Origin of the sequence: Acidovorax sp. sif0632 (assembly GCF_019218805.1) — a bacterium.
In the GTDB taxonomy this organism is placed as follows: domain Bacteria; phylum Pseudomonadota; class Gammaproteobacteria; order Burkholderiales; family Burkholderiaceae_C; genus Acidovorax; species Acidovorax facilis.
In genome coordinates this window covers 340,223-397,893 of the sequence record NZ_JAHUWW010000001.1, presented here as the reverse complement: position 1 = coordinate 397,893, position 57,671 = coordinate 340,223, and the positions used below count along the sequence as shown (strand labels likewise).

52 protein-coding genes (2 of these 52 running past the window's edge) are annotated in these 57,671 nt (G+C 63.8%); 11 read left to right on the top strand and 41 right to left on the bottom strand.

Annotation, left to right across the window (positions count from 1 at the left end):
* Together KW832_RS01800 and KW832_RS01795 are read right to left on the bottom strand one after the other, a co-directional pair.
* Positions 1-669, bottom strand: the 5' portion of a protein-coding gene (locus tag KW832_RS01800; protein ID WP_218298844.1) for a 2-hydroxyacid dehydrogenase. It extends 264 nt beyond the left edge of the window; only the first 669 of its 933 coding nucleotides appear in the window; the start codon lies at positions 667-669; the stop codon falls past the left edge of the window.
* Positions 670-807: 138 nt separating this feature from the next.
* Positions 808-2,667, bottom strand: coding sequence for an ABC transporter ATP-binding protein/permease (locus tag KW832_RS01795; RefSeq protein ID WP_218298845.1), 1,860 nt, complete (start codon positions 2,665-2,667; stop codon positions 808-810).
* 131 nt (positions 2,668-2,798) lie between these two features.
* Between KW832_RS01795 and KW832_RS01790 the strand changes: the two genes are divergently transcribed.
* Positions 2,799-3,221, top strand: coding sequence for an acyl-CoA thioesterase (locus KW832_RS01790; protein ID WP_055393750.1), 423 nt, complete (start codon positions 2,799-2,801; stop codon positions 3,219-3,221).
* 63 nt (positions 3,222-3,284) lie between these two features.
* Here the strand turns inward: KW832_RS01790 and KW832_RS01785 are convergent, their stop codons facing one another.
* Together KW832_RS01785 and KW832_RS01780 are read right to left on the bottom strand one after the other, a co-directional pair.
* Positions 3,285-3,848, bottom strand: coding sequence for a polymer-forming cytoskeletal protein (locus KW832_RS01785; RefSeq protein WP_218298846.1), 564 nt, complete (start codon positions 3,846-3,848; stop codon positions 3,285-3,287).
* Positions 3,849-4,024: 176 nt separating this feature from the next.
* The gene (locus KW832_RS01780; protein ID WP_176888282.1) at positions 4,025-4,513 is read right to left on the bottom strand and encodes a thioesterase family protein; all 489 of its coding nucleotides are present in this window, start codon (positions 4,511-4,513) and stop codon (positions 4,025-4,027) included.
* 634 nt (positions 4,514-5,147) lie between these two features.
* On the opposite strand from KW832_RS01780, the gene KW832_RS01775 reads away from it, so the two are divergent.
* From KW832_RS01775 to KW832_RS01745, 7 genes are all read left to right on the top strand, one after another.
* Positions 5,148-6,023 (top strand): branched-chain amino acid ABC transporter permease, encoded by an 876-nt coding sequence (locus KW832_RS01775; RefSeq protein WP_121422272.1) that lies wholly within the window; start codon positions 5,148-5,150, stop codon positions 6,021-6,023.
* A gap of 3 nt (positions 6,024-6,026) precedes the next feature.
* Complete coding sequence (locus KW832_RS01770; protein ID WP_055393742.1) at positions 6,027-7,103, top strand: branched-chain amino acid ABC transporter permease; 1,077 nt, start codon at positions 6,027-6,029, stop codon at positions 7,101-7,103.
* Positions 7,104-7,289: 186 nt separating this feature from the next.
* Positions 7,290-8,129 (top strand): ABC transporter ATP-binding protein, encoded by an 840-nt coding sequence (locus KW832_RS01765; protein WP_218298847.1) that lies wholly within the window; start codon positions 7,290-7,292, stop codon positions 8,127-8,129.
* A gap of 61 nt (positions 8,130-8,190) precedes the next feature.
* A complete protein-coding gene (locus KW832_RS01760) occupies positions 8,191-9,009 on the top strand; it encodes an ABC transporter ATP-binding protein (protein ID WP_108498494.1) in 819 nt (272 codons plus the stop codon).
* A gap of 6 nt (positions 9,010-9,015) precedes the next feature.
* Positions 9,016-10,872: a long-chain fatty acid--CoA ligase gene (locus tag KW832_RS01755; RefSeq protein WP_218298848.1), complete on the top strand. Its 1,857-nt coding sequence runs from the start codon at positions 9,016-9,018 to the stop codon at positions 10,870-10,872.
* Positions 10,873-10,991: 119 nt separating this feature from the next.
* Positions 10,992-12,158 (top strand): ABC transporter substrate-binding protein, encoded by a 1,167-nt coding sequence (locus KW832_RS01750; protein ID WP_057229165.1) that lies wholly within the window; start codon positions 10,992-10,994, stop codon positions 12,156-12,158.
* Positions 12,159-12,285: 127 nt separating this feature from the next.
* Positions 12,286-13,449, top strand: coding sequence for an acyl-CoA dehydrogenase family protein (locus KW832_RS01745; protein ID WP_056059377.1), 1,164 nt, complete (start codon positions 12,286-12,288; stop codon positions 13,447-13,449).
* 84 nt (positions 13,450-13,533) lie between these two features.
* Here KW832_RS01745 and KW832_RS01740 read toward each other — a convergent pair whose 3' ends face one another.
* Positions 13,534-13,836 (bottom strand): hypothetical protein, encoded by a 303-nt coding sequence (locus KW832_RS01740; RefSeq protein WP_225581100.1) that lies wholly within the window; start codon positions 13,834-13,836, stop codon positions 13,534-13,536.
* Positions 13,837-13,981: 145 nt separating this feature from the next.
* Here KW832_RS01740 and KW832_RS01735 point away from each other — a divergent pair, with 145 nt between their 5' ends.
* Together KW832_RS01735 and KW832_RS01730 are read left to right on the top strand one after the other, a co-directional pair.
* Entirely contained in the window at positions 13,982-15,187 is a 1,206-nt protein-coding gene (locus KW832_RS01735) for an acetyl-CoA C-acetyltransferase (RefSeq protein WP_218298849.1), read from the top strand.
* Between the two features lie 22 nt (positions 15,188-15,209).
* Entirely contained in the window at positions 15,210-17,381 is a 2,172-nt protein-coding gene (locus tag KW832_RS01730; protein WP_218298850.1) for a 3-hydroxyacyl-CoA dehydrogenase NAD-binding domain-containing protein, read from the top strand.
* A 15-nt stretch (positions 17,382-17,396) separates the two neighbouring features.
* Here the strand turns inward: KW832_RS01730 and KW832_RS01725 are convergent, their stop codons facing one another.
* A complete protein-coding gene (locus KW832_RS01725) occupies positions 17,397-17,972 on the bottom strand; it encodes a hypothetical protein (protein WP_218298851.1) in 576 nt (191 codons plus the stop codon).
* A 120-nt stretch (positions 17,973-18,092) separates the two neighbouring features.
* Here KW832_RS01725 and KW832_RS01720 point away from each other — a divergent pair, with 120 nt between their 5' ends.
* Entirely contained in the window at positions 18,093-18,434 is a 342-nt protein-coding gene (locus KW832_RS01720; RefSeq protein WP_121941950.1) for a hypothetical protein, read from the top strand.
* Between the two features lie 92 nt (positions 18,435-18,526).
* On the opposite strand, the gene KW832_RS01715 is transcribed toward KW832_RS01720, so the two are convergent.
* From KW832_RS01715 to KW832_RS01545, 35 genes are all read right to left on the bottom strand, one after another.
* Positions 18,527-19,423, bottom strand: a complete 897-nt coding sequence (locus KW832_RS01715; RefSeq protein WP_255577462.1) for a 3-keto-5-aminohexanoate cleavage protein — start codon at positions 19,421-19,423, stop codon at positions 18,527-18,529.
* Between the two features lie 18 nt (positions 19,424-19,441).
* Positions 19,442-20,614 (bottom strand): acyl-CoA dehydrogenase family protein, encoded by a 1,173-nt coding sequence (locus tag KW832_RS01710; RefSeq protein ID WP_218298853.1) that lies wholly within the window; start codon positions 20,612-20,614, stop codon positions 19,442-19,444.
* Positions 20,611-22,545, bottom strand: a complete 1,935-nt coding sequence (locus KW832_RS01705) for a biotin carboxylase N-terminal domain-containing protein (protein WP_218298854.1) — start codon at positions 22,543-22,545, stop codon at positions 20,611-20,613. The genes KW832_RS01710 and KW832_RS01705 overlap by 4 nt, the downstream gene beginning before the upstream one ends.
* 109 nt (positions 22,546-22,654) lie before the next feature.
* The gene (locus KW832_RS01700) at positions 22,655-23,467 is read right to left on the bottom strand and encodes an enoyl-CoA hydratase/isomerase family protein (RefSeq protein WP_218298855.1); all 813 of its coding nucleotides are present in this window, start codon (positions 23,465-23,467) and stop codon (positions 22,655-22,657) included.
* A 190-nt stretch (positions 23,468-23,657) separates the two neighbouring features.
* Positions 23,658-24,833 carry an acyl-CoA dehydrogenase family protein gene (locus KW832_RS01695; protein WP_218298856.1) on the bottom strand — a complete coding sequence of 392 codons (1,176 nt, stop codon included), beginning with the start codon at positions 24,831-24,833 and terminating at the stop codon, positions 23,658-23,660.
* Positions 24,834-24,886: 53 nt separating this feature from the next.
* Entirely contained in the window at positions 24,887-26,017 is a 1,131-nt protein-coding gene (locus KW832_RS01690; RefSeq protein ID WP_218298857.1) for a DNA alkylation repair protein, read from the bottom strand.
* Positions 26,018-26,040: 23 nt separating this feature from the next.
* Complete coding sequence (locus tag KW832_RS01685) at positions 26,041-27,654, bottom strand: acyl-CoA carboxylase subunit beta (protein ID WP_218298858.1); 1,614 nt, start codon at positions 27,652-27,654, stop codon at positions 26,041-26,043.
* Positions 27,651-28,580, bottom strand: coding sequence for an SDR family oxidoreductase (locus KW832_RS01680; RefSeq protein WP_218298859.1), 930 nt, complete (start codon positions 28,578-28,580; stop codon positions 27,651-27,653). Before KW832_RS01680 ends, KW832_RS01685 begins: the two co-directional genes overlap by 4 nt.
* Before the next feature lie 28 nt (positions 28,581-28,608).
* Entirely contained in the window at positions 28,609-29,346 is a 738-nt protein-coding gene (locus KW832_RS01675) for a TetR/AcrR family transcriptional regulator (RefSeq protein WP_218298860.1), read from the bottom strand.
* Between the two features lie 1,002 nt (positions 29,347-30,348).
* On the bottom strand, positions 30,349-31,125 hold the full coding sequence (locus KW832_RS01670; protein WP_218298861.1) for an enoyl-CoA hydratase: 777 nt from the start codon (positions 31,123-31,125) through the stop codon (positions 30,349-30,351).
* A 74-nt stretch (positions 31,126-31,199) separates the two neighbouring features.
* A complete protein-coding gene (locus KW832_RS01665; RefSeq protein WP_218298862.1) occupies positions 31,200-32,072 on the bottom strand; it encodes an acyl-CoA thioesterase II in 873 nt (290 codons plus the stop codon).
* Positions 32,073-32,099: 27 nt separating this feature from the next.
* Entirely contained in the window at positions 32,100-32,990 is an 891-nt protein-coding gene (locus KW832_RS01660) for an alpha/beta fold hydrolase (protein WP_218298863.1), read from the bottom strand.
* 217 nt (positions 32,991-33,207) lie between these two features.
* Positions 33,208-34,407, bottom strand: a complete 1,200-nt coding sequence (locus KW832_RS01655) for an acetyl-CoA C-acyltransferase (protein WP_218298864.1) — start codon at positions 34,405-34,407, stop codon at positions 33,208-33,210.
* A gap of 12 nt (positions 34,408-34,419) precedes the next feature.
* Positions 34,420-34,929, bottom strand: coding sequence for a DUF4442 domain-containing protein (locus KW832_RS01650; protein WP_218298865.1), 510 nt, complete (start codon positions 34,927-34,929; stop codon positions 34,420-34,422).
* Positions 34,930-34,961: 32 nt separating this feature from the next.
* Positions 34,962-37,364: a 3-hydroxyacyl-CoA dehydrogenase/enoyl-CoA hydratase family protein gene (locus KW832_RS01645; protein ID WP_218298866.1), complete on the bottom strand. Its 2,403-nt coding sequence runs from the start codon at positions 37,362-37,364 to the stop codon at positions 34,962-34,964.
* 67 nt (positions 37,365-37,431) lie between these two features.
* Positions 37,432-37,869 (bottom strand): DUF2147 domain-containing protein, encoded by a 438-nt coding sequence (locus KW832_RS01640; protein ID WP_218298867.1) that lies wholly within the window; start codon positions 37,867-37,869, stop codon positions 37,432-37,434.
* 44 nt (positions 37,870-37,913) lie between these two features.
* Positions 37,914-39,710, bottom strand: coding sequence for an acyl-CoA dehydrogenase C-terminal domain-containing protein (locus KW832_RS01635; protein WP_218298868.1), 1,797 nt, complete (start codon positions 39,708-39,710; stop codon positions 37,914-37,916).
* Positions 39,711-39,715: 5 nt separating this feature from the next.
* Positions 39,716-40,459: a TetR/AcrR family transcriptional regulator gene (locus KW832_RS01630; RefSeq protein ID WP_055400968.1), complete on the bottom strand. Its 744-nt coding sequence runs from the start codon at positions 40,457-40,459 to the stop codon at positions 39,716-39,718.
* Positions 40,460-40,649: 190 nt separating this feature from the next.
* On the bottom strand, positions 40,650-41,312 hold the full coding sequence (gene slmA, locus KW832_RS01625) for a nucleoid occlusion factor SlmA (protein ID WP_218298869.1): 663 nt from the start codon (positions 41,310-41,312) through the stop codon (positions 40,650-40,652).
* Positions 41,313-41,489: 177 nt separating this feature from the next.
* Entirely contained in the window at positions 41,490-42,941 is a 1,452-nt protein-coding gene (locus tag KW832_RS01620) for a sensor histidine kinase (protein ID WP_121422250.1), read from the bottom strand.
* A 90-nt stretch (positions 42,942-43,031) separates the two neighbouring features.
* Entirely contained in the window at positions 43,032-43,724 is a 693-nt protein-coding gene (locus KW832_RS01615) for a response regulator transcription factor (RefSeq protein ID WP_055396780.1), read from the bottom strand.
* A gap of 173 nt (positions 43,725-43,897) precedes the next feature.
* A complete protein-coding gene (gene argB, locus KW832_RS01610) occupies positions 43,898-44,788 on the bottom strand; it encodes an acetylglutamate kinase (protein WP_055396782.1) in 891 nt (296 codons plus the stop codon).
* Between the two features lie 84 nt (positions 44,789-44,872).
* Entirely contained in the window at positions 44,873-45,976 is a 1,104-nt protein-coding gene (locus KW832_RS01605) for a glycosyltransferase family 4 protein (protein ID WP_029413975.1), read from the bottom strand.
* A 220-nt stretch (positions 45,977-46,196) separates the two neighbouring features.
* Positions 46,197-46,820, bottom strand: a complete 624-nt coding sequence (locus KW832_RS01600) for a lytic transglycosylase domain-containing protein (protein WP_255577460.1) — start codon at positions 46,818-46,820, stop codon at positions 46,197-46,199.
* 74 nt (positions 46,821-46,894) lie between these two features.
* Positions 46,895-47,545, bottom strand: a complete 651-nt coding sequence (locus KW832_RS01595) for a DapH/DapD/GlmU-related protein (protein WP_255577459.1) — start codon at positions 47,543-47,545, stop codon at positions 46,895-46,897.
* Positions 47,546-47,547: 2 nt separating this feature from the next.
* On the bottom strand, positions 47,548-48,564 hold the full coding sequence (locus tag KW832_RS01590) for a bifunctional 2-polyprenyl-6-hydroxyphenol methylase/3-demethylubiquinol 3-O-methyltransferase UbiG (protein WP_218298870.1): 1,017 nt from the start codon (positions 48,562-48,564) through the stop codon (positions 47,548-47,550).
* The gene (locus KW832_RS01585) at positions 48,561-49,460 is read right to left on the bottom strand and encodes a lysophospholipid acyltransferase family protein (protein WP_218298871.1); all 900 of its coding nucleotides are present in this window, start codon (positions 49,458-49,460) and stop codon (positions 48,561-48,563) included. The genes KW832_RS01590 and KW832_RS01585 overlap by 4 nt, the downstream gene beginning before the upstream one ends.
* Entirely contained in the window at positions 49,457-50,680 is a 1,224-nt protein-coding gene (locus tag KW832_RS01580; RefSeq protein WP_218298872.1) for an ABC transporter ATP-binding protein, read from the bottom strand. Before KW832_RS01580 ends, KW832_RS01585 begins: the two co-directional genes overlap by 4 nt.
* A 4-nt stretch (positions 50,681-50,684) precedes the next feature.
* Positions 50,685-51,509, bottom strand: coding sequence for an ABC transporter permease (locus KW832_RS01575; protein WP_255577458.1), 825 nt, complete (start codon positions 51,507-51,509; stop codon positions 50,685-50,687).
* Positions 51,506-52,426, bottom strand: coding sequence for an NAD-dependent epimerase/dehydratase family protein (locus KW832_RS01570; protein ID WP_218298873.1), 921 nt, complete (start codon positions 52,424-52,426; stop codon positions 51,506-51,508). Before KW832_RS01570 ends, KW832_RS01575 begins: the two co-directional genes overlap by 4 nt.
* Complete coding sequence (locus KW832_RS01565) at positions 52,426-53,649, bottom strand: glycosyltransferase family 4 protein (protein WP_218298874.1); 1,224 nt, start codon at positions 53,647-53,649, stop codon at positions 52,426-52,428. Before KW832_RS01565 ends, KW832_RS01570 begins: the two co-directional genes overlap by 1 nt.
* A 2-nt stretch (positions 53,650-53,651) precedes the next feature.
* The gene (locus KW832_RS01560) at positions 53,652-54,629 is read right to left on the bottom strand and encodes a glycosyltransferase family 2 protein (RefSeq protein ID WP_218298875.1); all 978 of its coding nucleotides are present in this window, start codon (positions 54,627-54,629) and stop codon (positions 53,652-53,654) included.
* A gap of 158 nt (positions 54,630-54,787) precedes the next feature.
* Positions 54,788-55,681 carry a peptidyl-prolyl cis-trans isomerase gene (locus KW832_RS01555; protein WP_255484819.1) on the bottom strand — a complete coding sequence of 298 codons (894 nt, stop codon included), beginning with the start codon at positions 55,679-55,681 and terminating at the stop codon, positions 54,788-54,790.
* 23 nt (positions 55,682-55,704) lie between these two features.
* The gene (locus KW832_RS01550) at positions 55,705-56,814 is read right to left on the bottom strand and encodes a VCBS repeat-containing protein (protein WP_218298876.1); all 1,110 of its coding nucleotides are present in this window, start codon (positions 56,812-56,814) and stop codon (positions 55,705-55,707) included.
* Between the two features lie 119 nt (positions 56,815-56,933).
* Positions 56,934-57,671 carry the 3' portion of a hypothetical protein gene (locus tag KW832_RS01545; RefSeq protein ID WP_176888249.1) on the bottom strand. It continues 216 nt past the right edge of the window, so the window shows 738 of its 954 coding nt (coding positions 217-954); its start codon lies beyond the right edge, outside the window; the stop codon is at positions 56,934-56,936.

The following is a 57,671-nucleotide window of genomic DNA, read 5'->3' as shown; positions in this document are numbered from 1 at the left end:
GCCGCGCGCGCCCAGGGCATTCAGCACCTCAGCGTTGACCAGGTGCTTGGTGCCCGCGCCACCGGGCGTGGCGACCACGAGGAAGTCCGACCATTCGGCCAGCGCCTTTACATCGCCAAAGTAGCGGTACGGCACATCGGTGCGCGCGCTGCGGTTGTGGTAGCCCACCTCGATCTCGAAGCCCAGCGCGCGCTGTGCGATCTTCTTGCCGATGGTGCCCAGGCCGATGATGCCCAGGCGCTTGTGCGACACGTTGGGCGGCAGCGGCAGGGCCGTGCGCCAGATGCCTGCGCGCGTGGCCTTGTCCAGCGGCAGGATGCGGCGCTGCGCGGCAATCAGCAGGCCCCAGGTGTGGTCGGCCACACAGTCGTCATTGGTGCCCGCGCCCGTGGCCACCACAACGCCCCGCGCCTTGGCGTGGGCCACGGCGATGTTCTCGTAGCCTGCGCCCAGCGCGCAAATCAGCGTGAGCGCGGGCAACGCATCGATCTGCGCGGCTGAGAGGCCCGTGGCGCCGATGGTCAGGACCACGGTGATGCGCGCGCCATGCTCGGCAATGGCGGCTGCGGCTTGCGCAGCGTCGGGCGCGTAAACCAGCTCGAACGACTGCGCCATCTGGGCGCGATGTTCTTCGGACAGGAACATGAGGGCAAGCAGTACAGGCTTCATGGGATAGTGCAATCTCGAAAAAAGAAAACGGGACGCTACGCTTTGCATCGTGCGCTTCGCGCAGAGCGTACAAAACCGGCGCGGCCCAGGCGCGGGACGCCTAGCAAGGGCCGCCCCGCAGCGATGGCGTCGTCCCCCTCAGGGGGAAGGCGCCGCAGGCGACTCAGGGGGGGCCTCCTGCTGGAGAGACCACATGCTCGCGTAGCGGCCACCCTGGGCCAGCAGCTGCGCGTGCGTGCCGCGCTCGATGATGCGGCCCGCGTCCATGACCAGGATCTCGTGCGCATCCACCACGGTGGAGAGGCGGTGCGCAATCACCAGCGTGGTCTTGTTCTGCGCCACGCCCTGCAGCTCGGCCTGGATGGCGCGTTCGTTGGCGGAGTCCAGCGCGCTGGTGGCCTCATCAAAGATGAGGATCGGCGGGTTCTTGAGCAGGGTGCGGGCAATCGCCACGCGCTGCTTTTCACCGCCCGAGAGCTTGAGCCCGCGCTCGCCCACCATGGTGGCGTAGCCCTTGGGCGTGCTGGCAATGAAGTCGTGGATGCGTGCGGCACGGGCGGCGGCTTCGATCTCATCCTGGCTGGCACCGGTGCGGCCATAGGCGATGTTGTAGGCCACCGTGTCGTTGAACAGCACCGTGTCCTGCGGAACGATGCCAATCGCCTGGCGCACGCTCGCCTGCGTCACGCTGCGGATCTCCTGCCCCGCAATGGTGATGCGCCCCTGCTGGATGTCGTAGAAGCGGAACAGCAGCCGGGCCAGTGTGGACTTGCCCGAACCCGAAGGCCCCACCACCGCCACCGTCTTGCCCGCAGGTATCTCGAAGCTGATGCCCTGCAGGATGGGCCGGCCGCTGCTGAGGTCGCTGCCTTGGCGCACGTCGTAGGAAAAGTGCACGTTCTCAAAACGCACGGTGGTCTGGCTCAGCCCCGCCAGCGGCTGGGCGCCGGGTGCGTCGGCCACTTCGCGCTCTTTGTCCATGAGCGTGAACATCTTGTCCAGGTCGGTGAGGCTCTGCTTGATCTCGCGGTAGATCACGCCCAGAAAGTTGAGCGGGATGTACAGCTGGATCATGAAGGCATTGACCATGACGAGGTCGCCCAGCGTCATGCGGCCATCGACCACGCCCTGAGTGGCGCGCCACAGCATGGCCACCAGGCCCACTGCAATGATGAGCTGCTGGCCGGTGTTGAGCATCGACAACGTGGTCTGGCTTTTGAGGCGGGCCAGGCGCAACCGCTCCAGGCTTTCGTCGTAGCGGCGGGCCTCAAAGCCTTCGTTGTTGAAGTACTTGACCGTCTCGTAGTTGAGCAGCGAATCCACGGCCTTGGAGTGTGCTGCCGAGTCGAACTCGTTGGCCTCGCGGCGGAACTTGGTGCGCCACTCGGTCACCAGCACGGTATAGGCGATGTACAGCACCAGCGCGGCCAGCGTGATCCAGGCAAACCAGGCATCGAACTTGACGGCCAGCACACTCAACACCAGGATCACCTCGATCAAGGTGGCAAACACGTTGAACAGCGAAAACGAGATCAGTGACTCGATGCCGCGCACACCGCGTTCGATGTCGCGGGTCATGCCGCCGGTCTGGCGCTCCAGGTGAAAGCGCAGGCTCAGCGCGTGCAGGTGCTCAAAGGTCTGCAGCGCAATCGAGCGCGCTGCGCCCTGCGTAGCCTTGGCAAACACCAGCTCGCGCAGCTCGGTGAACAGCGAAGTGGACAGGCGCAGTGCCCCGTACGCCACCAGCAAGCCCACCGGCACCACCAGCAGCGCGGCGGGGTCACCAGGCTTGAACGCCATCGCGTCCACCAGTGTCTTGAGCAGCAGCGGCACGCTGACGTTGGCCAGCTTGGCGCCCACCATGAACACAATCGCCGCCACCACGCGCCACTTGTATTGCCACAGGTAAGGGAGGAGCCGCCTCAGCGTGACCCAGTCGGACTTGGGGGGCGCGGGCGTGCCAGGGGTGGGGGGGGCGGTTTCGCCAAGGTGGCGCATGGGGGACAATTCCGGTTGTTGTTGTTTTTACCGACCCGGCTGATGCCAAGGTGGTTTTTTTGCGGGCCAGCCGCCTTGCAAAACCCCAGGTTCCGACAAGGATTGGCTCAGCCCCAACCGAGATTGTGCCCATGTCTGCCGTTTTCAGCCCACCACCCGCCGCATTGCCCACCGACAAGGAACTGGTGCTCAAGGTCATCCCCATGCCCGCCGACACCAATGGCAATGGCGACATTTTTGGCGGCTGGGTGATGGCGCAGGTGGACTTGGCGGGCTCTGTGCTGCCCGCGCGCTACATCCAGGGCCGCATGGCCACGGTGGCCGTCAACGAATTCATCTTCAAGCAGCCCGTGCGCGTGGGCGACATCCTGTCGTTCTTCTCGTCCATCACGCGGGTGGGCAACACCTCGGTCACCGTGGAGGTGGAGGTGTATGCCGAACGGTTTACCGACCAGGGCCGGTATGTGAAGGTGACGGAGGCGCGCCTGACCTATGTGGCCATCGACGACCAGGGCAGGCCGCGCCCGGTGCCCAAGCACAACGCGCCGGGGTGAGAACACGGAAGGTCGGCTCGCGCAGACCGCGCTTGGCGGTGCGCGGACGCCTTCATGGCCCGGTCAGGCGGCCAGCGCAGTGGCCGGTTCGGTGCGCAGAGGAGCTGCCGTGCGCTGCAGAGTGCTGCTGGATGACGAGGGCGAGAACCCGGCCTCGATCTCACCCGCCAGCTGACCGCCCTCTTCCACCACCAGTTTGCCGTAGCGGATCTTGCCGTTGACCTTGCCGGTGCTGTAGATCACCAGCTTCTGGCGCACGGTGAGTGTGCCGTTGAACTCGCCATGGATCTCGGCAATGTCAATCTCGGCAGAGCCCTTGAAGGCGCCATGCTCAGCAATCTGGATCACGCGCGAATCCATGGTGGCTTCCACCGTGCCTTCGACCACGAGGGTGTCGCAATCGGTAATTTCCACGCCCTTGAGCTTGATGTTCGGGCCCACCGTGAGCTTGCTGCCAGAGCTGTCGCTGGTGCTGGCGGCCTTGGGGACAGCAGGGCTGGCCACCGGCTGTGCAGCCGCAGAACTGCTCGCCGCTGAGCTCCCCAATACGGAGCCTGAAGTGGTGCTGTTGCGGGGTTGGAACGACTCGGGTTCACGCTTGCCAAAGAAGGGGTTTTGCACGGCCATCAGATCTCCTTGAAAAGAGAGTCATCGTAGGTATCGCGCCCCGTGAAAGATGCCCTGGTTACGCAAGAACGGTAACCAAACGGTTCTCTCGTAGCATGCGCTTGCAAGGCTTGCGGGATCACACATTCGACACATGGCAACGCCCCGTGGCGAGACGGCTCAGGAGCGCGCCACAATCAAGAGACGATGTAAGCCGCAGCTCCGGCCGACATGATCTGCCCATCCGGCCCCAGGAACTCCATGCGCGTGGTTGCGACACGCGAACCCAGGCGCAGCACCTGGGCGCGCAGCTCGAAGTGGCTGCCAATGCCGGGGCGCAGGTAGTCAATGCGCAGGTCGATGGTGCCCAGCTTGGCAAAGCGGTGCAGGCGCTGCTCGGGTGCTTCATCCAGGTGTTTGGCGCCAATCGCGGCCATCACGGCCAGCCCGCCCATGGCATCGAGCCCCGCGCTGATCACGCCGCCGTGGATGCGGTTGTAGGCATAGTGGCCCACCAGGTCCGGTTTCATGTCGATGCGGCCCACCACACCATCGGGAGCCAGTGACGTGATCTTCAGGCCCAGCACCTGGTTGAACACGATTTTTTCTTCAAAGATGGATTTGAGCCCGGCAATGAACTCGGGCTCAAAGGCTTGCGGGGCTGGGGTGGCGGTGGATTTGCTCATGGGTCTCCTGGGGGTCACTGCGGGATGGTGCGTGCAATCGAAACCATCCAGATGCTCCTGATTTTGTAGCTTCTCACGCTTAATAGATAAGCGCTAGAGGCTATTTTTACTTAAAACTGGCCGTGGCGCACTTGCCCTGCGGCAAACCGCGAGGCGCCGCGCAGTGCTTCGACCAGGCATTCGCGGCCGCCCGCCTATTCCTGCAGCAAGGCTCGCCGTAACAGCAGCCCTTCGGCGGCGAGCGCGCTGGTGCGGGCTGTGCTGGCATCCACCGCGTTGTGCACATCGGGCCTGCGCCATGTCACCAGCGTGACACCACCTTGCACTTCAACCCCTGCGGATATGTGGCTCTCCTGTGGCCCGGTGTCAGAACCTGTTCACCCACCCGACGTTACTCCTATTGCGCAGGGTGCAGCACTGCGTCAATATCCGCCGCTACCCGCTCGCCCGCCCCATCAGGGTTAGCCCCGAGTGCGGTATGCACAGCACGCGTGCACCATTATTTATACAAAGCAATCGCTTTGTATAAATATTCTGCAGGACCTGCGCAAGCGACGATGCGGCCATCCCATGCCCACGAGGCATCCACCCCGCATTTACCCGCTTTGCGTATCACTTATTCTGGAGAGCCAGTGTGCAATTTGTGCAACTGTTGATCAGCGGTGTCTCGCAGGGGTGCATCTACGGGCTGATCGCGCTCGGGTTCGTGCTTATCTACAAAGCCACGGAGACGGTGAGCTTTGCCCAGGGCGAACTCATGATGCTTGGCGCTTTCTGTGGTCTGGCGCTCATGACCGTGCTGGGCTTTCCCTTCTGGGTGGCGGTGCTCGCCAGCATCCTGGCCATGGGGCTGTTTGGCACGGTGCTGGAGCGCGCAGTGATCCGACCCATCCTGGGCCAGCCCGCGTTCTCCATCGTCATGCTCACCATCGGCATCGGCTACGTGCTGCGCGGCCTTGTCACGATGATCCCCAACATCGGCACCGACACCCACACGCTGCCCGTGCCCTACAAGGACCAGTCCCTGCGCTTGGGCGAACTGGTGGTCAGCGCCGAGCAACTGGTGGTGATCGGCGCCACGGGCGTGCTGTGCGTGCTGCTGTTTGCCATGTTCCGCTACAGCAAGCTGGGCATTGCCATGCAGGCCGCGTCGCAGAACCAGCTCGCGGCCTACTACATGGGCATTCCCGTGCAGCGCCTCAACGGCCTGGCCTGGGGGCTTGCCGCGGCGGTGGCGGCGGTAGCCGGGCTGCTGTTGGCGCCCATCACCTTTGTGCACGCCAACATGGGGCTGATCGGGCTCAAGGCCTTCCCCGCCGCCGTGGTGGGCGGCTTTGGGAGCCTGCCCGGGGCCATCGTGGGCGGGCTGGTGATCGGCATTGTCGAATCGCTCTCGGGCTTCTATCTGCCCGATGGGTTCAAGGACACAGCCGCGTACATCGTCGTGCTGATCATGCTGATGGTCAAACCCAACGGACTGTTCGGCGAGAAGCTGAGAAAGAAAGTCTGACCCATGCGCTTTCTCTTCAAGACCTCGTACGAGCAAGACATTCGCCTCGCCAAGCATGGCGGGCATGTGTTCTGGTACAGCCTGCTGTGCCTGGCCCTGGTCGCCGCGCCCTGGGTGGCGCCTGAATACTGGTTGGCACAGCTCACCTTTGTGCTCATCTACGCCATCGTGGGCCTGGGGCTGATGCTGCTGGCGGGCTTCACCGGCTTGTTCTCGCTGGGGCATGCAGCGTTTCTGGGCGTTGGGGCATATACGCAGGCGGTGCTCACTGGCATGGGCTGGCCGTTTGCGCTGTCGCTGGCCTGCGCGGCGGGGCTGTCGGCGGCTGTGGGCGTGGTGGTGGGGCTGCCAGCACTCCGCGTCAAAGGCATCTACCTGGGCATGGCCACGCTGTCCTTCGGCTTCATCGTGGAAGAGGTGTTCGCGCGGTGGGAGTCGGTCACAGGCGGCAACTCCGGCAAGCACCTGGTGCCGCCACAAATCGCGGGCTACTCGTTCGAGACCACAGAGTCGTTCTACTTTCTGTGCCTTGTGATTGCGGTGGTCAGCACGCTGGCCATCCTGAACCTGCTGCGCTCACCCACAGGCCGCGCGTTTGTCGCAATCCGTGATTCAGAGATCTCCGCGCAGAGCATGGGCATCCACCTCGCGCGCTACAAGACGCTGTCGTTCTCCATATCGGCTGCACTTGCAGGCATCGGCGGTGCGTTGTACGCGCACAAGCTGCAGTTCATCTCGCCCGACCAGTTCAACATCCTGCAGTCCATCGACCTGCTGCTGATGATCGTGATCGGCGGGCTGGGATCGGTGCATGGAGCGTTCCTGGGGGCCATCTTCCTCATCACCATGCCGCAGATGATTTCGCTCAGCAAGGACTGGCTGCCCGCCGCCATCGGCCAGGCACCGGGCCTGCAGGCGGTGGTGTACGGCGCGGTGCTGATCGCCTTTGTGCTGTTCGAACCCATGGGCCTGTATGGCCGCTGGCTCAAGGTGCGCACCTGGCTGCAGATGTTCCCGTTCTACCGCAAGGGCTTGTTCAAGCGGCAGAAGTCGTTCCAGAAATCAGATCGCTTGAAATGAAGCACCCCCTGAGTCGCTTCGCGCCTTCCCCCTCTCTCGATTCGCTGCGCGATTCGGGAGGGGAACGCCCCCAGCGCGGCGGGGCGGCCCTTGCGCGGGGGCACTGGCCTCGGTCACGCCAGTCGCAAAGGCTGCGGACGGCATTCAGCACACTGGACCAGTGAAATGACCCCAATTGCTGTACCCATGACTGACGAAATCCTGCTCAGCGCCCAGAACCTCAGTGTGCGCTTTGGCGGCGTGCTCGCGGTCAACAACGTGAGCTTTGACGTGCGCCGTGGCGAGGTGTTCACGCTCATCGGCCCCAACGGCGCGGGCAAGACGACGGTGTTCAATCTCATCAGCCGCATCTACACGCCCACCACCGGCACCATCGCCTATGCGGGCCCGGGCGGGGCCCTGCTGCCATTGACCGACCAGCCGCCGCACAAGGTGGCAGGCCTGGGCATTGCACGCACCTTCCAGAACATCGAACTCTTCGAGCACGCGAGTGTGCTGCACAACCTGTTGATCGGCCGCCACACCCGACAGCACAGCAGCCTGTGGGCCGAGATGTTCTTCACGCGCAAGGTGCGCGAAGGGGAAATTCAGGCCCGGGAGAAGGCCGAGCAGATCATCGACTTTCTCGACCTGCAGCACTACCGCGACACCATGGTCGCCGGCCTGCCCTACGGCGTGCGCAAGGTGGTGGAGCTGGCCCGTGCGCTGTGCACCGAGCCGCAGTTGCTGCTGCTCGACGAGCCCTCGTCGGGCCTGAACGTGGAGGAGACGGACGACATGGCCTTCTGGATCCAGGACATCCAGCACGAGCTGGGCATCACCGTGCTGATGGTGGAGCACGATATGTCGCTGGTCTCCAAGGTATCCGACCGCGTGCTGGCCATGAACCAGGGCGAGGTGGTGGCCATGGGCACGCCGCGCGAGGTGCAGACGCACCCCGGGGTGATTGAGGCGTATCTGGGCACCATCGACGAAGTGAGCAACCTGCGCCGCCCGGCGGGGTCCCACATGGGGGTTCGGGCATGAGCGCCACGCCGAGCCGCCCCAAGCAAGCTCGCACCGCAGTGCGCTGCACGGAGGTTTCCTAATGAGCGCCGTACTTGCCGCTACCAGCACACCAGTTGCTGCAGCAGCTGACCAACCCCTGCTGCGCCTGCAGAACGTGGAAAGTGCCTACGGCCCCATCAAGGCCATCCGGGGCGTCAGCCTGCAGGTGCGGCGCGGCGAGATCGCCGCCGTGCTGGGCAGCAACGGCGCGGGCAAGACCACCATCCTGAAGACCATCAGCGGCATCATCGACCCGCGCAAGGGCTCCATCGAATTCGCGGGCGCCGACATCACTGCCAACGACCCGGCAGCGATCGTGCGTCGGGGCCTGATGCACGTGCCCGAGGGGCGCGAGGTGTTCCCGCTGCTCTCGGTGCGCGACAACCTCCTGATGGGAGCCTATACGCGCGCCGACAAGGACGCAGTGGCGCGCGACATCGAAACCGTGTTCGGCTACTTCCCCATCCTGAAGGAGCGCGCCGCGCAGGACGCGGGCCTGCTGTCGGGAGGGCAGCAGCAGATGCTGGCGATCTCGCGCGCGCTCATGGCCAACCCCGAACTCATCCTGCTGGACGAGCCCAGCCTGGGCCTGTCCCCCAAGCTCACCAAGGAGATCTTCGAGATCGTGGTGCGCATCAACCGTGAGCGCGGCACCACCATCCTGCTGGTCGAGCAGAACGCCAACATGGCGCTCAACGCATCGGACTACGGCTATGTGCTGGAGAACGGCCGCATCGTGATGGAAGACAGCTGCGAGCGCCTGCGCGAGAAGGACGACATCAAGGAGTTCTACCTTGGGATGAAAGATGTCGGCGTGCGTGGAGAGCGGCGCTGGAAGAAAAAGAAGACCTGGAGATAAGCGCAAATGTCTAACCTCTGGGACCTCGATCACATCCAGCCCGCAGGCACCGACGTGCTTGCGGGCGACACCATCGCTGCCATGTTCTGGAACGCTGTGGCCGAGCGCGGCCCGCGCGTGTGGATGCGCCAGAAGGAGCTGGGCATCTGGAAGAGCTGGACCTGGGACCAGACGGCGGAAGCCGTGCGGGAGATTGCGGGCGGCCTGATGTCGCTGGGTTTTGCGCCCGGCGAATGTGCATCCATCCTGTCTAACACCAACATCGAATGGGTGCTGGCCGATCTGGCCGTGCTGAGCTGTGGCGGCGTGGCCAATGGCATCTACCCCACTGACGCGGCGGCGCAGGTGCAGTACCTGAGCGAAGACTCTCGCACCACCGTGCTGTTTGTGGAAGACGATGAACAGCTCGACAAGGCCCTGGAAGTGCGCAGCAGCCTGCCCCTGCTGCGCAAGGTGGTGGTGTTCGACATGGAAGGCCTGCGCAGTCTGAACGACCCCGATGTGCTGAGCCTGGCCGCCCTGCGCGAGCTGGGCAGGGCCTGGAATGCACAACACCCCGACGCGCTGATGCAGCGCGTCAAGGCCTGCCGACCCGAAGACTTGGCCATCCTGGTCTACACCTCGGGCACCACCGGCAAGCCCAAGGGTGCCATGCACACGCACGCCGCGCTCACCTACACCGTGCGCGGCTACAACACGCTGATCTCGCGCAGCGAGGCGGATGAGACCATGTGTTTTCTGCCCCTGTGCCACATCGCCGAGCGCATGGGGGGCGAATACTTCTCGCTCTACACCGGCGCGCGCCTGAACTTTGTGGAGAACCCCGACACCGTGCCCGAGAACGTGCGCGAGATCGCGCCCACGGTGTTCACCGCCGTGCCGCGGGTATGGGAGAAGTTCTATTCGGGCGTGATGATCGCACTCAAGGAATCCACACGCATGCAGCAGGCGGCCTATGCCTGGTCGATTGGCGTGGGCACCCGCATCGCAGATCGGGTGCTGGCCGGACAGCCGGTGGACGGTTTGCTGAAGGCGCAGTTCATGCTGGCGCGCTTTCTGGCGCTCAACAATGTGCGCAAGCTCATCGGCATCCACCGTGCGCGCTTTCTGGTCACAGGCGCAGCGCCCATTTCGCCCGACCTGGTGAAGTGGTACCTGGCGCTGGGCGTGCCCATGCTGGAGGTGTGGGGCATGACCGAGACCTGCGGCGCCTCCACCGGTGTGCCGGCCAGCCGCATCAAACCCGGCTCCATCGGCCCGGCGGCCAGCTACAACGAGGTGCGCATCGACCCCGCCACGGGAGAAATCCTGGTGCGTGGCCCCAATGTGTTCAAGGGCTACCTCAACCAGCCCGAGAAAACCGCCGAAACCATCGACCCCGAAGGCTGGCTGCACACGGGCGATGTGGGCCTGATCGACGCCGATGGCTACCTTCGCATCACCGACCGCATGAAGGACATCATCATCACGGCGGGCGGCAAGAACATCACGCCGAGCGAGCTGGAGAACGAACTCAAGTTCAGCCCTTACATCACCGATGCGGTGGTGATTGGCGACAAGCTGCCCTACCTCACGGTGATCATCATGATCGACCAGGAGAACGTGGAGAAGTACGCGCAGGATAACGACGTGCCGTTCTCCAACTACGCCAGCCTGACCCGCACGCGCGAGGTGCAGGAGCTGATCCAGGCCGAGATCGACCGCGTCAATGCCAAGTTCGCCCGCGTGGAGCAGATCAAGAAGTTCTTCCTGCTCGACACCCAGCTCACGGCCGAGGATGAAGAGCTGACACCCACCATGAAGCTCAAGCGCAAGCTGGTGCAGCAGAAGTACGCACCGCAGATTGAGGCGATGTACCGGTAGGTGCGCACGTCACGCAACCACAGGCCACGCCCATCAGGATAGGGAAAGTGCTGGTGCCCCACCCCGGGCATCGTTCTATAACGAGCAACCGAGTTCGATCCAACCAAAGGAGACGTGCCATGAAACTTCATCACATTGCCGCGCTGGCCATCGTGGCCATGGCCGGAGGTGCTGCACAGGCGCAGCCCAGCCAGGGCGTGAGCAAGGACACCATCACGCTGGGTTCCATCCAGGATCTGTCCGGCCCGCTGGCGGGCTTTGGCAAGCAGGTGCGGCTGGGCATGATGCTGCGCGTGGACGAGGCCAACGAGCAAGGCGGCGTCAATGGCCGCAAGCTGGACCTGAAGGTGGAAGACTCGGGCTACGACCCCAAGAAAGCCGTGCTGGCCGCGCAGAAGCTCGTGAACCAGGACAAGATCTTCATGATGGTGGCGCACATCGGCACGGCGCAGAACCTGGCCGCCATGCCGGTGCAGTTCAGCAAGAATGTGATCAACTTCTTCCCGGTGACGGCCGCGCGGGAAATGTACGAGCCCTTCCACAAGCTCAAGTATTCGTTTGCCGCCACTTACTACGACCAGATCCGCCTTGCCGCCCCCAAGCTCATCAAGGAAAAGGGCGCCAAGAAGATCTGCACCATCTACCAGGACGATGAATTTGGCCTGGAGGTGATGCGCGGGGGCGAGGCGGCACTCAAGTCCATGGGCATGGACTTCACCGAGAAGACCTCGTACAAGCGCGGCGCTACCGACTTCTCTTCACAGGTCGCCAAAATGAAGTCGTCCGAATGCGACTTCGTGATCCTGGGCACCATCATCCGCGAGACCATCGGCACGATCGGCGAGGCGCGCAAGACAGGCTTCAACCCCACCTTCCTGGGCTCCAGCGCCGCCTACACCGACCTCATCCACAAGCTGGGCGGCAAGCCCATGGATGGGCTGTACGCCACCATGACGGTGCAACACCCCTACCTGGATGAAGCCAGCCAGCCCATCCGTTTCTGGGCCAACAAGTACAAGACCAAGTTCAACGAAGACCCCACCGTGTTCTCGGTCTACGGCTACAACGCCATCGACGCCTTCATCAAGGCGGCCCAGAAGGCGGGCCCCAATCTGAGCACCGACAGCTTCATCAAGGCCATGGACACCATGGTGATTCCGCCCGACATGTTCGGCAGCGCCGAGGGCACCTTTGGCCCACAAAAGCGCCTAGGCAGCGATCTTTCTCGCCTGTCGCAGATCACCGATGGCAAGTGGAAGGTGGTCTCCGACTACGTCAAGCCATGAGCGCCTGACCAGCCTCCTTCAAGCCGCCTTCGGGCGGCTTTTGCGTTTCAGGGGGTGCATCCGGGCTCAGTCGGTGGCAGAATTTAACCAAGCAGTAACTTTGCATAAATAACCTGGTTGCCCCACCATGATCGAACGCACCCTCTTCCAGCCCGACCACCAGGCCTTTGCCGACAGCTTTCGCCGCTTCATCGACAAGGAAGTGACGCCCCACCACGCCGCCTGGGAAGACCAGGGCTATGTGGCGCGCGAGGTGTGGAGCCAGGCGGGCGCCAACGGCTTTCTGTGCATGAGCCTGCCCGAGGAATACGGCGGCGCCGGGGCCGACAAGCTGTACTCGGTGGCGCAGATGGAAGAGCTGGCGCGTGCAGGCACCACGGGCATCGGCTTCGGCCTGCACAGCGAGATCGTGGCGCCGTACATCCTGCACTACGGCACCGAGGCCCAGAAACAGAAGTACCTGCCGCAGATGGCCAGCGGCGCCGTGGTGGGCGCCATCGCCATGAGCGAGCCGGCTGCGGGCAGCGACCTGCAAGGCATCAAGACCACGGCCATCAAAAGTGCGGACGGATCACACTATGTGCTGAACGGCAGCAAGACCTTCATCACCAACGGCTGGCATGCCGACCTGGTGATCGTGGTCGCCAAGACCGACCCGGCGGCCGGGGCCAAGGGCACCAGCCTGTTGCTGGTGGAGCGCGGCATGCCCGGTTTTGAAAAAGGCCAGCGCCTCAAGAAGATGGGCATGAAGGCGCAGGACACGTCCGAGCTGTTCTTCAACGACGTGCAGGTGCCGGTGGACAACTTGCTGGGCGGCCCCGCCATGGAAGGGCGCGGCTTCATCTGCCTGATGGAACAGCTGCCCTGGGAGCGCCTGCAAATCGCCATCACCGCCGTGGCCGCCGCCCAGGCCGCCATTGACTGGACGCTGGACTACGTCAAGCAGCGCAAGGTCTTTGGCCAGAGCGTGGCGTCATTTCAAAACACCCGCCACACCCTGGCCGAGCTGCAAACGCAGGTGCAGGTGGCCCGCGTGTTCGTGGACAAATGCTGTGAACTGATCGTGCGCGATCAGCTCGACACCGAAACCGCCAGCATGGCCAAGTACTGGACGACCGACCTGCAGTGCAAGGTGATGGACGAATGCGTTCAGCTGTTTGGCGGCTACGGCTACATGTGGGAATACCCCATCACCCGCGCCTATGCCGACGCACGCGTGCAGCGCATTTATGGCGGCACCAACGAGATCATGAAAGAAGTGATTGCACGGGCCATGGGCCTGGGCAAATAACGGAATGCACCGCACCGTGAATAACGCAGTGCACGATGCCCTGCACAACGCCCTTCACAACGCACAAGTGGACGCCGAATGCCGCTACAGATACCAGGCGGCGCGGGCCTCTTCGGGGCTGAGCGGCGCACCGGGGCGGCGGTCGGTGACATTCAGCCAGGAGCGCACACCCTGGCTGCCACTCAGCGCACGCATCAGCAGCAAGCCTGCGCCAATGCCGCGAATGGCCGCCGAGCTGCGGCTGGGCGCCATGAAGGCCGCCACCGCCAGCGCACTGGATGCAGCCAGCACGACATGGTGCTCCAGCGCAAACCCTTCGCGCGTGTCGTCGTATTCGATGGCGCTGCGCGCGATGCGCTGCAATGCAGGGGATGTATTTCGTTCCATAACCAGAAATGTAGATAGCAACCGCCGAAAGATAGTGCAAAACCCACTGCACCCGCGTCAGAAAGCACCTTGTAGTGGCGTGAGCCAGCCCAGCTGCTTTACCGCCGCACTGCTTGAAGTTTAGAGAAACCACCGGAGACCATTCATGACCGAAGCCTATGTATTCGATGCGCTGCGCACCCCGCGCGGCAAGGGCAAGAAGGACGGCACCCTGCACGAGGTCAAGCCCATCGACCTGCTGGTGGGCCTGCTGACCGAGCTGCAAGCGCGCCACCGCTTTGATACGGCGGCGGTGGACGATGTCGTCATGGGTATCGTCTCGCCCGTGGGCGAGCAGGGCTCGGTTTTACCGAAGGTGGCTGCGCTCAAGGCTGGGTGGGACTTTCGCTGTGCGGGCGTGCAGGTCAACCGCTTCTGCGCATCGGGCCTGGAAGCCGTGAACCTGGCCGCGCAGAAGGTGCGCAGCGGCTGGGAAGACCTAGTGGTGGCGGGCGGCGTGGAGAGCATGAGCCGCGTGCCCATCGGCTCCGACGGCGGCGCCTGGGCGCAAGACCCCGCCACCAACTCCGCCACGCTGTTCGTCCCCCAGGGCATCGGCGCTGACCTGATCGCAACGCTGGACGGCTACACCCGCGCCGATGTGGACGCCTTCGCGCTCGAATCCCAACGCCGCGCCACCGCCGCGCGTGCCGCGGGCTACTTTAAGAACTCTGTCGTGCCCGTGCGCGACTTCATCGGCCAGACCATCCTGGCGGAAGACGAATTCATCAAGCCCAAGACGACCCTTGAAGGCCTGGGCGCGCTCAAGGCCTCGTTCGAGCAACTGGGCGGCATGGGCTTTGACGCCGTGGCGCTGCAGCGCTACCCGCAGGTGGAGCGCATCCACCACGTGCACCACGCGGGCAACTCGTCGGGCATCGTGGACGGCGCCGCCGCCGTGCTCATCGGCAACGAGGCCGCGGCCAAGGCCCACGGCCTCACGCCGCGCGCGCGCATCGTGGCCACCGCGCTGAGTGGCGCCGACCCCACCATCATGCTCACCGGCCCCGTGCCCGCAGCCCAGAAGGCGCTGGCCCGAGCAGGCATGACCATCGATCAGATCGACCTGTTTGAAGTGAACGAGGCGTTTGCCGCCGTGCCCATGCGCTTCATGCGCGAGCTGGGCGTGCCGCACGACAAGGTCAACGTGAACGGCGGCGCCATTGCCATGGGCCACCCGCTGGGCGCCACAGGCGCCATGATCCTCGGCACGCTGATTGACGAGCTGCACCGCCGGGGCCAGCGCTATGGCCTGGCCACGCTGTGCGTGGGCGGTGGCATGGGCATCGCAACGATTGTTGAACGTATCTGAACGGGCAGGAGACAAGAACATCATGCAAACCATCCGCTACGAACTCATCCCCGCCCAGGGCACCGAAGGCCAGGTCGCCGTCATCACGTTTGACGAAACCAATTCCCCCGTCAACACCATGTGCCGCCAGTGGCAGCAAGAGCTGGGCGAGGTCACGGCCCAGGTGCTGGGCGACCGCGAGCGCCTGGGCGCCGCGCTCAAGGGCATCGTGCTCGCATCGGCCAAAACCAGCTTCTTTGCGGGCGCCGACCTCAAGGCCACCATGCGCCTCACGCCCGCCGATGCGCCCAGCGCGTTTGGCGAGATCGAGCGCATGAAGAAGCACTTTCGCACGCTCGAAACCCTGGGCATTCCCGTGGTGGCCTGCCTCAACGGCGCAGCGCTGGGCGGTGGGTGGGAGGTGGCGCTGGTCGCCCACTACCGCATCGCCGTGGCAGATGCCAAGATCCAGTTCGGCCTGCCCGAGGTCACGCTGGGCCTGATGCCCGGCGCCACCGGCGTGACCAAGATGACGCGCCTGCTGGGCCTGATGGGCGCGCAGCCCTACATCCTGGAAGGCAAGCTCTTCAACCCCGCCGAGGCGCTGGAGCTGCAACTGGTGCACGAGCTGGTGGCTGCGCGCGAACAGCTGCTGCCCGCCGCCCTGGCCCACATCGCCACCCACCCGCACGCGGTGCAGCCGTGGGACGACAAGAACTACAAGATGCCCGGCGGCACGCCCGCCAACCCCAAGATTGCAGGCGCCCTCACCGTCGCGCCCGCCATGCTCAAGAAGACCACGCGCGGCCGCTACCCCGCGCCCGAGGCAGCGCTGGCCGCCATGGTCGAAGGCGCGATGGTGGACTACGACACCGCCCTGCGCATCGAAAGCCGCTACCTCGCCCGCCTGATGACCGGCCCCGTGGCGCGCAACATGATCAACACGTTCTTCTTCGACATGAACGCGATCAAGAGCGGTAAGTCGCGCCCGGGCACGGCCCCGCGCTACACACCCCAAAAGGTCGGCATCCTGGGCGCCGGCATGATGGGCGCAGGCATCGCCTGGGCCCAGGCCAGCCGGGGCATCGCCACCGTGCTCAAAGACGTGAGTGCCGAGAAGGCCGAAGCGGGCAAGGCCTACAGCGCCAAACTCACCCAGGCCCGCGTGGACAAGGGCCGCATGACCGCCGAGGCGCAGCAGGCCCTACTGGCCCGCATCACGCCCACCGCCAGCGCGGCCGACCTGGCGGGCTGCGACCTCATCATCGAAGCCGTGTTTGAAAGCCGCGACCTGAAAGCCAAAGTCACGCAAGAGGCCGAGCCGCAGCTGGCGCCCGGCGGCTTCTTTGCCAGCAACACCTCCACCCTGCCCATCAGTGGCCTGGCCACGGCCAGCAGCCGGCCCGAGAAGTTTGTCGGCATCCACTTCTTCAGCCCCGTGGACAAGATGAAGCTGGTGGAGATCATCCGCGGCAAACAAACGGATGACGAAACCGTGGCCCGCGCCTTCGACTACGTGCAGGCCCTGGGCAAAGTGCCCATCGTGGTCAACGACTCACGCGGCTTCTACACCAGCCGCACCTTCGGCACCTTTGTGATGGAAGGCGCCACCATGCTGGGCGAAGGCATCCCCGCCGCCGCGATTGAAAACGCCGCCATGCAGGCCGGCCTGCCCGTGGGCCCGCTGGCCGTGCTGGACGAAACCGCGCTGACCCTGAGCGTGCATGTGCTGGACCAGACCCGCGCCGACTACGCCGCCGAAGGCAAGACCTACACCGCCACACCCGGCGAGCTGCTGGTGGAGCGCATGGTCAAGGAGCTGAAACGCCCTGGCCGTGCGGGTGGCGGCGGCTTTTACGACTACCCCGCAGGCGCCAGGAAGCACCTGTGGGCAGAGCTGAAGCCTCTGTTCGAGAAGCCCGACGTGGAGTGGAGCGTGCAGGAGATTCAGGACCGTCTGCTCTACCGCCAAGCTATTGAGACCGCGCGCTGCCTGGCCGAGGGCGTGCTGACCAGCGTGCATGACGCAAACATCGGGTCGATCTTTGGGATCGGGTTTCCGGCGTGGACGGGAGGGGCGATGCAGTTCGTTTATGGAACGGGTGTTGAGGCGTTCCTGAAGCGTGCGGATGAACTGGCGGCGAAGTATGGAGCGGGGTTCACGTTAGAAACAAAAGTCCGAGATGCCATCCGCGAATTTCAGCCACGCTATTGACTGAACCAGGGCCCTTCAAGTCGGATACCTGAAGGAGCTAACTTCAGGCTCCCGCAATGCATCCCCGACCAACTGCCACATATGTTGGTCTGGGGTTGTTGCGAACACGAACCACAACTCTGCAATGTGCAGGGCGGGAAACACAACCTCCTCCAGAGAGAAACGGCCCTCTCTGTTGAGAAAGATAGCAACTATCAGGTCATCGCCGGAATATTTGCTCAAACCATCGACCAATGCCTGGACAGTTGCACCTTCGTTCAAATGCGCGGGCACTAACTCCTTGAGTTGCACTCGCGCAAAGTGCTGAGCATCAGCAGTCCGCCATGTGGCAACGAAGTCATAGTCACTTGATTCCACGGGGGAAAACAAAACCTGGTGCCCTAGACGCAGGGACATGCCATGGCAAAAAAGCGCAGCATGGCGAAACTCGCGTATGTGCTTCAAGCCGTTGGTTCGTAGATTGCGGACTTGTGGGGACAAGTTTGCGTCTACCATTTGAGCCTCGATCTGGCGAAGTTCACGCAGAACTACCGCTGGGTCACGATACGACAGCGCGGCAAATCCCTTGAGGACCGAGGAGGACTGCGTCACGGACTTTCCCCTTCACCAGCTGTAGAAGACGTTCATGTGATTTTTCCAGTTCGAACGGACTCGTTACGGTCCTGCGTACTCAGCCACCTTAAATGCTCAGTAGAGATGACACCACAAATAGTGAAGAAGCTCGTTTGCGTACTCATTGGCCAAGCAGTTCTCTCTTTCTGTGTAGCGGGCGTGTTCATGGTGTTTCACTCTCCCATGATCAAGACGGACACCATTGGGATGGTCGAAAACATCGACAGAAATTATGTACACCGCGACCAGTTGACTCCTGCGCAGATCAGCGAGTTGAACGAATACAAACGCGCCATCCAAACCAACGAAGACGCTCATTGGGGAAGGCATCGCTTTTCTCGGATGGTGGTGATTTACGGATTCTCGCTATCGGCAGCTTTGAGCCTTGTAGTCGTCTGGCTTCTTGCGCGGCGGGTGTGTCCAGACCCTTCGCAGAGTTAACGCAGCGCTACCCGAGACCACTCCGCCGCTGGGTAAAGTGTCAACTGGCGCTACTAGCTAACCCAAGCTGCGGCGCTGGGCGCTATTCCCGCTCACTGAATGCCCGCAGCCTTCAACCCCAACATCCCCCGCGCCTCCTGCGGCGAAGCCACCTCCCGCCCCGCGTTGCGCGCGTACTCCGCCAGCTTCTCGATCAACGGCCCATTTGAATCCGCCTTGGTCCCATCCGGCAGATAGAACGCGTCTTCCAGCCCCGTGCGCAGGTGCCCACCCAGCTCGGCCACGCGCTGGTGCACGGGCCAGATCTCGCTGCGGCCGATGACGGTGGCTTGCCAGGGGGCATCCTTGATTTTTAGCTTGAGCAAGATGGGCAGCAGGTCCGGGTCGGCGGGCATGCCGGATTCGACGCCCATCACAAAGTTGTATTCGGGCAGGCGCTCGGTGTACATGCCGGTCTGCACATACATCTCCACGCAGCGCACGATGCCCACGTCGAAGCACTCAAACTCGGGCAACGTACCGGTCTCCAGCATTACGTCGATGAAGTCCTTGACCTTGGCGGGCTGGTTGTCGAACAGCATGGGCGGCCAGGCCCAGGTGCCGTTGCTGCGCACCTTCAGGTAGTTGAGCGAGCCCGCGTTGCACGCGGCCATCTCGGGGCGGGTGGCGCGCAGGCAATCCAGTGGGCCTTGGTAATTGGGGCCGACCACGCCGGTGGTCTGATTGATGATCAAACCCGGGCAGGCCTCGCGCATGGCTTGCACGCAGTCGCGCGCGACCTGCGGGTCCCAGCTGGGCAGATGACCCTTGCCGGGCTCCTGGTTGCGAAAGTGCACATGCACCACGGCGGCGCCTGCGTCGTAGGCGCGGCGGGCCTCTTTTGCCAGTTGCCCGGGCGTGACGGGCACATGGTGCTGGCCGGGGTCCGTCAGCACGCCGGTGATGGCGCAGGTGATGATGGCTTTGTTGCTGTGGTCGGTGCTGTGCATGGGGCCTGTCTCCTTCATTCAAATGCCCAGCTGTTTTGCAGCCAGGTCTTTCATGATTTCTTCCGCACCGCCACCGATCATCATGACCTTGACCTCGCGGTAGATGCGCTCGCTAACGGTGCCGCGCATGAAGCCCATGCCGCCCAGGATCTGCACGGCCTGGTCGGCGCAGAACTGCATGGTTTGGGTGGAGTGGTTCTTCAGCATGCAGATGTTGGCCACCCATTCCGGCCCGGTGCGGCCCGCGTCGGCCTGCGCGGCCACGGACTCGCACCATGCGGCGGTGGACTGGATGCGCATCTGCATGTCCACCAGCTTGTGGCGAATGACCTGGTGCTCCACCAGCGCGGCGCCAAAGGTCTTGCGCTGGCGCGCCCAGGCCAGGGCTTCGTCGAAGCAGGCCTCGGCAAAGCCCAGGGCCGATGCGGCCAGGCCAAAGCGCTCGCCGTTGAAGTTGGCCATGATGATGCGAAAGCCCGCGCCCTCTTCGCCCAGCAGGTAGCGGGCGGGCACGCGCACGTTGTCAAACCGCAGGTGGGCTGTGTCAGAGCAGAGCCAGCCCATCTTGTCGAGCTTGCTGCGCGACAGGCCTGCACTGTGGCCGGGGATGAGCAGCATCGATATGCCGCCGCTGCCCTTGCTGCCAGCGTCGCCAGTGCGCACAGCCACTGTGATCCAGTCGGCGCGCATGCCGGAGGTGATGAACACCTTTTCGCCGTTGACGATGTAGTCATCACCCTCGCGCCGCGCAGTGGTCTTGAGTTGGGCCACGTCGGACCCGCCACCGGGTTCGGTAATCGCCAGCGCAGCGATTTGCTCGCCCGCCAACACGGGCGGAATGACCTCGGCGCGCACAGCATCGCTGCCATGCGCCAGCACCGGCGGCAGGCCGATGTTGTGCGACAGCAGGCTGGCCAGCACGCCGCCGCTGGCGCCGTGGCGGCTGAGCGCACGCCACAGTGGCAGGCGCAAGGCGTAGCTGGCAGGCGTGCCGCCGTACTGTTCGGGGTAGCCCAGCCCCAGCAGGCCCAGGTCGGATGCGCGGCGGTACAGGCTGAGGGGGAATTCACCGGCGGCATCCCAGGCATCCACATGCGGCGCGATCTCGGTGCGGGCAAAGCGGGTGACGGTGTCGGTGAGTGCGGTGCGGTCTTCGTTGCTCATAGAACTCGCATCGGACATGGCGGTCATGCGGGCGCTCCTTGCGTGGCGGGTGCAAAGCGGGCCAGCACCTGGCCGGGCGACACCTGCTGGCCGGGCGCTACCAGCAACTCGGCCACCGTGGCGGCGGCAGGGCTGGCCAGGCTGTGTTCGAGCTTCATGGATTCGATGACCACCACCGTATCGCCCGCCGCCAGCGCCTGGCCTGCGGCCACAGGCAGCGCAACCACCTTGCCGTTGAAGGGGGCGCGCAACTCCGTCGCACCGCCCGCCGCACCCGCGCGCGCAACGGGTTCCCACGATGCGTCTTCCACCCAGCCGTCCACGCCGCCCGACTGCCAGTGCCAACGCCGGGGACCAACCGCCACGCAATGCACGCCGCGCTGGGGCAGTTGCAAAGTCACAGGTTCTGCCCCGGCCTGCTCCACCTGCAGCCTTCCACCGCCCAGCTCGCGCACGGCAATGGAGTGCACCTCGCCCTGGTGGCGCAGCCGCAGGGGCCGGGCCATGGCACAAGGCAGGTCCGACGTCGGATTTGAAGCAAAAATTGCCGATAGCGCTGAAGGAATATGCACTGATAGCTCATTATTTGATAGCAACCGCTGCAGCTCCTGGGCATGCTCCGCCAGGAACGGCACCAGCGCCTGGCCGCTGGCAAACACGGGGTGCTGCAGGCAGGCCGCCAGAAACGCGCGGTTGGTGGGCAAGCCCAGCACGCGGGTGCCCTGCAGCGCACGCACCAGCGCGGCAATGGCCTCGGGCCGCGTGGGCGCGTGCACGATGAGCTTGCCCAGCATGGCGTCGTAGTGAGGCGTGACCTCTGCCCCCTCTTCCAGCGCATGGTCAAAGCGCAGCGCGCCCGGCGCAGCCCGCTCAAACGCGGTGGCCGGTGGTGCGCTGAACTGCAGCACGCGGCCGGTGTGGGGGCGGAAGTGCGCGTCTTCGGCACACAGGCGCACTTCGATGGCGTGGCCTTGCAGATGCACCACATCTTGCGTGAGCGGCAGCGGCTCACCCCGAGCCACGCGGATTTGCCATTCCACCAGGTCCAGCCCCGTGAGCGCTTCGGTCACCGGGTGCTCCACTTGCAGGCGGGTGTTCATCTCCATCAAGAAGAATTCAGCTCCGTCCAGAAGGAATTCCACCGTGCCCGCGCCCACATAGCCAGCGGCCTGTGCCAGCGCCACGGCGCAGGCGCCCATGCGCTCGCGCAGCGCTGCGTCCACGGCGGGGCTGGGGGACTCTTCAATGATCTTCTGGTGGCGGCGCTGTACCGAGCAATCGCGCTCGCCCAGGTGGATGCACGCGCCGTAGGAGTCGGCAAAGACTTGCACCTCCACATGGCGCGGCTGCAACAGCGCACGTTCGATCAGCAAGTCGCCACAACCAAAACCCGCCAGCGCCTCCGACCGGGCACTGGCCAATGCGGCGGGCAACTGCGCCAGGTCGGTGACCAGGCGCATGCCGCGCCCTCCCCCACCCGCCACGGCCTTGACCATGAGGGGCGTGCCGATGCGCGCAGCCTCAACGGCAAAACGTTCGTCGCTCTGGTCGTCGCCCGCATAGCCGGGCAGGCAGGGCACGCCATGCGACTGGGCCAACGCCTTGGCCCCAGCCTTGCTGCCCAGCGCGCGGATGGCGCCGGGCGGCGGGCCGATCCAGCTCAGGCCTGCATCGATAACGGCCTGGGCGAAGTCGGCGTTCTCGCTAAGGAAGCCATAGCCGGGGTGAACGGCATCTGCGCCGGTGGCACGGGCGGCGGCCAGCAGCTTGTCGGTGCGCAGATAGGTGTCAGCACTGGCAGCACCGCCCAAGGCCACCGCCTGAGTGGCTTCGCGTACGTGCAGAGCGTTGGCATCGGGGTCGGAATAGACCGCGACCGTTTCGATGTCCATGCGGTGGGCGGTGTGAATCACCCGGCGGGCGATTTCTCCGCGATTGGCGATGAGTATCTTTTTCATAGGCTGTGCCCTCGCGGCTCCATCGCCCGCCTGCACGCTTCGCGTGCGCGGGCAATTTGCTTCGCCATGCCTGCGGCATGAACACCGCGATTGGCGATGAGGATCTTTTTCATGGCTTCGCACTCCAGGGCGGTGCCTTGCGCGCAGCAAACGCCGCCAGCCCTTGCGGCGCCTCGGGGCCACGCAGCGCTTGCGAAAAAGCAATTGCCGCTTCGTCCAGCAGCGCGGGCAACGGCGTTTCGGGCTGGGCCAGCAACAAACGTTTGGTGGCGGCCACGGCCTGAGGCGCTGCGGCAGCGTGGCGTGCGATGGCAGCTCGTACAGCAGCATCCATGTCGCCCCCCACCAGGTCATCGACCAGGCCCAAGCGCTGGGCGGCAGCAGCATCCCAGCGCTCGCCCGTCAGCAAACACCGTCGCGCCGCCGCCGGGCCAAGGCGCCGCACCACAAAGGGCGCGATCTGCGCAGGCACGATGCCCAGCGTGACCTCGGGCGTGGCGAACTGCGCGCTGGTGTGGGCCAGCACATGGTCGGCGCAGCACACCAGACCAAAGCCGCCACCCATGGCCGCCCCTTCCACCGCCACGATGAGCCACTGCGGCAGCGCGCACAGGGCCTGCAGCAGCGCGCCAAAGCGGCGGTTCAGTGGCACCAGCGGGTCGGCTTCGCCGGCCGCCAGGGGCTGGCCAATGGTCTTGGCAAAGCCGCCCAGGCTGCCCCCCGCGCAGAAGTGCCCACCGGCACCTCGTAGCACCACGCCACGCAAGTCGGCATCGGCCGCTGCCCGTTCGCACGCGGCCAGCAGGGCGTCCACCATGGCTTCTGAAAGCGCATTGCGGCTGGCGGGGTCGTTGAGCGTCCAGGTTTCCACGCTACCGCTGCGCAGCGGATTGCGGTCGAGGAGCAAAACAGTAGCGGTCATTTGCGTGCTCCATTGCTCGCGCTCAGCGGGCTGCATTCACTCCCTCGCCCCTTGTGGGAGAGGGCTGGGGAGAGGGGGTGTCGGACTGGAAGGCAGCGCCGGTTCAGCCCCCTCTCCCCAACCCCTCTCCCGCGAGGGGAGAGGGGCTGTACAGCGCGCGCAGCACACTGCAGGGACAAATTGTTCCCGCTCATACAGGCCGCTTCGCAATGCCCATGAGCTTGGCAAGAATGCCCAGCATCACCTCGTCGGCCCCCCCGCCGATGGACGCCAGCCGCCCGTCGCGGTACATGCGCGAGACCTTGTTCTCCAGCGTGAAGCCCATGCCGCCCCAGAACTGCAGGCACATGTCCGGCACCTCGCGGTTCAGCCGGCCGGCCTTGAGCTTGGCCATGCTGGCCAGCTCCAGCACGTCCTGGCCGTTCACGTACAGGTCGCAGGCGCGGTAGGTGAGTGCGCGCAGGGCCTCGACCTCGGTCTTGAGTTCGGCCAGCTTGAACTGCACCCACTGCTGGTCGGCCAGCGTGGCGCCAAACAGCTTGCGCTCCTGTGCGTAGTCGATGGTCCACTGGATGCAGTTGGTCAGCGATTCGAGCGTGCTGGCGGCGCACCACAGGCGCTCTTCCTGAAACTGCTGCATCTGGTAGATGAAGCCCTGCCCCTCGGCGCCGATGCGGTAGCGCTGCGGCACCCGCACCTCGTCGAAGTAGATCAGGCCGGTGTCGCTGCTGTGCATGCCGATCTTGCGGATCTTTTGCGCCACCTCGATGCCCTTGGTGAGCTTGCCGCCCGGGCCATCCCGCATGGGCACCATCACCAGGCTCTTGTTCTTGTGCACAGGCCCTTCGCCCGTGTTCACCAGCATGCACATCCAGTCGGCCTGCAGGCTGTTGGTGATCCACATCTTCTGGCCGGTGATCACGTAGTCGTCGCCGTCCTTGCGGGCCACGCTCTTGATGCCCGACACATCGCTGCCCGCCGCAGGCTCGCTCACGCCAATGCAGCCCACCATGTCGCCCGCAATCGCAGGGGCCAGAAAGTTGCGCTTGAGTTCTTCGCTGCCGTAGCGCGCGAGCGCCGGGGTGCACATGTCGGTTTGCACGCCGATGGCCATGGGCACGCCGCCGCAGTGGATGTGGCCCAGTGCCTCGGCCATGGCGAGGCTGTACGAATAGTCCAGCCCCTGGCCGCCGTATTCCTCGGGCTTGCACAGGCCCAGGAGGCCCAGGTTGCCCATCTTCTTGAAGACCTCGTGCGCGGGGAAGATCTCTGCGGCCTCCCACTCGTCCACATGGGGGTTGATCTCTTCGTCGATGAAGCGCTTGAGGGTCTTCTGGATCTCGCGGTGCTCGTGTGTGAACTGCATGGTGCTTGTCTCCTGCTGTTGCGTTTGTACGTTTGTATGCCTGCAAACCTCGATCACGAAAGCTGAAATTGCCCCAGCGGCTGGGGCCGCCCGTTGAGCACCAACTCCACCTGGTGCGCGCCGGGGTAGTGGGTGCGTGTGGTCATCTGCTGCAGCGACAGCGTCTTGCCCACCGCTACGGTGGCGCCGGGCGGTATGTCCAGCGTCTGCAGCTTGAACACCTTGGGCGCCGCGCCGCCGTGGGCCTTGACGTAGTGCACCTTCAGGTCCGCCAGCACGCGCTGGGGCTGGGGTGTGGGGTTGTGCAGTTCGACCTCGATGCGCACCTTGTCGCCGATGCGTGCGCGGGCGGGCAGCACGCGCGCGGCCCGCACGTCCAGCGCCACGGCATGGCCCACGCCCAGGGCATCGAGCGCCGCGGCATCGCCGCGTTTGATGAGAAAGCGCAGGCCGTGGCGCACCAGGGCTTCGCGCGGGGCGGGTGCGCCTTGCAGCCAGGTGCAGGCGGTGCCCACGGCCAGCTCGGGGTGGTCCTTGGCGATGTCGCCCAGGTGGTTGGCCACGGAGCGGCGCACGTAGGACGATGGGTCGTCCTTGAGCGCATCGAGCAACGGCAGGGCCAGCTGAGGGGCCTTTTGGAACGCGGGCAAACGCGGCGCCCAGGGCAGGCGGGGCCGCGTGCCTTCGCTCACCAGACGGCGCACGTGGGCGTTGTCGTCCTGCGCCCAGTCACGCAGCCGCGCGAGCGTGGCACCCTGGTGGTGCAGCAGGTAGGGGCGAATGCAGAACTCGGCCGTAAAGCGCTGGGTGAGCGCGTGCTGCGCGGCCATGGCCGCCTCGAAATGCGGCAGGCCGTGTGTGCCGATGTAGATGCTGTGGGGCAGGTATAGGAAGGCGCTGTAGGGGCGGTCACCCGCATCGGGCTCACCCGCCGCATCGAGGCCCATGGGTGGGTCCATCGAGTCGACCAGCACACCCAGCGCACGCGGCACGTCTTTCGGCAGGTGGGTCTGCAGGGCCTGCGCAATACGCTGGCCGCGCGCCATCAGCTCCAGCGATTCGTAGCCGGGCTCTACTTGCTCCAGAAACGCGGTGGTGTCGAACTTGCGCCACGCACGCCGCACCATGGCCGCAATGCGCGGCGGCACGGTGTCATTCAGCAGGTATTTGAGAGGCTCGGCCATCGGGGAAATTGCGTGCGAAGCGCTTACATCCGCGCCACGCCAAAGCTCAGGGGCCGCAGCTTGCGCGCCTGGGCCTCGGTGCAGGTGTCCAGGCAAAACGCCAGCACGGCCCGCGTGTCGCGCGGGTCGATCACGCCGTCGTCCAGCAGCAGGCCGCTGGTGTAGAACGCGTCGGCCTGGGCCTCAAACATGGCAACGATCTTGTCGAACTGGGCCTGCGATTCGGTCGGGTCGGGCGTGATGCCTTTGCGCGCCAGCGCCGCCTCGGTCACGATCTGCATGGTGCGCGCAGCCTGTTCGCCGCCCATCACCGCCGTCTTGGCGCCCGGCCAGCTGAACAGGAAGCGCGGCGCATAGCCCCGCCCGCACATGCCGTAGTTGCCTGCACCAAAGCTGGCGCCGCACTGGATGGTGATCTGGGGCACGGTGGCGTTGGTCACCGCCTGGATCATCTTGCTGCCGTGCTTGATCATGCCGCCCTGCTCGCTGTCCTTGCCCACCATGTAGCCCGTGGTGTTCTGCAGGTAGATGATGGGGTGGCCCAGCTGGCACATCCACTGGATGAAGTGCGTGGCCTTGTTGGCGCCGGCCACGTCGATGGGGCCGTTGTTGCTGATGAAGCCGACGGCATGGCCCTGGATGCGGCCCTGCGCGCACAGGGTGGCCATGCCGTAGCGGGCCTTGAATTCGAGCAGCTCCGAGCCATCCACCAGCCGCGCCATCACCTCGCGCATGTCCACGGGCTGGCGCAGGTCGGCAGACATCAGGGAGAGCAGATCGTCTGCGGGCAAGGTGGGCCCAGGTGCGCTGGGTCGCCGGGGCATGTTCCACCCCAGCTGCGCCACCACATCGCGCGCCAGGCCGATGGCCTCGCGGTCGTCCTGGGCCAGGTATTCGCCCAGGCCCGAGACGGCGGTGTGCATCTCGGCACCGCCCAGTTCTTCTTCCGTCGCAATCTCACCCGTCGCAGCCATGAGCAGCGGCGGCCCGGCCAGAAAGGCGCGCGAGCGGCCTTGCACCATGATCACCACATCCGACAGCCCCGGCATGTAGGCACCTCCCGCTGTGCCCGAGCCGTGCTGCACCGTGATGACCGGAATGCCCGCCGCCGACAGCCGCGCGAGGTTGCGAAACAGCGTGCCGCCGTGCACAAAACCTTCTACCCGGTAGCGCATGAGGTTGGCGCCCGCGCTCTCCACCAAGTGCACAAAAGGAAGGCGCTCGCGCAGAGCGATCTCCTGCATGCGCAGAATCTTTTCCAGACCCATGGGCTGGATGGCACCGGCCTCGATGCCCGAGTCGCTGGCCACCACCATGCAGCGCACGCCACTCACAAAGCCGATGCCCGCGACCATGCCGCCACCGGGCACGGATTTCTCGGGGTCTTTCACGTCCTGCAGGTAGCCCGCCAGGGTGCACAGCGGCAGCCAGGGCGCACCCGCATCCAGCAGCAGAGCCACGCGCTGGCGCGGCAGCAACTGGCCGCGTTTTTCAAACTGAGGCAGCGACCGGGCCGAAGCGGCGGCGGCACGCTCTTCCAGCGCGCGCAGGGCATGAAGGCGGACCTGCAGCGCCGCGCGGCGCTGGGTGGATTCGGCGCTGCCTGGGTTGAATCGGGAAGTGAAGACGGCGGTCATGCGGCCTCGGTCTTGGGGGTATGGGAAGGTGCAAACACCTGCGGCACCTGCGCGCGGTGAAAGCCGTCAAACGGCCGCACGGCCGGGTGTGCTGCAGCGGTGGCACCAGGCGCGCGCTGCGGCCAGCCCATGCGAACCTGGGGCCGTGCGCCGTCCACCCGCAACGTGGTGCCGCTGATGAAGCTGGCTGCCGGGCTGAGCAAAAAGGTGATGGCTGCGGACACCTCGGCCTCGTTGCCAAAGCGCCCGAGCGGCACCGTGCGCGGCATGGCACGCAGCATGTCGGCGGCTTCGGGCGGATAGTTGTCCATGCCGCTGGAGGCGATGTAGCCCGGCGCCACGGCGTTCACGCGCACACCGCTGTGTGCCCATTCCAGCGCAGCGGTTTCGGTGAAGCTGACCATGCCCGCGCGCGCAGCCCCGCTGTGCCCCATGCCCGGCATGGAGCCCCACATGTCGGCCACGATGTTGACGATCGAGCCGCCGTGCTGCGCCATCCACTGCCGGTAGCACTCGCGCGCCATCAAAAAGCCGCCGGTGAGGTTGGTGTGCAGCACCGCCTCCCAGCCCTTGGCGCTGATGGATTCAAGCGGCGACATGAACTGCCCGCCCGCGTTGTTGACCAGCGCATCGATGCGGCCCTGCGCAGCAAGGATCTGCTGCACCAGCGCCACCACTCCTTCTTCGGATCGGATGTCGCACACCTCGCAGGACACACGGCCGCCATCCGCAGTGATCTCTTCGGCCACGGCAAGCAGCTTTTCTGGCTTGCGCCCCACCAGCACCACATGCGCGCCCAGGTGCGCCAGCTCATGCGCCGTGCAACGGCCTATGCCCGAGCCACCGCCGGTGACCACCACCACCTGACCCTGGAACAGGCCCGGAGCAAACACTGACTGGTAGGCGTTGCGCGCTGTGGGGGCCATGGTGACTCTGCGTTGATGGGGTTGTTTGTTATGAACGGATGAACAAGGCGAGTGCCTCGTCGGTGAGCGCGTCGAGCGACTTGCCCTTCTTGGGCGAGAACCACTGCACCGCCCAGTTGAGCGCCCCAAAGATGAACAGCCGCGCCACACCGGGCTCGGCCTGCAGCGCACCCTGCTTTGCCAGCGCTTCCAGCACGGGCATCCAGGTGGCCTCGTAGCTGTCCTTGATGCGGGCAATGCCCTTGCGCTGCGCAGGCGTAAGCGAACGCCATTCGTACAGCATCACAGGGATGAAGCTGCTGCGGGGCCCGAGCAGGATCTCGAAGTGGTGGCGAATGAGCGTGTGCAATTGCTCGCGCGGTGTGGCCGCGGCGGGCAGTGCATCGAGTGCCTGCTGCTGGCTTTGCGTGGCCATGGTCATGCCCTCGCTCATCACGGCGTAGAGCAGCGCGCTTTTGCTTTCGAAGTGGTAGAAGGGCGAGCCACTGTGCATGCCTGCCGCCGCCGCAATGTCGCGCGTGCTGGTGGCGGCAAAGCCCTGGGTGCGAAAGAGCTTGGCCGCGCCGTCCATAAGCTTGCGGCGGCGGTTGCCGTCGTCGAGTTCCTCGGCGGTCTTGCGGGGGCGGCCGCGGGGGCGGCGGGTGGGGGTTGCCTCTGCAGTGGCTGCATTGGCGTCGGAGGAGGCTACGGCCTTGCTGCGAGGGCGGGCCTGGGGTTTCTTGGGAGCTGGGGCGATGGCGCTGGTGCGCTGCACGGGTGAATCCATGCGGGCACGATAGCAAAATTGTTTATTTTTAGCAAGCAATTGCTTTGTAAAAATAGATAGCTTGTCTGATCATGATTGCTGCGGGTGCTTTTTGAGGTTAAGCGCCAGCATTCACTGCCTCATTTGCTATTCATTTGGAAGCAGATCGCATGCCTATGCGAAGGACGGAGGCCGGGAGTCGCCCGGCATGCGAGTAACTTTCTTTCGCGTCGCCGAAAGAAAGTCACCAAAGAAAGGGCGACCCTGCTGCCTGCGACCCCTTCGCTTCGCTCCGGGGCAACCTGGGGTGCTCGGTCACGGGGTGCACCGCAGAACTCGCTGCGCGCCTGCGGCGCTCCGCTCGGACAACTGCGGTGAGTCAGTTCACGAAGCGCGTGTGTCCTTCGGCACACGCGCCACCCCGCGCCCTGCGCGCCCCAGGCACATACAGAAGGGAACCCACCGGGATCGGACATCCATTCGGGCCATCGCTGCGCTCGGCCCCGCCCTGCGCAGCGCGAGGCGCTTGCGCCCGCGAGGCGGGGCCGAGCGAAGCAAAGGCCCGTGGGGGTGTCCGGCTGTTGGATGTTCGGCTGCCCAACCCCCTGCGGGCTGCGCCTGCGGCGGGGCGGTTGGGGGGTGAGCATGGGCGTCGGAGCGCCCATGCCTCGTTAACTGACTCACCGTGGTTGTCCGAGCGGCGCGCGCCAGCGCAAAGCGAGTTCCACGGCGCACCCCGCAACCGACACGACGCAGGTTTGCCCCGCAGCGCCAGCGAAGGGGTCGCAGACTGGGGGTCGCCTTTTCTTTGGTGACTTTCTTTTGGCGAAGCAAAAGAAAGTTACTCGCACGCCGGGCGACTCCCGGCTCCCGCACTTCACACGGGCATGCAGTAGCCACCGCCAAAACAAGCTTCGGTAGGCTCAACCCAAACGGACGGGGCGAGAACGAACTATAAAAACAATAGCTGCCAGCGCTTTATGTACAAGCGCCAGCAGCCAAAAATACCTCAGAACTAGCGAATCAAACCGCGCTGAAATCAGGCTTTCTCTTCTCCATAAAAGCCGAGAACGCTTCCCGCGCTGCAGGCTCACGCAACATGCGCCCAAAGCTCTCGCCCTCTTCCGCCATCACCTCCAGCACCTTCGCCGTCTGCCCACCCTTCATCAACCGCTTGGTTTCGATGAGCGACGACAACGGCTTGGCTGCCAGCTTCTTCGCCTGCGCCTGTGCGACGCCATTGCACTCGGTCGGCGGCACCACGCGGTTGACCAGCCCCACTTCCAACGCGGCTTCGGCCATGAACGGCTCGCCCAACAGCAAGGCTTCCGCAGCGCGGTGGTACCCCAGCATCTGCGGCACCAACAGGCTGGATGCGGCCTCGGGGCACAGGCCCAGGTTAACGAACGGCATGGAGAACGCCGCGTTATCGCCCGCATAGACCAGGTCGCAATGGAACAGCATCGTCGTGCCGATGCCCACGGCCGGGCCGCAGACCGAGGCGATCACGGGCTTGGGGAAGGTGGCGATGCCGCGCAGAAAACGGAACACGGGCGAGTCCTGCGTGGCAGGCGGCTGCTGCAGGAAGTCGCCAATGTCATTGCCCGCGCTGAAGATCGCCACATCGCCCTGGAACACCACCACACGCACGCTGGCATCCACCTTGGCGGCGTCGAGCGCATCAGCCATGGCGGCGTACATGTCGCGCGTGATGGAATTCTTCTTGTCCACGCGGTTGAAGGTGATGGTGGTCACGCCCGCTTCGGAGTGGACGAGGATGTCTTGGGTGGCTTCGGTCATGGTGGTGAAGGTTCCGGGTCGGATGGATTGGGACGAGAGGAATGCGGTACGGCACAGGACCACAGGCCGACTTCCTATTCCTTGTAGTAAACGATCTGGTGGCTGGTGGCGAGCATGGTGCCCGCTTCGTTCCACAGCTGCACGGTCTGGTCAAAGAAACCGTTGCGGAACTCCTGCCCGCGCGCCTGGCCGAGCAGGAAGCCCGTGCCCGTGGCCTGCAGCTGCTCTGCCGTGGCGTGGAAGTACACGGTGATCGACACCGTGCCCGCAGGCACCTGGCGCGCACGGCGCAGCCACACGCGGGGGAAGAACACATCAGCCAATGCGGACAGCGCCACGAAGTCGATCGGCCGCGGTGGTGTGTCGCGCATCCACAGCTGCGTCAGGCTGTGGTCGCCGCTGCCGTCCCAGGTGCGCGGGATGAAGCCAGCGATGGGGCGCATCTCATAGCGGTTGAGCCACTCCACAGCGCCCAAGGGGGCGACGATGGCTTTTTGCTCTGCAGGTGGGGGCACCTGCGGCATGGGCACATCGCCCACGCTCCAGGTCTCGCGGCGCACGGCCGTGACGGCGGTGGCGGTGGTGGTGACCACCTGCGCGCCGTCGGCACCGGCCTGCAGGATCGACAGCGTCCAGTGCTGGGTGGAACGATTGGTGCGAACAGGAGTTGCCTGCACCGTGAACGCACCAGCGGTCAAAGCGCCCGCATAGTTGACAGTGAGCGACAGCGGATCGCCCAGCCGGTCGGGGTGCTGCAAGATGGCCTGTAGCAGCGTGGCAGCGGTGATGCCGCCAAACGGGCCGACCATGTTCCAGTAGCCGGGGTGGGTCTGCCCTTCGTACTGGCCCGTCGCAGCGGACGAAGCCGTCAGTTGCAGCGCCTCGTCCAGCGGGTGGGTAGCGGAGGACGAAGACGCAGACGAAGAAGTGGATGAAGAGGAAGTCATGCTGCAAGTGTGCCGCGAAACGACCGCTCAGACCGTCGTACCGGAGACTTCGCCGTGGGGCATTACGCCGCCGCCCAGCGTGGCCAGCGCAGCCGCTGCGCGCGGCCACAGGCTTTGGCGGAACTGGTCGCGAAAGAAACCAAAGTGCCCAATGCGCCGCACCTGCAGGTCGGCCGGCGTGATGCTCTCCACCCGGCGCTCGGTGTTGGCATACAGATTCACCAGGTTGTGCGTGCCGCGCAAGGTCATCAGCTCGTCGTCCGCCATCGACAGAGCCAGCACCGGGAACCGCACCGCGCCATAACTCCGCGCCACCGCAGGCCCCTCGGCCCCCACGCTGTAAGCGGGGTCCAGACACCAGCGCCGCCACTGCAGGATCACCCCCGCAGGCAGGTCGCCCACCTTCTTGAGCGTGCGCCCCGGGAAGTACCCGCACAGCCGTGTGGCCAGCGGCACCAGCACCCACCAGAAATACGGAACGATGCGCTTGAGCTGCGGCGCGTTATCACGCCAGTAGCCGCTGCCTGCGGCCACGCTGAGCAGGCCATCAACCTGCTCGGGCTTTTTCAGCAAGCCCGGCAACTGCGCGCCCAGGCTGTGGCCCAGCAAGTACAGCGGCTGCGCAGGCAACGCGGCCTTGGCGCCAGAGATCACCGCCTCATAGTCCTGCGCCCAATCAAACAGATCCGCCTTCACATCGCGCATGGCGCCCTGCAGCGAATCGCCATGGCCCCGGTAGTCAAACGTAGTGACCCGAAACCCCTGCTGCGCCATCCACAGTGCAAAAGCCTCGTAGAACGACTGCCGCACCCCCATTGCGCCGCCAATGACGACGCTGGCGCGCGGCGCGCCCTGGGGTTCATAAACACGCAGTGCCAGTGACACTGCCCCGTTGACCTGCAAGGTTTGCTTGTTCATGTCTGTCTCCTTGGTTCAATGCCGATCTGCGCCAGCTTGAATGGAAAAGAAAAACAGGCAGTGCACTTCCCCCTGCCTTCACACCCCGCCCTCAAGGGCGTAGCGAGCGGCTTTCAGGCTAGGCGGACGGAGCGCAGCAACCGGAACGTACTTGCGGTACGTGAGGATTGCGAGAACCGCCCAACGACGCATGAAAGCCGCGCAGTAGCCAGCTAACTCACAAAGCTTCGATGATGCCGGCGGCGCCTTGGCCGGTTCCTACACACATCGTGACCATGCCGTACTTCAGCTTGTGACGACGCAGCGCATGCACCACCGTCGCCGCACGGATGGCACCGGTAGCACCCAGAGGATGCCCCAGCGCAATCGCGCCACCCATCGGATTCACGTTGGCAGGGTTCAGCCCCAGCGTATTGATGACGGCCAGCGACTGCGCCGCAAACGCTTCATTCAGCTCATACCAGCCAATATCGTCGCTCTTGAGACCCGCATAACGCAGGGCCGCAGGAATCGCTTCGATAGGACCAATGCCCATGATCTCGGGCGGCACGCCGCGCGCTGCGTAGCTCACAAAACGCGCCAGCGGCGTCAGGCCAAACTGCTTCACCGCCTTTTCGCTGGCCACGATGAGCGCACCCGCGCCATCGCTGGTCTGCGAGCTGTTGCCCGCCGTGACGCTGCCGCGCGCCGCAAACACGGGCTTGAGCTTGGCCAGACCTTCCAGGGACGTGTCGGGGCGGGGGCCCTCATCCAGGCTCACGGTGCGGCGCTTTTCCAGCACTTCGCCGGTCGCGAGGTTGGGCGAACGCTCCACGATTTCGTAGGGCGTGATTTCGTCGCTGAACTCACCGGCCTTTTGCGCCTTGATCGCACGCAGGTGGGATTCGAGGGCGAACGCATCCTGCATTTCGCGGCTCACCTTCCACTGCTGGGCGACCTTTTCAGCGGTCAGGCCCATGCCGTAGGCGATGCCCACGTTTTCGTCCTTGGCAAAGATCTCAGCATTGAATGAGGGCTTGTTGCCGCCCATGGGCACCAGGCTCATGGACTCGGCGCCACCGGCGATCAGCACGTCAGCCTCGCCAACGCGGATGCGGTCGGCCGCCATCTGCAGCGCGGTGATGCCCGATGCGCAAAAGCGGTTCACGGTCACGCCGCCCACGGGGTGGTCGAACGCCAGGCCCACGGCAATGCGGGCCATGTTCATGCCCTGCTCACCTTCGGGGAAGGAGCAGCCGATGATGGCGTCTTCAATCGCCTTGGGGTCCAGCGTGGGCACCTGCAGCATGGCGCTCTTGATGGCGGCGACCAGCAGGTCGTCAGGCCGGGTGTTCTTGAAATAGCCGCGGCCCGAGCGCCCAATGGGCGTGCGCGTGGCGGCGACGATGTAGGCGTCCTGGACTTGTTTTTGAGCCATGGTGAAACTCCTTCAATTCTTGGGGGGGCGGCTGGAAGGAACCCAGGCCCACGTAAATACACATTCGACCGGCTCCACACCGGCTTCGTCGGTCACGGTGACTTTCACCTGCACCTCGCCCTTGTCGCTGGCCAACATGGCAGCGCGCTGCTCGGCGGTGAGCGTGGCCACGGCCTTGAGGCCGCCCGTGGCGCGCTTCTTGAACGACATGGAGAGCTCCTTGGCCAGCGGCAGGCAGTCGTCGCGCACGTTCATGCCCACGACCATGCCGGTGGCCGTTTCGGCCAGCAGGTTCATGGCCGAGGCGTGCACACCACCGATGTGGTTTTGCACACGGTGCTCGTTGGCCAGGTGCACCTCGACACGCTCGGGCGTGAGCGACACGAACCGCACCCCGGCCGTGCCGGTGAAGGGCACGGCCCGGCGCAGGATGATGTTCTGCACGAAGCCGCGCATGAAGGCGGGCGCCTCGTCCAGGCGCATCAGCGAGCGCTGCAATTTGTTGGGGGCGTGTTCGCTCATGTCGGTCTACCGGCTATCCATCGACGTCCGGATCAGTTGCGAACCGGCTTGCCGGTGGACAACATGCCCAGGATGCGCTCGTGCGTCTTGGGCTGGGCGATCAGGTGGCAGAACACCTTGCGCTCCAGCGTGAGCAGGTACTCCTCACTCACCATCGAGCCAGCATCCACATCGCCGCCACAGACCACCTCGGCGATCATGGCGCCGATCTTGAAGTCGTACGCGCTGATGAAGCCGCCGTCGCGCATGTTTACCAGCTGGGCCTTGATGGTGGCCAGGCCACTGCGGCCCGCCACGGGGAACAAGCGCTTGTGCGGTGCACGCCAGCCGCTCGCGGCCATGGACTTGGCTTCGTTGATGGCCACGAACAGCAGCTCGTCCTTGTGGGGCACGATGATGTCGCTGTCCAGCAGGAAGCCCAGCTTGCGCGATTCGATGGCGCTGGTACCCACCTTGGCCATGGCCGCGGCGGTGAAGCCTTCGGTCAGGAAAGGCAGGATGTCCTTGCTGGTCGAAGCGGCCATGTTCTCAGCCGCGCGGCGGGCGATGTAGGTCAGGCCGCCGGCGCCGGGCACCAGGCCCACGCCCACTTCGACCAGGCCGATGTAGCTTTCCATGTGCGCCACACGCTTGGCCGAATACACGGCCAGTTCGCAGCCACCGCCCAGCGCCATGCCATGGATGGCAGCCACCACCGGCACCTGGGCGTAGCGAATGCGCATCATCAGGTTCTGCAGCTCCTGCTCAATGCTTTCCACCGCGTCGGGGCCGCCCACGGCAAAGGCGGGCATCGTGGCTTCCAGGTCGGCACCAACGCTGAAGGGCGCATCGCCCGACCAGATGACCATGCCGTCGTATTCGCGCTCGGCCAGCTCCAGAGCTTCGGCCAAGCCTTCCATCACTTCGGGGCTGATGGCGTGCATCTTGTTCTTGATGCTGGCGATGAGTACTTGGCCGTCCAGCGTCCAGGTGCGCAGGGCTTTCGATTCAGCAATTGTGGTGCCAGCGGTGCGCCAGTCGGGCAGGCTGGTTTCGCCCAGCAGGGCCTCGGGGAAGATCTGGCGCTCGTACACGGGCAGCTGGCGGCGGGGCACAAACTTGTTCTGCGATGCACTCCACGAGCCTTGTGCGGTGTGCACGCCACCGGCGTCGGCCACGGGGCCCTTGAACACCCACTCGGGCAGCGGTGCCTTGCACAGCGCCTTGCCCGCGTCGATGTCTTCCTGGATCATCTTCGCGACTTCGAGCCAACCGGCTTCCTGCCACAGCTCGAAGGGGCCCTGCTTCATGCCAAAGCCCCAGCGCATGGCCTGGTCCACGTCACGGGCGTTGTCGGCGATGGTGCCCAGGTGCACGGCGGCGTAATGGAAGCTGTTGCGCAGAATGGCCCACAGGAACTGGCCGGGCGCGCCTTCGGCGTTGCGCAGCAGGCGCAGGCGTTCAGCGGCGGGCTTCTTGAGCATGCGCGCATACACCTCGTCGGCCTTCTGGCCGGCGGGCACGTACTCTTCGCTTTCCAGCTCGAAACGCATCACATCGCGGCCGACCTTCTTGAAGAAACCGGCCTTGGTCTTCTGACCCAGGTTGCCCAGCTCCAGCAGCTTCTTCAGCACGGCGGGCGTGCCAAAGCTTTCGTAGAACGGGTCCGTCTCGATGCTCAGGTTGTCCTGCAGCGTCTTGATGACGTGGGCCATGGTGTCCAGGCCGACCACGTCGGCGGTGCGGAAGGTGCCGCTGGATGCACGGCCCAGCTTCTTGCCCGTGAGGTCGTCCACCACGTCGTAGGTCAGGCCGAAGTTCTCGACTTCCTTCATCGTGGCCAGCATGCCGGCGATGCCCACGCGGTTGGCCACGAAGTTGGGCGTGTCGTGCGCGCGCACCACGCCCTTGCCCAGGCCGCTGGTCACAAAGGCTTCGAGCTGGTCCAGCACTTCGGGCTGGGTGGTGGGGGTGTTGATCAGCTCCACCAGCGTCATGTAGCGCGGGGGGTTGAAGAAGTGGATGCCGCAGAAACGGGGCTTGATGCTCTCGGGCAGCACTTCACTCAATTTGGTGATCGACAGGCCCGAGGTGTTGGACGCCAGGATGGCGTGCTTGGCCACGTGGGGCGCGATCTTGGTGTACAGGTCGAGCTTCCAGTCCATGCGCTCGGCAATGGCCTCGATCACGAGGTCGCATTCCTTGAGCAGGTGCATGTGCTCTTCGTAGTTGGCCTGCTGGATCAGCGCCGCGTCGTCGGCCACGCCCAGGGGCGAGGGCTTGAGCTTTTTCAGGCCTTCGACGGCCTTGGTGACGATGCCGTTCTTGGGTCCTTCCTTGGCAGGCAGGTCGAACAGCACCACGGGCACCTTCACGTTGACGAGGTGAGCGGCAATCTGCGCGCCCATCACGCCTGCGCCGAGCACGGCGACTTTCTTCACTTGGAATCGGGACATGGGTTGGGTTCCTGGTTGGGGCCTTGCGCAACACCGCATGGCGCGCGCAAGGCCACGGGAATGGGGTTTACTGGATGCGGATCCAGGTTTGCGTGCGGCCAAACGGGCCGATGGAGCCCCGCACTTCGAGCTTCTTTCCGCCCTCGACGGGGGTCATGCGCAGGGTGTAGCTGCGGCCGTTCTCGGGGTCGAGAATCTTGCCGCCTTCCCACACCTCTTTGCCGTCAGCCTTCTTGGCACCCCGGATGATCTCCAGGCCCAAGATGGGCTTGCCCTTGCGGTCATCCGAGCATTCGTCGCAGACATCGTCGGGCTTGGCGTCTTTGGACAGGCGCTTTTCCAGCGCCCCGTTCAAAACGCCGCCGCCGATGTCGCGGATGCGGATTTCGGCCTTGGCCTCGCCGGTCTTGTCGTCGATGTTGCGCCACAGGCCTTCGGGCGTCGCCTGCGCCCAGACGGGCGCTGAAAACGCTACGAAAATGATAGCTACTATCGCTTTATACATAGGCGCTCCGTGCCAAAAAAGCTTGAAATCCGCAGGTCTACCGATCAGGCCAGGGCCAGATCCGTGTCCATGAGCACCTTGCTGCCGGCACGGGCCGTGCGCATCAGCGTGGCGGTTTCGGGGAACAGCTTGGCAAAGTAGAAGCGCGCCGTCTGCAGCTTGGCGCCATAGAACGGGTCGGTGTTGCCAGCGGCGATCTCGCGCAGGGCGACCTGGGCCATGCGGGCGAACAGGTAGCCGAACACCAGGTGGCCGGCCACGCGCAGGTAGTCCACGGCGGCAGCGCCCACTTCGTCCGGGTTCTGCATGCCCTTGAAGCCGATCTCGGTGGTGAACTTGGTCATCTGGTCACCCAGCATGGCCACCGGGTTGATGAACTCGGCCATCTTCTCGTTCACGCCTTCTTCTTCCACCAGCTTGCCGATCAGCTTGCCCAGCTTCTTGAGCGTGGCGCCGTTGTTGCCCAGGATCTTGCGGCCCAACAGGTCCAGCGACTGGATGGTGTTGGTGCCTTCGTAGATCATGTTGATGCGGTTGTCGCGCACGTACTGCTCCATGCCCCATTCCTTGATGAAGCCGTGGCCGCCGAAGACCTGCATGCAGGCGTTGGTGGAGATGTGGCCGTTGTCGGTGATGAAGGCCTTCACGATGGGGGTGAGCAGCGCCACCATCTCTTCGGATTCGGCACGCACCTTTTCATCGGGGTGGCTGTGCACCTTGTCCAGCAGCAGCGTGCAGAAGATCTGCAGCGCGCGGCCGCCTTCGGCGTAGGCCTTGGCGGTGAGCAGCATCTTGCGCACGTCGGGGTGCACGATGATGGGATCGGCGTCCTTGTCCTTGGCCTTCACGCCCGAGAGGCTGCGCATCTGGATGCGGTCCTTGGCGTAAGCCAGCGCATTCTGGTAAGCCACTTCGGTCAGGCCCAGCGACTGGTTGCCCACGCCCAGGCGGGCGGCGTTCATCATCACGAACATGGCAGCCAGGCCCTTGTTGGGCTGGCCCACCATGGTGCCGATGGCGCCGTCGATGGCGATCTGCGCGGTGGCGTTGCCGTGGATGCCCATCTTGTGCTCCAGGCCCGTGCAGAAGATGGGGTTGCGCTCGCCCAGCGAGCCGTCGGCCTTCACATTGAACTTGGGAACCACGAACAGGCTGATGCCCTTGCTGCCCTTGGGCGCATCGGGCAGGCGGGCCAGCACCAGGTGCACGATGTTGGCGGTCATGTCGTGCTCGCCGGCGCTGATGAAGATCTTGTTGCCGGTGATCTTGTAGGTTCCGTCGGCCTGCGGCTCGGCCTTGGTGCGCAGCAGGCCCAGGTCGGTGCCGCAGTGGGGTTCAGTCAGGCACATGGTGCCGGTCCACTCACCGCTGGTCAGCTTGGGCAGGTACAGGGCCTTTTGCTCTTCGGTGCCGTGGGCGTGCAGGGCTTCGTACGCGCCGTGCGACAGGCCGGGGTACATGGTCCAGGCCTGGTTGGCCGAGTTCATCATCTCGTACAGGCACTGGTTCAGCACGAAGGGCAGGCCCTGGCCGCCGTAGGCAGGGTCGCACGACAGTGCCGCCCAGCCACCTTCGACGTACTTGGCGTAGGCATCCTTGAAGCCCGTGGGGGTCTTCACTTCGTGGGTGGCCTTGTTGAGCACGCAGCCTTCGGTGTCGCCGCTGATGTTCAACGGGAAGGTCACTTCGGCAGTGAACTTGCCGGCTTCTTCGAGCACCGCATTGATGGTGTCCACATCCACCTCGGCGTGGGGCGGCATGGCCTTGAATTCATCGCTGACCTTGAGCACTTCGTGCATGACGAATTGCATGTCGCGCAGGGGCGGCGTGTACATAGGCATGGGGTTTACTCCTTGGAGGTGGTGGTTTGGTTGGAAACTTTGCGGCGCTTGGCAGCAGCAGCGGGGGCGGCTTCTGCGGTGGCGCCAGGTTTTGCGGCGCTGTAACGCGCCAGGATGTTGTGAAAGCCCTGCACCGCCCGGGCCATGGAGCCCGGGGTTTGCAGGAACCGCGCCTCGTAGTGCAGCGCGAGGATGAGGCCGTGGATCTCGAACAGCATCTGCTCGGCATTGGTGTCCGCGCGCAGCTCGCCCAGGCCCTTGCACTGCTCGATGGCGCGGCGCATGGCGGCGTGCCAGGTCAGCACCGAGCTGGCCAGCGCGTCGCGCACGGGGCCGGTGCGGTCATCAAATTCGACCGCACCGCTGATGTAGATGCAGCCCGAATCGATTTCGATGGAAGTGCGCTTCATCCAGTTGTCGAACATGGCGCTGAGCCGGGCCAGGCCACGCGGCGCGGACATGGCGGGGTAGAACACTTCCTGCTCGAAACGCGTGTGGTATTCACGAACCACGGAGATCTGCAGCTCTTCGCGAGAGCCAAAATGGGCAAACACGCCCGACTTGCTCATGCCCGTTACGTCGGCCAACGCCCCAATGGACAGGCCTTCCAGCCCGATGTGCGTGGCCAGGCCCAGCGCTGCCTCGACGATGGCCGCCTTGGTTTGCTGGCCTTTTTGCAGGGCGCGGCCGGTACCGCTGCGAGCGCGCGGGATGCGGGTGACCTGGCTGGATGAAGAGGTGGCGGACATGCGGGCAAATAAAAACGAACGTTCGTTCTATTCTGCAGCAAATTCTCCGCCCGACCAAAACCCCCGGAAAAAATAGGGAGGCCCACCCAAACCATTCGTTGCGGCGGTGCCACCCTCTGCCCCACCCCACCCCATCGCTTCCGCCCCCGCCACAGGGCTGCCCACGGCAGGCGGCACCCAGGCGGTGGTATCAGAGAATCAGCGCCAGGCTGGCTTCCAGATGTTCCGACGGCATGCGCTTGAAACCCGAGCGCGCGTAGCGTTGCAGGCGCCCCACGGCAAACGCCGTGAGCACGCTGGCTGCGACCTGGGCATCCACAGTGGGTGTGGCAGAGCCCGCCACCGCAGGGCGCAGGCACTGGCGCAGGGTGGATTCGATGCGGTCAAAAAACTGGTTCATGCGCTGCTGCAGGCGCTCGTGCTCAAACACCAGGGCATCGCCCACCATCACGCGCACCATGCCGGGGTTGCGCTCGCCAAACTGCAGCAGCAACGCCACGATGCGCGCAGCCTGGCGCGTGCCCACTTCGGCAGACTGGTCCGGATCGGGTACATCGCGGCCGGTAATCTGCTGGACCAGGGTGAACACGGTCTGCTCGATAAAGTCGATCAACCCTTCGAACATCTGCGCCTTGCTGGCGAAGTGGCGGTACAACGCGGCCTCGCTGACTGAAAGACGCGCCGCCAACGCGGCGGTGGTGATGCGCTCTGCCCCGGGTTGCTCGAGCATGGCCGCCAGCGCTTGCAGGATCTGTACGCGCCGCTCACCCGGCTTGGGCCGTTTGCGCGCAGCCGGAGTTTCGCCCCCGTCGTCGGTACAGGCTGGCTCGGGGAGGGGCGAAAGTTCAGACATGCAGGGACAAGGGCTGGGGTAAGGCCATGCGGCCAAGGGCACCCTGCGCCGGGTTCACATGCCAGGTGAGCATGCACCGGCCTGCGGCAGGGCGTAAATCATGTGTGGAAATGATTCTCGCACAGGCCCTGGGGCGGCCCCATGGGCACGGGCGAGAGCAGCTGCCACTACGCCGATTTACAGCGGAAACACCACAGTCACCAGCAGGCCGTGCCCCAGCGGGCCGGTGCCCAGCGTGAGGGCAGCGCGATGCACGCGCGCAATTTCGTCGGCAATGGCCAGCCCAAGCCCCGTGCCCTCGCCCACCGTACCGGGCACCCGGTAAAAACGCTGCATGACGCGCCCTCGCTCGGCATCGGGCACGCCAGGCCCATCGTCTTCCACCTCGATGAACACACGTGGCGGCCCTGCGCGCCCTTGGCGCATGCCACAGCGTATGGTCACAATGCCGCCCGCCGGGGTGTACTTGATGGCGTTGTCCACCAGGTTGGACAACAACTCGCGCAGCAGCCAGCCATGGCCGGTGACATGCACGGGCTGGACTTCCAGCCCCAGGTCCAGCCCTTTGCCGGTGGCTGGGTCGAGAAAGGTCTCCAGCAGGGTTTCGCACAGGTCCTTGAGGTCTACGCGCTGGGGCGGCTGCGCGTCCAGGCTGCGCGCATCGGCGCGCGACAGTGCCAGCAGCTGGTGGGCAAGCTGCGAAGTGCGGCGCGTGGCATTGCGCAGCTTCTCGATCTGGTCAACTCCTAAAACAATAGCACCTTTCGCTTGCCCATCGTGCGCTAGCGGCAATTTTCCCTCAAGATTTGACAAGGACACCCGGGGTGGTGCCGCGGCCTTGGCCATCATGGCCCAGGCTTCGACCTGTGCCTGCAGGCCCGCCAGCGGGGTGCGCAGCTGGTGCGCCGCATCGGCCACAAAGCGGCGCTGCCCTTCCGCCTGCGCATTGACCAGTGCAAACAGGCGGTTGAGCGAGTGCACGAGCGGGCGCACCTCGGCGGGCGACGAGGCTTCGTCGATAGGGCTCAGGTCACGCGGCGAACGGTGCTCCACCGCTTCGGCCAAGTCCACCAGCGGTTTGAAGGCCCGGCCCACAGCCCAGTGGATGGCCAGCGCGGCGGCGGCCACCAGCACCAGGTTGGGCAGCAGCACCCGCAGCAGGAGCTGCTGCGCCCATTGCTGGCGCGGGTCAGACCCGTCGGCCAGCGCCACCACCAGTTCGCCAGCCCCGGTGCGACCACGCTGCACCGCCACCCTATAGGTCACCCCGCCAAACTCAACGCTGTGGAATTCGGGCGCATGGGTGGTGGGCACGGCACTGTGCACCCAGTCGTCGCCCAGCAACAGACGTCCAGAGATGTCGCGCACGCTGTAACCCGCAAACCCGGTGTTCTGGCGCAGAAAGTCTTCGACCGGAGGCGCCAGCAGCAGCAAGGGCGGCTCGTGGTCACGGATGGAGGGGGCCAGCACCGAATCTGCCAGAGCGGGCAACAGCCGCAGCAGGCGCTGGTCGTGCCGCCCGGCGGCCTCGTCGGCCGAGCGGTAGTCGAGCCACACGCCCACCAGAGCCAGCGCGCACAAAGGCAGCACCAGCAAGATCAGCAGCCGATTGCGCAGGTCGGAGGTCATGGCACGCAGGCCGGGCCGTGGGGAAGGGATGGCTCGGTCCGGCGGCGTCATCATGATCCTTACCGACGGCTTCAGCCAGGCCGGTTGCGCTCAGGCGGCCTGGAGTTCAAGCCGATAGCCGAACCCACGGATCGAACGCAGCGCCACGCCATGCGGCTCCAGTTTGCCGCGCAGCCGGGAGACGTAGACCTCCACCGCGTTGGGCGTGATCTCCTTGTCCCAACCCGTCAGAGCCTGCAGAAGCTTGTCCTTGCTGGCAGGCTTGGGGGCATTGATGAGCAGGTACTCCAGCACAGTCCATTCACGCGGACCGAGCTCAATGACCTGCTCCCCGTCCCCGGTACGGATGCTGGCGCGACGGCCTGCCGTGTCCAGCTCCAGCGGACCAAAACTCAACACCGCTGTGGTCGCGGCCTGCGATCGGCGCAGCAGGGCGCGCAGGCGTGCCAGCAGTTCAGGCAACTCGAAGGGCTTGACCATGTAGTCGTCGGCCCCGAGGTCCAGCCCCTGCACGCGATCGTGCAGTGCATCGCGCGCGGTGAGGATCAGCACCGGCAGGGCGGGGCTTGCCATATCAGGGCGGCGCAGGCGGCGGGTGAGTTCCAGCCCGTCCATAGCCGGCAGGCCGATATCGATGATGGCCGCGTCGAACGACTCGGTGCGCAGCACCTCTTCGGCGCGCTCACCGCTTCCGACCCAATCCACGGCGTACCCCGCGTCGGTCAACCCCAGCTTGATGCCGCTGGCAACCATCACATCGTCTTCGACCAGCAAGAGTCGCATATCAACCCACTTGTTCACTGTGCATAGCAGCATGCCCGATAGGCTGGCGCAGCCTCATCCGGCGGCCGCCGCGCAAGGACAGCCAATACCGTGTGCTGGCGCTGGCGACGTCACCCACCCCGCGAAGCGAGAGAAGGGAGAAGGCGAGAAGCGACTCAGAGGGATGGACCATTTCAATGGCTACGAATCATGGTCCCGTAGGCCTGGTCGGTCAGGATTTCGAGCAGCATGGCGTGCGGCACACGCCCATCAATGATGTGCACTGCGTTCACGCCGGCCTTGGCAGCATCCAGCGCTCCCGCAATCTTCGGCAGCATGCCGCCAGAGATGGTGCCGTCGGCAAACAGCGCGTCGATCTCGCGGGCCGTCAGGTCGGTGAGCAGATTGCCCGCCTTGTCCAGCACGCCGGGCGTGTTGGTCAGCAGCATGAGCTTTTCCGCTTGCAGCACCGTGGCCAGCTTGCTGGCCACCACGTCGGCGTTGATGTTGTAGCTCTCGTTGTTCTCACCAAAGCCGATGGGGCTGATGACGGGGATGAAGGCGTCGTCCTGCAGCGCCTTGACCACACTCGGATCGATGGAGACGATGTCTCCCACCTGCCCCACATCGTGCTCGATGGACGGGTTCTTGTTGTCCACCATCTTGAGCTTCTGCGCACGGATCATGCCGCCGTCGCGCCCCGTCAGGCCCACAGCCTTGCCGCCGGCCTGGTTGATCAGGCCCACGATGTCCTGCTGCACCTCGCCGGCCAGCACCCACTCGACCACTTCCATGGTCTCAGCATCGGTCACGCGCATGCCCTGGATGAACTCGCCCTTCTTGCCCAGGCGGTTCAGCGCCGTCTCAATCTGAGGCCCGCCGCCGTGCACGACCACGGGGTTCATGCCCACGAGCTTGAGCAGCACCACGTCCTCGGCAAAGTCGGCCTGCAGCGCGGGGTCGGTCATGGCGTTGCCGCCATATTTGATGACCATGGTCTTGCCATGGAACTTGCGGATGTAAGGCAGCGCCTGGGCCAGGATTTCAGCCTTGTCGCGCGGGGCAATCGAAAGAAGGTCGGTCATGGAGGCGGGCCATCCAGAGAAAACGGTGAGGCGCAAATTGTGCCGCATTCGCGCGGCGCGCTGGGTTTGCCAGCGCACCCGCCGTCAGTGGCGCAACCAGTTGGGTACCTTGAAACGCACAATGGCCAGGTAGGCCATCACATAGCTGATGACGAACAGGCCGCAAAACGCCATCAGCAGTGGGGTATTGCTCCAGAACAGTACCGCAGGCACCACCGTCAGCAAGGTGAAGCCCCACAGGTAGGGGGATGTGCGGTTATTGCGCATCAACACCCTGCGCGATTCATCGTCATGGAAGACACCCCGAACAATGCGACGGTAAATCAATTGGTGGAAGTGCAGCGCATCGGCCACGCCGGGGGAAACGCCCCGTACGGTCTTGCGGTAAATCGAGAAGATCGTTTCCCAGACGGGGTAGATCAACAAAAGCATGGGGAACCAAGGCGAAACATCGGCGTTGCGCTGCACCAGGGAAATGCTGGCCAGGGCAATCACGCCGCCCCATACGTAGGCACCGCCATCCCCCGCGAACAACATGCCGCGCGGGTAGTTCCAGACCAGAAACCCGCCCGTCGCCGCCGCCGTGGACACCAACAGCGCAGCCAGCGCACGGTCCCCCACCTGGAGGGCCACATGGGCCAGCGCAAGACAGACGATCAGAGCCACCATGCCCGCCAGGCCGTTGTAGCCATCAATAATGTTGAACGCATGGGGAAGTCCCGCAACCGCCAGAACAACCACCGCAACGCCCAGCCACGGAGCAGCGGCCAGCAAAGAATCCAGCCAGGGCCACCCCATGCGCGGCAAGGTCAGATCCAGCAGGATCACCGCCAGAGCGCCGGATGCGCCGGTCAGGCTCAATCGGTAACGCACGGACAGGCGCTGGGTCATGTCTTCCGCGATGCCGCCCAGCGCGGCGGGCAGCAAGGCCACCAGCCAGCCCCCCACCCAAGCTCCGAGCTTCAGCGAGCCGGGATCACCCCAATGGGTAGATTGAAGAACACCAAGGCCCCAACTGCACCCAATGCCCAGAAGCAGTGCGGCGCCCCCCAAGCGGGGAACGTCCCCCAGATGAAAGCGTTGGGGCATGCCGTTGCCGTACACGGAAGCGTGGCTGTGCATCCACCGCACGATGAACCCTGCCGCCAACGCTGCAACGATGAATGCCACCACAGATAACCAGATCATGAGCGGCCGATGGTACCCGCACTCGGTCCCTGCACCTGTAAGAAAGCGCTATCCACGCAGCCCCATCCCAGCGGACTGGGGCTGTTGGCATGCTCCAAGGACGCCATGTGGGGAGAACCTGGCAGGACGCCACCACGAAGGTCCGAGCCTGAATCAGGCCGGCCCCTCGACAACTCCGAGGGGGCCATGGAGGGGTTCATGCGGTCAGAACCCGGGGCCACTACCGAAGCGATCCACGGTAAAAACGCATCACCTTTTCCACGTACTGCTGTGTTTCGGGATACGGAGGGATGCGCCGACCATACTTGATCACGGCACCTTCCCCGGCGTTGTACGCCGCCAGCGCCAGTTCCTTGTCTCCATCGAACATGCGCAGCAGATCGGCCAGGTAGCGGGTGCCAATCTGCGCATTCACTTTGGGTTCCATCGCGGCATGCTCTCCGTCTGACGAAGGGCGCGCTGCAACCCCATAACGCTCAGCCGTTGCCGGCATGACCTGCATCAGCCCCAACGCACCTTTGCGCGAAACGGCTTTCACATTGAAGGCCGACTCTGCTGCCGCGACGGCAATCACAAATGCAGGGTCCAGCGACTGCGCCACCGCCGCCGCTTCCAGGTGCTGCTTGACGTCGTCATAGCCCGGAAACTGCAGTGCAGAGGGGCTGCGATCCTTGCCCTTCACCACCGAGGCGGGAGGCACACGGCTGAGCCAGATCACACCCCGCGTAGCCGCCGAAGGAGGCACATTGCCGATGTGGGTTACGCCCTCCCCATCCACAAACTCCCACACCTGGTTCGCCCAGGAGGACGGCAACCATCCCCCAACCAGAAAAACCAAGAGCATGACACCACGCATGACCGTCCCAAGCGATGGGAGGTCGTGCTCATCAGACTCCTTCCAAAACAGACTCATGGTTCTCATTTGACCTCGCGCCCTTCGCGAAAGAAACTTTTCAGCCCAGCACCGACCTGTTGCAACCAGGAGGCCGCTGCCTCGGGCTCAGGCTCCGGCCATGCATCCCCCCGCCTTGAACGGATCAGCCTGGCGGGCATACCTGCAGCTACCATGCCCGCCGGGACATCCTGTCGCACCAGCGCCCCGGCTGCCACGACCGCGCCACGGCCAATCGTCACGCCCTCTAGAACAATCGCGCCAGCACCGATCCAGGCACCGTCTTCCACAACGATTCTTGCCCGGGTGATTCGGTTGCGAGCAATCACCACATCCCCCCCATCGATGGCATGGCCGGCGGACAGCAGCTTGGCATGGGGGCCAATCAGGACATCCTCACCAATCTCCAGGCCACCTTCACCCGACAGGTAGCCTCCCACATTGACAATAGTACGGGCTCCGATGCGGATACCCACGCAGGGATCTGCCACCACATCGCCCAGCACCAGCCGTGTCTGGGCATAGATACTGACCCCGTCGGACAGGCACAAGACATCGGAGCGCTGGCCGAAACGCATGACCGAGACGGACGGGTCGATCCGACATTCGGCGCCCATGCGATCCACACCTGCGTGTGACGCCGTGAAAGCAGGAATTCCCAGCAGCATGTCCGTCATGTTCACCGGCTGTGATGCGAGCCCATGAGCCTGCGCCAACGGCTGCGCCATGCGCGATCGTTCAGCTCCGCCGTCCTGGCCTGCAACGCTATTTGCGTGGTCGCAAGCTCAGACTCCACCAGTGTCTTTTCGGCCCGCAGCGAACCCACCTCTGTGCGCAACTCATTGATCTCTTGCTGGAGTTTCCCAATGAGGTCCTTGGCTTCCGCAAAGGCCTTCTGGTGCTCCAGCAACGAAGCTCGTTCGCGCTGGTGCAGCACCGTCAGTGCTTGCAACTCGTCGCGCAAGCTTTCCGCCATGCCCCGAGCCTCTTTCAGCTCCCACGTTGGGGCATCCACAGAAGGCGTGACCACCACCATCCACTGGTAGACGTCAAAGTCCTGCCACCCAGCCAACAACGCCTGGCGCTGGTCGCCCGACAGGGCGCTCCAGTAGCCGGCGAATTCGCTGCATTCAACGGGTACCCTGTTGGCTTCCCAGACCCGGGGAGCCCATCCGCAGTCCAGCAACATCTTCTCCATGCTGCGTTTGGTAAAGAAACGGACATGGGTCCTGTCCAGTTGGCCCTTGTCGGAATAGTCAAAGATGCCGCTTCGCATAGACGCCAGCACCCCGGCATAGGCGATGTTCGGAACGGAAATCAGTAGACAGCCCATGGGAGCGACAAACGCACTCAACCGCTGCAGCACATCTTCGGGCTTTCTGAGGTGTTCCAGCACATCACACGCCATCACCGTATCAAACTGCCGACCCTTGAGCGCATCCAGCCAGTCGGTGCTGTCCAGATTTCCAGGGATGACTTCCACGTCCAGTGTCTTGAGCACTTCCAGCGCCTCGGGGTCGTTTTCCACCACCGTGACGCGATAGCCCCGAGCCAGGAGAACACGGGTCATGGCGCCAGGGCCCGGCCCAAGCTCCAGAACCGAGCCGCCACCTGGTGGCACGCGGCGCAGCAACCGAGCAGCCCATTCCTCACCATCCGGGTCGAATGCGTAGTCGTATCGCTCAATATTGGTCATGCATTTCCCTCCGCCTTTGGCGCCGGTTCGGGCTGCCACATCTGATCCCACAATCCCCACTGCCACCATGCCCAAGGCCGGGCCAGAACATCCTGCTCCAGCCGCTGGATGACTCTATCGATCGCCTGCCTGGGATTTTCCGGCAATGGCTCGACGACAACCTCCAGATGGTCAGGGCGTCGGGAATAAGTCACAGCATGCAGCAACGGAACGCCCGTGGATTGCGCCAGACGCTCAATACCTGTGGGCAGACTCAGGTTGCCGCCCAGAAAAGGGTTACCACGCAAGCGGCCAAACTCAGGTCGCCATGCATCAGCCAGAATCACCCACGCTTGCCCCGCCCGCAGGCTTTCATGCACCGGGCGCAGCCCTTCACTCGTGGTGTGCCATTTTCCACCGGTCACCTCGGTATAGCCTTGAATTTTTCGCAGCAAAAAACGGCGCTGCGCAGCCTCAAGCTCCGGATTGTCCAAGACCGGCATGGTCAGAACATGGGTGGCGACACCCTCCCTCGCCAAAGCAACCGGGGCCGTCAGAAGCCGGTCATAGTGATTGAGAACCAGTATGAAGCCCTTGCCTTGGCGAGCCAGGCCTTTGGCAAACTCGGCACCTTGCAGATCAATGGTCGGCCCTCCGGAACGGCCCAGGCGGCTGAAGGCCATGGCATCCATCATCTCCTGCGCTAACATGTCCAAGTGGGCGCGAGCCCATTGCGCATGCTGCCCCCCCGTGGCTTGCGGGAAGACCCGGGCAAACAAGCTTTCGAGCCAGCGCAGCAGGTGCTCGCGCTCCGCCGCTGATTCCCGCCCTATCCGCCCGGCCAACCGCCAGGGCAGGGTCGTAGGCAGCCGGGCAATGAAAGGGAATAGCAGGTCCAGAGACCAGGCTCGCGTCATTCCACCAGCACCCATTCGTGTTCCAGCCAGGCAACACCAAACTCCCGGTGCTTCTGGTTCAGCACGGTAAAGGGCTGGATAAGTTCCGCCATGTCCAGCACCTGGATACCTGAATCATCCAGGACATAGACGCTCCAGAGGTATTCACCCGACAGGAGCGGCAAGCGTGGGAATCTGGCGCGAATGCGGTGGCTGCCAGTGCCCTGCAGCGGCTTACCCTCGGCACGAAACTGCGTGCTCGTGCCAAAAACGTTGTCCTTGTCCGGGCGAACAATTGCAAACAACACATGAAACGGCGCGTCAGCATAGGACTCGATCTCGATCTCTACCGACAGATCCTGAAACGAATCCACCTGCGCAGGGTTGATGCCGTCCCCCGTTTCGATCGTCAGGCCTGCGATTTTTACCAGCGGTGCTCCCGACGAAGACGCCGCTGCGGGCTGCGTCGCTTCATCCTTTTTTGCAGCCTCATGGGCCTCGACGCGCAGGTGGGCATACCTGCGTCGCTCATGGGATTCGTAGGCGGTCACCACGTCCTCGGTAGCTCCGATCGCCTGCACGCGACCGCCGTGTATCCATGCCGCCCGCTGACAGAGGCTTCGTACCTGATACAGGTTGTGGGAACAGAAAAGCACCGTGGCGCCTCGCTCACGAAGCTCCAGAATGCGATTGAGGCTCTTCTTCTGGAAATGCAGGTCGCCCACGGAGAGCGCCTCATCCACGATCAAAACATCCGGATCGATGGCCGTCGCAGCGGCAAAAGCGAGCCGCATGAACATGCCCGATGAGTAGGTCTTCACCGGCCGCTCCAGCGTCTCCTTGGTCAACTCCGAGAACGCAGTGGCACGGAAAATGAAGTCCTCCATGGCGGTGCCCTCCAGCCCATGCAACGCGGCCATGAAGCGGATGTTGTCGTAGCCGGACTCCTCCGGGTGAAACCCCGCACCAAGCTCCAGCAACGCGGCAACGCGGCCTTCTTGAAACACCTGCCCACGGGTGGGACGGATGGTGCCTGCCGCGATTTTCAGCAAGGTGCTTTTGCCCGCACCGTTTTCGCCGATGAGGCCAAACGTTTCGCCGGCCTGCACCTCAAAATCCACCCCAGTCAAAGCGACATGAATACGGTGGCGCTGCTTACGCGTCACCCACTCCCAAAGCCGGTCCTGCGGACGGCTGTAGACCATATAGGTCTTTTCAATGCCTTCAAAGCGGATCGTCATGGCTTTACAAGGCCTCGCCCAGTGCAGACTTCATTGAGCGGAAGAACCACCACCCCCCTCCACCCAGCAACAACACCCATACGGCCAAGGCCACGGGGGTTCCCGGCGGTACCGGCATATGCAATACAGTGCTCTGCACCATCAGGACCAGGCAAGCTACGGGGTTGAAAAGGAACCAGTTGTGGAATTTCTCCGGCACCTGGGACAGGGGGTATACGACAGGTGTCAGGTAGAACCAGAGCTGTAGCGCGAAGGCCACCATGGAGCCCACATCACGCCACAGAAAGTGGGCCATGCTCAGCAACAACGTAAGACCAAAGGTCAGCGCAATCTGGGCCAGCACCAGAATCGGTAGCCAAGCCAGTGACGCGTAAGGCCCCACACCCTGCACTACCGACAAGACAATCAACAGCGCATAGCCAATACCCAGAACGAGCAGGCTGCCGCCAACGGACACTGCGGGCAGTATCTCCGCAGGCATAGGCTGCTTGCGCAGAAAGTCCTCGTACGCCGCCAAAGACCCAACCCCCCGGCCAATGGCATCGGTAAAGGGCAGCCAGACTGCAAGCCCTGCCAGAAGGTGCAGCAAATAGCCATTGTTCACGTCCAGCCCGGGCACCCGCACCGCCAGCACCAAGCCAAAAAGAACATAGAAAATAGCCAGCGTGGCTACGGGCTGAACAAAAGCCCAGGCAAAACCCAATACCGAACCGGCATAGCGCGTCTTGAACTCGCGCACCATCCAGTACCGCCAAAGCACCCACAACTGGCGCGCATTGCGCGGCGCTGCCGATGAGACCCCAGTGGAATGGGAAACAGGGCGCGTCATGCTACCGTCCGCAGCCATTCGACCGATTTGGCCACCCCATCCTCGAAAGCCATCGTCGGCTTCCAGAACAGCTCGTTCCGGGCACGCTGAATGTCCAACACATTGACCGGTGGGTCAAAAGGACGCGCAGGGAATACACGCCGTTCTACGGCATGCCCCAACAACTGCTCCAGTGTGTGCACAATATCGTTGACGCTGTGCCCTGCACCACCGCCAATGTTGAATATCCGGGTCTCCCCCTCATGGCGTGCCGCTGCTGCGAACGCATATCCCACATCCGCAGCGTAAACAAAATCGCGCACCACGGACCCGTCCCCCCACACATCCAGCGGTTGCGCATTGAGCGCACGGTGTGCAAAAACGGCAATCACACCCTGGACTCCATGGGGCTGCTGCCACTCACCGTAGGGATTGCTCAAGCGCAGAATCCGGCATGGCAGGCCATGCTGTGCCTCTTCGATGCGTAAGTGGTGCTCAATCGCCAGTTTGGTGGCGCCGTAGGCCCCCATGGGCATGGTGGGGTGGGCCTCACACAAAGGCACATACTGCGGCCGCCCGTACACCGCCCCACCGGATGACGCAAACAGCAACCTCGGGCGCGCGGCCTTTTTGCGCAATTCCTGAAGAAGGCGCAAGGTTCCCACCAGATTGGTCTGGACATCCTGGATGGGGTCCTCACTGGCCGTGGCCGGCACCGTGGAGGAAGCGAGGTGAACAATCACGTCTGCCCCCCCCACCACATCCCACCAGGAGGGCAGGTCAAAACAATCTGCCTGCACCTCTCCTGCCAGCCAGGGAGCACTACCCGCAGCCGACAATGACCGGTCTACCGACCACACCTCTGCGCCCTCCGACGCCATGGCACGCCCAATATGGCGCCCCAGAAACCCAGCACCTCCCAGAATCGCGCAACGCATCAGGAAGCCTCCACTTGCTGCTGGGTGCGCGCGTGCAGCAGGGCAGCTTCAAAGTCCTTCGCAACCATGTCCCAAGTCTGCGCCCGCGCAAACTTTTCGGCCCGTGCGCTCAAAGCATGGCGCCGTTCATCGTTCTGCAACAAGTCACAGACGGCATCCGCCAACCCCTCGGGAGAAGACTCCGCCAGAGCGGCCACGTCTTCATTGAGCAGCCATTCCACGTTGGGCCCCCGATTCGAAACCACAGCACAACCCGAAGCCATCAACTCCAGGGGCAACAGCGATGCATTCGTGAGCGACAGAACCAGCGCCACATCGCACTGGCTGTAGAGATCCGGCAGATCATCGAGCGCCACGGTTCCACACCCCAAGTGTGGAAACGGAATGTGATAGCCAGCCGTGTCCCAGCCTGCCAGTACGAACTGGACGTCGGGCATCCGCTCCCACACTGCATTCAGCACCAGAAGTCCTAACTCAAACGCCCTGCGGGGCGTGGGGGGACGCGCGTAGAAGAACACCCGGCGAATTTCCGGCTCCCTGCGCGGCAAGCGCCGGTAACGCTCTAGTTCCACACCAAAACCTATAGCGTGGGTGGTCATGCCATATTCATTCGCCAACTTGCTGGCCAGCCAGCCGCCCGCCGTGATGCCGAAAAATCCAAAGCTGTAAGTATTCTGTGCCAGGACCGACTCCGACCCGACGGGGTAAAAATGCGGCTCGTAGTCCTGTACAAAGTAGAGCTTGTGCTTCGCGCCCGTAAAGGCGCGTACGGTGTAGGCAGTGTCCCATCCCGTAGCAATGGAGAATTCGCACGGCGGCAGATCTTCAAGACCCAACAACACCTGCGCCTGAAGCGGAAAGAAGTGCTTCCGAATGGCCTCGCGGGCCTCCTGCGCATCGTGGTGCATGACGGGCTTGCCGATCACGATACTGGAGGTGTAGCCCATCTGCTCCAGATGCCAGATGGTGCGGAAGATGTTCAGATGGCCACCGGACCCGACATTGAAGTCAGGAATGAACCACAGCAAGGTGCCCGGCTTGGCCTCACCCGACTGGGCAGGCAAGACATAAGGCAGGGCAAAGTCGTAGTGTCGAAAGACATCCACATACCTCCCTGGGCCTTGGCGCAGGCGACGCACCACAGCACGCAGGGCGGCAAAAACACCTTCCTTGCGCGCCATTTCTTTCACACGCCAGATCTTCTTGGACAGATTCAACGCCATGGTCAGACAGCTCCCGCACGCTGCAATTGCTCATCGCGCGACACCGAGCGCAGCAGCCAAGCGGGCAAACGGTCATGGTGCGTGCCCAGGTATTGCCCCGAAACCCTCGCCATTTCAATGAAGCCCATGTAAATCCCATTTTTACAAAGGCGCCAGCCCTGCAGCCCCCCGCTGCGCAACCAGCCAAGATCCCGCTTAGCCAAGTACAGACCAGACTTCAAAGCCTGCGCCAAGCTGTCCTGAATGCGATAGCCAAAGTAGAGATGGAATGAGCGTGCTTCGTCAAAATTGCGCTGCAACGTCTCCCACACACCGAAATCGTGCGAATGGTAGACCACCGCATCTGGCACAAAGGCCTTCGCGTGCCCCGCCTCAATGGCGCGCAGCGCCCATGTCTGGTCCTCTGCAAATGCCACTTCTGGCAAAGGCAGTTGCTCCCACACCGAGCGGCGAATGCATGAATTGTTGCTGGAGAAAAAGTGCAGCCACTGGCGATAACCAGGATCTCTGGCAAACCGGGCGGGGTCTTCAAGGCGAACCACAGACAGCTTGTCACCAAAGCCGGCAAAATGCTGATTCAGCTCACAGTGCGTAACATGCCGCGCTTGGGGATGGGCTCGATGAGGACCAAAAGCTCCCGCCACACCTGGTTCAGCGTCGCAGCCCTGCACCATGTTGTACAGCCATTTGGGGCTCGCAGGTCGCGCATCTTGCGTGATAAATACCAGAAACTGCCCCCTTGCCATGGAAGCCAGTAGATTGCGTGTACGCCCGTGGCCGAACTCTGCCGCAGGAATAGTCTCTACGCGAACGCCACGCTGCCGGGCGCATTCCACAGAATCGTCGGATGATCCGGAGTCCACCACAATAACCTCGAATGGCCACGGCGCTTGCTGCGACAGCACGGCATCCAGCACTTCACCCAGCAAGGGCCCTCCGTTCTTGACGGGGATCAACACGGAGGCGCGCATTTCAGTCATGGGCAGTCAGCATGGAGCTCAGTTGGTGGGAAAGCGCCATGCGCCTTGTGGTCACATTGCGCATTTTGGTTTAACCACCATGGCAATCCGCAAAACCTGCCATTGTACTGCGCCGCCCTAAAACAGCACCCTGACCTCTTGCCTCGACCAAGCTCAAGCTACTTGGCCATCGTCTGCTTCAAGAACATCGCCCTGATGGCTGCGTTGTCCAGCTCCACCCCATACTTCGCAAACAAGTCGCTACGGACTTTCTTAGCCCCTTCCTGGCGGCAGTAAGCTACCGAACGGGCGGGCACAGACAACGCCACCTCTTCCCACGCCAACTGACGGCCTTCACGCTTCTCATTGACCTTGAAGAGATAGGCAAAGTTACCTTCACGCAATGGCCCCACCATTTCGCCTTGCTTTGCTGTAGCCAAAACACGGAGCACGCTGGCTTCTTCGTCAAAAAGCGTAATCCATCCCAAATCACCCTGAGGATCCAGCTTGTAGACAGCCTCTGCCTGCTTGGTCAGGTCATCAAACGACTTCTTGCCTGCAGCAACATCGCCAGCCTCCTTCATCAGCCAGGCAGCAGCCGACTCACCCTCGACGGTTTCAGATGCCGGCAGAATGACGCGACTCAGCCTGGCCATGGGCGGCACCCGGAAAGCCTGAGGGTTATCGTTGAAGTATTGACGCGATGCCTTCTCGTCGGCTGGAGGCGTACAGGCTGGAGCGAGCTTTGCGTACACAGCTTGCGCATAAATATCATCGAACCGCTGCGCCTCCCGCCCTTCTTCATGTGGGACCCCTACCTGCTTACCCTCCAGGGAGAACACCCGCACCGCAGCCATTTCCCGCAACACGGTTTGCACGCCCCAAGCACTGCGACTGGTAGGGCGAAGGTCAACGCGCTTCTCCAAATAAGCCGAAAGATCAGCCTGGCTGATCGTTTCACCATTGGAGAAACGAACCAACGTATCTGACGCATTCGCCAAAGAGGCAGTTGCGACAGCGGCGCACATGATCAGACTGCGAACCCAGCCCAGATTGCACAGAGTAGATGTCATAGAAATTTCTGCAAAAAACAAACTCACAAGCGTTCAGCGGCGCGATCCCAAAGAGAGCCATAGATCACGTCCACTACTGCATCGACGGAATTGAGCACCACAATATCCTGCTCACCATCGCCATCGACATCGATGAGTTGCAAGCCCGTAGAGAACCCGCTAGTCTTTATCCAACGGGTTTCCAGCACTTTGGCATCGGCATCGAGGCGCTGCAGATAGAGCTTTCCGTCATCAGCCCATGCCACCAAATCGTCAGACAGGGGCGCAACGGCGACGCTGCCGGTCAGAGGTGACTGTATGTATTGGAGTTCCCCGGTTTGCATGTTGATACGGGCATTGCGCGCACCCGTTTCCAGAGCCACATACAGCCATTGCCCCGAAGGAGAAGGCCGCGCGTGGCGCGCCACAGCGCCAAAAGTAGCCAGCACACGGGGAGCAGCAAGGAGGTCAACGTCGGAAACCGCGACCACCTTGCGATCATCCAGACACGCTACGGCAATTCCGCCACCGGCCGTGCCCGGAACTTTGCTCACTTGAACAGGATGCCAAGGCGCCTCACACCAACGCACACTCTTGGGCGCAGCCGCTTGCGCCACACCCTCCTGCCAATCTATCCACGCAACATTCTTGCCACTGTAGGGTGTTGCCAGCATTTTGTATCGACCTTGCGAGGCAGTCACGAGAATGACATCCCGCGGAGCAAAACCTACAGGCGCCTGATGCACCCGTACCAAGCGGTCGCCCTCAACCCTGAAGATATCGAGACTGCCCGTGGCCTCCACGGCAGCAGCCACCAGCGTGTCTGACAGCCAGATAGCGGAGTCTGGATGGTAAGCCACAGACTGGCGATCCAGTTGGCGTGCCGTGCGCCTATTGATCTGCTGCAGAACGACGCGGCCTTCTTCGTGCTCAACATACACGAAGCGGCATTCGCCCTTGGCAAAACAACGTACTTCGCCGCCCCAAACCATGTGCGCTTCAATGGCAATTCGATCCGAAGCCTTTTGATCCGTCGGTGCCTTGGCAGAAGGCGCCCCCCCCTTCACAGCAACGGGGGGCGCCTGACAACCCAGCAAAACCGAAATTCCTAGCACAGCAAGCAGTCGGAAAGGAGCGGAGGAAGACAATTTCATAAAGACCCCAAAACATGCAAAAAAAATGGCGCCCAAAGGCGCCATTTTTTGAAGCAGCCCGTAGGGCTACCATTTTTTCTGACTTAGCACAGCAGCTGGTGCTGCGCTCATCGAGAAAATTAGTTGTGCGTGCCAAGGATGGACTGCACAGCACCGAAGGCAGGCATGCTGATCACGCTGTACGTGAACACAGAACCACCCAGGGAGAAGAACGACGAACCGTCAGCACCTGGGAAATCATCAGGCTGCTTAGCCATTGGCGACCACTCGATGAAACCGTCGGCGAAGTTGGCTGGACGGCCAGGGATCGTTTCAGGGTTGAAGAACGACAGTTCAGCTTCCGCCAGAGCGAAGTTCACCGACTTACGGTTTTGAGCTGCGTCGAACATGTTGACCGTGTGGGTACCACGGTGGTCACCAGTCGACCACACCACGATACGCGTTTCCAGACCGGCGTTCAGGGTGTTGTCCACAGCGTAGCGCATTGCAAAGGAAGGCGTAGCCGAAGCAACGCCGCCCGTCACGGTACGAGCGCCAGCGACTGCCAGCAGGCTGGTTGCGCCCAGGGTCGTCAGATCAGAGCCAGTAGCCAGGGTCAGAGGACCATCGATCACAGGAACGTAAGCAACGTCTTGTGCGGTGGTGGTCACTTGGAACGCGCTGGCGCCGATAGCACCGTTGACGGCGACACCTGCGGTGGCATTTGCCACGTTACATGCGGTAGCTGCGGTGGTGCTGGCAGTGTTTGCACCCACAGCGAACACCAAGTAGCCACGGGTACCAGCCAGGCCTTGACCGGCTTGCTGCGACCAGACGAAGGGCTCGAAGTCCTTGTTGGTCATGGGGAAGCAACCGTC

Excerpts from the sequence above, each read along its gene's own strand:
- KW832_RS01785 (WP_218298846.1), bottom strand. The coding sequence starts at position 3,848 with ATGGCCGTGCAAAACCCCTTCTTTGGCAAGCGTGAACCCGAGTCGTTC.
- slmA (WP_218298869.1), bottom strand. The coding sequence starts at position 41,312 with ATGTCTGAACTTTCGCCCCTCCCCGAGCCAGCCTGTACCGACGACGGG.
- KW832_RS01620 (WP_121422250.1), bottom strand. The coding sequence starts at position 42,941 with ATGACCTCCGACCTGCGCAATCGGCTGCTGATCTTGCTGGTGCTGCCT.
- KW832_RS01760 (WP_108498494.1), top strand. The coding sequence starts at position 8,191 with ATGAGCGCCGTACTTGCCGCTACCAGCACACCAGTTGCTGCAGCAGCT.
- KW832_RS01745 (WP_056059377.1), top strand. The coding sequence starts at position 12,286 with ATGATCGAACGCACCCTCTTCCAGCCCGACCACCAGGCCTTTGCCGAC.
- KW832_RS01580 (WP_218298872.1), bottom strand. The coding sequence starts at position 50,680 with ATGACGATCCGCTTTGAAGGCATTGAAAAGACCTATATGGTCTACAGC.
- argB (WP_055396782.1), bottom strand. The coding sequence starts at position 44,788 with ATGACCGACCTTCTTTCGATTGCCCCGCGCGACAAGGCTGAAATCCTG.
- KW832_RS01555 (WP_255484819.1), bottom strand. The coding sequence starts at position 55,681 with ATGACATCTACTCTGTGCAATCTGGGCTGGGTTCGCAGTCTGATCATG.
- KW832_RS01715 (WP_255577462.1), bottom strand. The coding sequence starts at position 19,423 with ATGCACAGCACCGACCACAGCAACAAAGCCATCATCACCTGCGCCATC.
- KW832_RS01635 (WP_218298868.1), bottom strand. The coding sequence starts at position 39,710 with ATGCCTATGTACACGCCGCCCCTGCGCGACATGCAATTCGTCATGCAC.
- KW832_RS01680 (WP_218298859.1), bottom strand. The coding sequence starts at position 28,580 with ATGGCCCCCACAGCGCGCAACGCCTACCAGTCAGTGTTTGCTCCGGGC.
- KW832_RS01675 (WP_218298860.1), bottom strand. The coding sequence starts at position 29,346 with ATGGATTCACCCGTGCAGCGCACCAGCGCCATCGCCCCAGCTCCCAAG.
- KW832_RS01700 (WP_218298855.1), bottom strand. The coding sequence starts at position 23,467 with ATGACCGCTACTGTTTTGCTCCTCGACCGCAATCCGCTGCGCAGCGGT.
- KW832_RS01550 (WP_218298876.1), bottom strand. The coding sequence starts at position 56,814 with ATGAAATTGTCTTCCTCCGCTCCTTTCCGACTGCTTGCTGTGCTAGGA.
- KW832_RS01765 (WP_218298847.1), top strand. The coding sequence starts at position 7,290 with ATGACTGACGAAATCCTGCTCAGCGCCCAGAACCTCAGTGTGCGCTTT.
- KW832_RS01615 (WP_055396780.1), bottom strand. The coding sequence starts at position 43,724 with ATGCGACTCTTGCTGGTCGAAGACGATGTGATGGTTGCCAGCGGCATC.
- KW832_RS01605 (WP_029413975.1), bottom strand. The coding sequence starts at position 45,976 with ATGATCTGGTTATCTGTGGTGGCATTCATCGTTGCAGCGTTGGCGGCA.
- KW832_RS01650 (WP_218298865.1), bottom strand. The coding sequence starts at position 34,929 with ATGAGCGAACACGCCCCCAACAAATTGCAGCGCTCGCTGATGCGCCTG.
- KW832_RS01710 (WP_218298853.1), bottom strand. The coding sequence starts at position 20,614 with ATGACCGCCATGTCCGATGCGAGTTCTATGAGCAACGAAGACCGCACC.
- KW832_RS01600 (WP_255577460.1), bottom strand. The coding sequence starts at position 46,820 with ATGCTCTTGGTTTTTCTGGTTGGGGGATGGTTGCCGTCCTCCTGGGCG.
- KW832_RS01565 (WP_218298874.1), bottom strand. The coding sequence starts at position 53,649 with ATGGCGTTGAATCTGTCCAAGAAGATCTGGCGTGTGAAAGAAATGGCG.
- KW832_RS01730 (WP_218298850.1), top strand. The coding sequence starts at position 15,210 with ATGCAAACCATCCGCTACGAACTCATCCCCGCCCAGGGCACCGAAGGC.
- KW832_RS01640 (WP_218298867.1), bottom strand. The coding sequence starts at position 37,869 with ATGTATAAAGCGATAGTAGCTATCATTTTCGTAGCGTTTTCAGCGCCC.
- KW832_RS01670 (WP_218298861.1), bottom strand. The coding sequence starts at position 31,125 with ATGACCGAAGCCACCCAAGACATCCTCGTCCACTCCGAAGCGGGCGTG.
- KW832_RS01705 (WP_218298854.1), bottom strand. The coding sequence starts at position 22,545 with ATGAAAAAGATACTCATCGCCAATCGCGGAGAAATCGCCCGCCGGGTG.
- KW832_RS01695 (WP_218298856.1), bottom strand. The coding sequence starts at position 24,833 with ATGCAGTTCACACACGAGCACCGCGAGATCCAGAAGACCCTCAAGCGC.
- KW832_RS01665 (WP_218298862.1), bottom strand. The coding sequence starts at position 32,072 with ATGACTTCCTCTTCATCCACTTCTTCGTCTGCGTCTTCGTCCTCCGCT.
- KW832_RS01590 (WP_218298870.1), bottom strand. The coding sequence starts at position 48,564 with ATGACCAATATTGAGCGATACGACTACGCATTCGACCCGGATGGTGAG.
- KW832_RS01755 (WP_218298848.1), top strand. The coding sequence starts at position 9,016 with ATGTCTAACCTCTGGGACCTCGATCACATCCAGCCCGCAGGCACCGAC.
- KW832_RS01570 (WP_218298873.1), bottom strand. The coding sequence starts at position 52,426 with ATGCGTTGCGCGATTCTGGGAGGTGCTGGGTTTCTGGGGCGCCATATT.
- KW832_RS01585 (WP_218298871.1), bottom strand. The coding sequence starts at position 49,460 with ATGACGCGAGCCTGGTCTCTGGACCTGCTATTCCCTTTCATTGCCCGG.
- KW832_RS01595 (WP_255577459.1), bottom strand. The coding sequence starts at position 47,545 with ATGACGGACATGCTGCTGGGAATTCCTGCTTTCACGGCGTCACACGCA.
- KW832_RS01685 (WP_218298858.1), bottom strand. The coding sequence starts at position 27,654 with ATGACCGCCGTCTTCACTTCCCGATTCAACCCAGGCAGCGCCGAATCC.
- KW832_RS01770 (WP_055393742.1), top strand. The coding sequence starts at position 6,027 with ATGCGCTTTCTCTTCAAGACCTCGTACGAGCAAGACATTCGCCTCGCC.
- KW832_RS01655 (WP_218298864.1), bottom strand. The coding sequence starts at position 34,407 with ATGGCTCAAAAACAAGTCCAGGACGCCTACATCGTCGCCGCCACGCGC.
- KW832_RS01660 (WP_218298863.1), bottom strand. The coding sequence starts at position 32,990 with ATGAACAAGCAAACCTTGCAGGTCAACGGGGCAGTGTCACTGGCACTG.
- KW832_RS01690 (WP_218298857.1), bottom strand. The coding sequence starts at position 26,017 with ATGGCCGAGCCTCTCAAATACCTGCTGAATGACACCGTGCCGCCGCGC.
- KW832_RS01740 (WP_225581100.1), bottom strand. The coding sequence starts at position 13,836 with ATGGAACGAAATACATCCCCTGCATTGCAGCGCATCGCGCGCAGCGCC.
- KW832_RS01575 (WP_255577458.1), bottom strand. The coding sequence starts at position 51,509 with ATGACGCGCCCTGTTTCCCATTCCACTGGGGTCTCATCGGCAGCGCCG.
- KW832_RS01750 (WP_057229165.1), top strand. The coding sequence starts at position 10,992 with ATGAAACTTCATCACATTGCCGCGCTGGCCATCGTGGCCATGGCCGGA.
- KW832_RS01645 (WP_218298866.1), bottom strand. The coding sequence starts at position 37,364 with ATGTCCCGATTCCAAGTGAAGAAAGTCGCCGTGCTCGGCGCAGGCGTG.
- KW832_RS01735 (WP_218298849.1), top strand. The coding sequence starts at position 13,982 with ATGACCGAAGCCTATGTATTCGATGCGCTGCGCACCCCGCGCGGCAAG.
- KW832_RS01630 (WP_055400968.1), bottom strand. The coding sequence starts at position 40,459 with ATGTCCGCCACCTCTTCATCCAGCCAGGTCACCCGCATCCCGCGCGCT.
- KW832_RS01560 (WP_218298875.1), bottom strand. The coding sequence starts at position 54,629 with ATGACTGAAATGCGCGCCTCCGTGTTGATCCCCGTCAAGAACGGAGGG.
- KW832_RS01790 (WP_055393750.1), top strand. The coding sequence starts at position 2,799 with ATGTCTGCCGTTTTCAGCCCACCACCCGCCGCATTGCCCACCGACAAG.
- KW832_RS01780 (WP_176888282.1), bottom strand. The coding sequence starts at position 4,513 with ATGAGCAAATCCACCGCCACCCCAGCCCCGCAAGCCTTTGAGCCCGAG.
- KW832_RS01795 (WP_218298845.1), bottom strand. The coding sequence starts at position 2,667 with ATGCGCCACCTTGGCGAAACCGCCCCCCCCACCCCTGGCACGCCCGCG.